This is a genomic window from Phenylobacterium sp. (assembly GCF_030651185.1).
Lineage (GTDB): Bacteria > Pseudomonadota > Alphaproteobacteria > Caulobacterales > Caulobacteraceae > Phenylobacterium.
The window spans coordinates 111,884-168,727 of sequence record NZ_JAUSCJ010000029.1; the positions used below are offsets into that span (position 1 = coordinate 111,884).

Here is a 56,844-nt window from a genome sequence, read left to right on the forward strand (position 1 = left end):
TGCCTTTGGCGCGCGGCTTCGGCATTGGCCATTTGCTGGCGAAGGCGTTCCTGGTCCTGGGCTCGCCGCTGCTGTTCCAGCACCTTGTCGGCGGCGATCGCCCGGTCGCCCCGCTCGGCGGCGCTCAGGGGCCGTTGCGCGGGTGCGCCAGGGGCGCGGGGACCGGGGGCCTGGGCCTGCGGCGCGGCCCCGCCGGGGGCGCGCGTGGGCGGAGGCGCAGCGGATTTCGCCGCTTGGGCCTGCTTGGCGTCAGCCAGACGCTTGGCCTCGGCCGCCTGCCGCCCGCGGTCTTCCGACCGCAGCCGGGCCTCCAGCGCGAAGTCGCGCACCGGGCCCCCGGGAGCGACGTCGAGGGTCAGGGTGTTGAGGAAATTGGTCACCTGCTGGGGTGTCGGCTTGGGACCCAGCCAATGCGTCAGCACCCCCAGCTGGATCAACTGCCCCGTGTAGCAGCCGAGGCCGAGCGCGGGCCCGGCGGCGTTGTCCGCCACCGGGCCGATGACCTCCGACCCTAGTCGCTTCGCCGTGCCGCTGAGTTTGATGCTGGAGGGCTGGGGCGTGCCCCCACGCGCCTCATAGGTCTTGCCGCCCATCAGATAGACGTCGCTGGCCTGGGCGCTGCCGGCGACCAGGCCGTAGGCGATGTGCAACTCGCCGAAACAGTTGAGGAAGGCATACTGGAGCGCCACCGACCCGCCGGTATAGCCATCGCCCCCGACCGGCGGCCCGAACGGCACGCGGGCTTGGCGCGGGGTGGACGACTGGGCGTTCGCCGCCTCGGCGCCGCCCAGCAAAAGCGCCAGTCCCGCCGTCAGTGCAACCACCACGGCGGCGAGCCGGTGGCCCCCCTCTGATACAGCCATCCAGGGGCCCCCACGCCTCGTACAGACCTCGACCTTAACACGGACCGAAGGGCTGTCGATCCGCCGGCGCCCTCACCGGGAGCGGCCGTGGGTGTCGCCTTCGCCCAGGCGCCAGGCCACATTCCCTAGGCGATAGCCCTGCCGTCGCGGGGCCGAGCGGCCTCGGTCACCGGGTCGCCATCCGGACGTCGGCGACCAGTCGGTTCATCTGGCCGATGTACTCCGTGGGGGTGTGGGAGATCCCCAGGCGGACCACCACCAGGCGGGCCTGGGGCACGACGACGATGAATTGCCCGAGGCTGCCGCGCGCCATGAACGAGTCGGCGCCCATGCCGGCGCGCCGCTGGGCCGGCAGGCCGGTGATCCCGCGGTTGGTCCAGAAGCCCGCGCCGTATCCGAACCCCTCGCTGCCAGGGGTCAGCCGGGCGGAATAGTCGACCCAGCCCTCCGGCAGGATGCGCTCGCCGCCCACCAGCCCGTCGTCGGCATAGAGCGCGCCGAACCGGGCCCAGTCCCGCGCCGTGGCCCACATGTGGCTAGCGCCGATCGGGGTTCCCACCGCGTCGAGTTCCAGGACCGGCCGGGTCATGCCCAGCTTGTCGAACAGCTGGGCGTGGGCGAAGCGTGTCACCGACGCGCCGTCGCCGCCGGCTGCGTCGCGGATGATGGCCGACAGCAGCAGGGTGTTGCCGTTGCTGTACTGGAACTTGGCCCCGGGGGCGGCCTCCACGGGCGCCGCCCGCGCCATCGCCGCCATGTCGTCGCGGGCGAACACCATCTGGGCGGTGGGGTCGAAGGCGGTCGTCCAGTTCTGGCTGAGCGAGCTGCCGAACTTCAGGCCGCTGGCCATACGCAGCAGGCTGTCGGGGGTGATCGCGTGGCGCGGGTCGGCGACGCCGCTCCAGGCCGGGACCGGCGCGGGCTGATCCATCTTCAGGCGACCCTGCTGGACCAGGACCCCCAGCAGGGCGTTTGTCACCGACTTGGTCATGGACCAGCCGTGCAGGGGCGTGTCGGGGCCGATCCCCGGGGCGTAGCGTTCGGCGATCACCTTGCCGTCCTTGAGGATGACCACGGCCTTGGTGAAGTCTCGGGGCCCTTCGTCAGGCTCGGCGAAGGCGCGGTCGAGGGCGGCCGCCAGCGCGGGGTCGGTGGGGGTCACCACGCCATCGCCGGCGATGGGCGGCGCCAGGGCCGGGGCGGGAGCCGGCAACACCACCGGGGCCGCGACCTTGCCCTTGGCGATCAGGCAGCCCTCCACGCCGCGATGGACGGCGACGGCCTTGAAGGGGCCGAGGCTGGCGGTGACCTCACCCCTGGCGTGGTCGATGCTGTGGCGCTCCAGCGACTTCAGGAACGACAGGTCAGGAACCAGCGCCTCGCGGAAGTAGCGCTCGGGCTCAAGGCCGGCGACGAACACCGCCGAGCAGAGCTGATGGCTGACCAGGGCCGGAGCGACCGCCAGGGCGCGGTCGGGACGCAGGCTTCCGCAGCCCCCGAGACTGGGGGCGAGCGCCACGGCGAGGGCAAGCGGGGTGAGCCGGGGGGATAGGAAAGGCATGGGAGCTCCAGGTCTGCGGGCCATCCGCCCACCGGGTCTGGAGCGTCGCGATCAGCCGCTCACGCCGAGTTTGGAATTCGGCCAGCCGATCCTGAAATCGATGGCGCGTCCCCGGCGCCGAGCGCCTGGCGCCGGTAGGCGGTGGGGGTCGTGTCGGTGGCGGCGCGGAAGGCGCGGTTGAACGGGCCCAGGGAATTGAACCCGGCGTCGAGGGCGATGGTGAGGATCGGGACCTCCGCCTGGGCCGGGTCGGCCAGGGCGGCCAGGGTCTCAGCGATGCGGAAGCTGTTGAGATAGGCGTTGAAGTTGCGGAAGCCGAGCCCCTGGTTGATGGCCTTACGCAGCCGGTGCTCCGGCGCGCCCAGACTGTGGGCCAAGGCCCCGATGGTCAGCGCCTCCTGCCGATAGGCGCGATCGGTCTTCATCGCCCGGTCCAGGGCGGCGATCAGCCGGGGATCGACGGGCTCGGGCTCGGCCGCCGGGCGCGCGGGCGCCGTCCCGGGGAACAGGGCACGCCCCCCCGCCACCCCCAGCAGGGCCCAGGCGACTCCGAGCGCGATGGCGGCAAGGCCTGCGGCGCCCACCAGGCTCGCCAGGGCCGGGGAGGCTTCCTGGGCGCCCATCAGGTTGGAGACGGCGGTGAGCGCGATGAAGCCGGCCGAGGCGGCGACGATCATCACCCGCACCCGGCGGCGCGGCTCCACCAGGTCGTCCCGGTACGAGCCGATCGTCTGGGCCGTGGCCAGCACCGCGAAGCCCAGGGCGGCCAGGGTCAGGACATCGTCGATGCCGTTCTGCGTGGGCCACCGGGCGGGATGCAGCACCAGGGCGCACAGCACCGGCAGACCCACCATGGTCGCCCACAGCGCGCCGTGCCGGGGCTTCAACCGGAAGCCGTCGTCGAACAGGGCGCGGGCGAACAGCCAGAACACCACGTTGTTGCCGGTGGCCAGCGCCATCAGCGGTATGTCCCATCCCACCGGGGGCCGGTGGAACCCGGCGGAGGAGGTGATGGCGAAGATCGCCCCGCCCATGGCGAAGGCCGCCCCCAGTCTGGCGCCCGTCGTTCGGCCATGGTCGCGCAGCATCAGCCCGCCGATCAGCAGCAGCAACAGGCCCGCGCCGCTTCGGAGCGCGATATCGAGGCTGTGGACGGCGGCGGTCATGGCGCTTGGGTAATGCAGGTTCGGCGCCGACCCAAGAGGCTTTGGATGCCGGGCGGACCGCCTTAGATGTGGGGCAGGGGGCGCCGAACCCGATGACAAAGGAGTTTGCCGGACATGATCGCCTACACGACGCTCGGCGTGAACGACATGGCCAGGGCCACGGCCTTCTACGACGCGGTGTTCGCGCCGCTCGGGGCGGTGCGCGACACCACCAGCGAGACCTGGACCGGCTACGTCCGGGCCGGGGACCGGGGGCGGTTCTTCCTCACCCGCCCCTTTGACGGCCAGCCCGCCACCGCCGGCAACGGGGTGATGCTCTCGTTCCTGGCGGTCGACCGCGCCGCCATCGACGCCTTCCACGCCGCCGCCTTGGCGGCGGGCGGCTCGGACGAAGGCCCGCCCGGCGTTCGCGAAGGCATGAACCCGGTCTTCTACGCCGCCTATGTCCGCGACCCCGACGGCAACAAGCTCTGCGCCTTCGTCCGGAAGTGACACTTGGCGGGACCCTGACGGTCACCTGTCGGCCTTCGTGGGCCGCTCTCGCCCGCCGCAATCCCTTGTCCCTCAAGACTCCGCGGCCATGTGCGGGCCGTTAAACAGCCTTGTCTTCCATCCGTGGCCACCGACAATGCGCCGATGACTCGCCTGATCGATGGCCTGACCCCCTGCGGCCCCGTCGCCGACCCCAAGGCCGCCGAGCGCGCCCTCACCGTCGTCCGCGCCGCCGCCGAGGAGGGCGGCTGGGCCGAGCTGCTGGCGCGGGCCTGGCCGGCCCTGGCCCCGGTCTTCGGCGCGTCGGCCTACCTCACCAGCCTGGCGCGGCGCGACCTACCCCGCCTGCGCGACCTGCTGCAGGCCGACCCCGACGCCCGGTTCACCGACCTGCTGGCCCGCACCGCCGCCCTCTCCGACCTCAGCTACGAGGCCGCCAAGGTCGGCCTGCGCAAGCTCAAGGCAGAGGCCCATCTGCTCATCGCCCTGGCCGATCTGGGCGGGGTCTGGGACCTGGACGCGGTCACCGGCGCCCTGGCCCGCTTCGCCGACGCGGCCCTGATCACCGCCCTCACCGTCGCCGCCCGCAGCGAGGTCGAGGCCGGCCGCCAGACCGCGGTGGGGCAGGGCGCCGCCGGGCCTGTCCCCGGCTATTTCTGCATCGCCATGGGCAAGCACGGCGCCTATGAACTCAACTATTCCAGCGACATAGACATCAACGTCTTCTACGAGCCCGACGCCCTGCCGCTGGTCGAAGGCGTTGAGTCCCAAGGCTTCGCGGTCCGCCTGACCAACAAGCTATCGGAGTTGATGCAGGACAAGACCGGCGACGGCTACGTGTTCCGCACCGACCTGCGCCTGCGCCCCGACCCCTCCTCGACGCCGCTCGCCGTGCCCGTCGCCGCGGCCATGGACTACTACGAGAGCGTCGGCCAGAACTGGGAGCGGGCGGCCTTCATCAAGGCCCGCGCCTGCGCCGGCGACATCCCTCGAGGCGACGCCTTCCTGGCGGAGCTGATCCCCTTCATCTGGCGCAAGAACCTCGACTTCGCGGCCATCGCCGACATCCACTCCATCAAGCGCCAGATCCACGTCCACAAGGTCGACGACCGCCTGCAGGCCAAGGGCATGGACCTGAAGCTGGGGCGGGGCGGCATCCGCGAGATCGAGTTCTACGTCCAGACCCAGCAACTGATCCTGGGCGGCCGCCACCCAGACCTGCGCTCCCCCCGCACCCTGGACGCCCTGGCCGCCCTCTTCGCCGCCGGCCATGTCGCGCCCAAGGCCGCCGAGGAGATGACGGAGGCCTATGGCGTGCTGCGCGCCATCGAGCACCGCATCCAGATGCTGGCCGATGAGCAGACCCACAAGCTCCCGGAGTCCGACATTGAGCGCGGCCGGGTCGCGGCGCTGGCCGGCTATCCCCGGCTCAAGGCCTTCGACACCGCCATCGAGAAGACGCTGAAGAGCGTCAACCGCCGCTATGGCGAGCTGTTCCCCGACGAGGAGCAACTCTCGTCGCGTTTCGGCAGCCTGATCTTCACCGGCGTCGACGACGACCCCGAGACCCTGGCGACCCTAGCCCGCATGGGGTTCTCGCAGCCCGCCAAGGTCTCCCAGACGATCCGCGGCTGGCACCACGGCCACATCTCGGCCACCCGCACCGAACGGGGCCGCGAGCTCTTCACCCGTCTGGCCCCGCGCCTGCTGGAGGCCGCCAACGCCACCGGCGCGCCCGACATGGCCTTCCACCGCTTCAGCGACTTCTTCGGCAAGCTGTCGTCGGGGGTGCAGCTCCAGTCCCTGTTCCTGGCCCAACCGCAGCTGTTCGAGTTGATCGTCCAGGTGATGGCCTATGCGCCGCGCCTGGCCAACACCCTGGCCCGGCGCCCCGCGGCGCTCGACGCCATGCTCGACGGCGACTTCTTCTCCGATATCGCCATCGAGGAGGACCGCCGGATGATGGCCGCCGCCGTGGCCCGCGCCGAGGGCTTCGAGGGCGCGATGGACGCCGTGCGCCGGGTGCATCGCGAGCAGGCCTTCCGCATCGGGGTCCAGGTGATGAGCGGCTCGGCCACCGCCGAGATTGCCGGCCGCGCCTTCGCCGACCTGGCGGACCTCTGCATCGACACCCTGGCCCCGGTGTCGCTGACCGAGGCCGAGCGCCTGGGCGGGACCTTCCCCGGTCAGGTCGCTGTCGTGGCGCTGGGCAAGTGCGGGTCTCGCGAGATGAGCGCCGGCTCCGACCTCGACCTGATGACCGTCTACCGCGCCGATGATCCCGCCGCCGCCTCGTCGGTGAAGGAGTGGAGCGCCGACGTCTTCTACGGCCGCTTCACCCAACGTCTGATCGCGGCGCTCTCGACGCCGACCGGCGAGGGGGAACTCTACGAGGTGGACATGCAACTCCGGCCCTCCGGCACCAAGGGCCCGGTGGCGGTGAGCTTCCCGGCCTTCGAGGACTATTACGACCGCGAGGCGGAGACCTGGGAACTGCTGGCCCTGACCCGCGCCCGGGTCGTCTGGGCCAGCTCGCCCGTCTTCGCCAAGGCTGTGAGCGAGGCCATCGACGGCGCCCTTCGCCGGCCGCGGGAGGCGGCCAGGACGGTGGCCGAGGTGCGCGAGATGCGCCAGCTGCTGGAACAGGAGCGGCCGCCCAAGGGCGACTGGGACCTGAAGCTCTCCCCCGGCGGGTTGGTGGACATCGAGTTCGCCGCCCAGTTCCTGCAGCTGGTCCACGCGCCGGACGGCGGTCCGCTCTCGCCCAACACCGCCGAAGCGCTCGACGCGGTCCTTGCGGCGGGTCTGGCTGACAAGCAGCCCCTGGCCGATCTCCAGGAAGCCTGGCGGCTGCAGCAGAACCTGACCCAGTTGCTCAAGGTGGCCCTGCCCGACGGCGAGGATCCCGGCGAGGAACCCAAGGCCTTCAAGGCCCTGCTGGCTCGGGCCGGCGGCGTGAAGGACTTCAAGGGCCTGCGCGCCAAGCTGGCCCGCGCGCGGGCCGCGGCACGGCGGGCCTATGACATCATTGTGCAAACTTGAGCGACGGAGATAGGCGCCCGGACCGTTGAATTGATGACGGTCCGCAAGCTCGTCGAAAGGACCCCTATGAAGCGTCTTCTGATCACCGTCGGCTTTCTGGCCGCGGCCGGCTCCGCCCAGGCGCAGATGGGCCGCGGTCCCAATCCGGACCTCGACGGCGATGGCAAGGTGACCTTCGCGGAGTTCAAGAAGGTCCAGGCCGACACCATGTTGGGCAGGCTCGACTCCGACAAGGACGGCAGGATCACCAAGGCCGAGAGCAAGCCGATGGAGGACATGGTCGCCCGGTTCGGCGGCGCCAAGGCGAGCGCCCGTATCACCGAGATGTGGAGCAAGGGCGACGCCAACAAGGATGGCGCCCTGTCGCGCGCCGAACTGGACACGGGGTCCAAGCGCCGCTTCGACGTCGGCGACACCAATCGGGACGGCTGGCTCAGCAAGGATGAACTTGCCACCATGCGCAAGAACCGGGGCCGTGACGGTTAGCCAACTCAACGTCGCCCCGGGTGAGGTCAGGTTTGGACTCAGATCCGGACGAGGAACTGCTGGCGCGGGTGGCGCAGGGCGATCCTGCCGCGGTGCGGGCGCTCACCGGGCGCAAGCTGCCGCGCGTGCTGGCCCTGGCCGGCCGAATGCTGGGGGAGGCGTCCGAGGCCGAGGACGTGGCCCAGGAGGCGATGATCCGGGTCTGGCGCCAGGCGCCCACCTGGACGCCTGGCGTGGCGCGCTTCGACACCTGGCTGCACCGGGTGACTTTAAACCTCTGCTACGACCGGCTGCGCCGCCGCCGCGAGATACCAACGGAGACACCGCCGGAACAGGTCGACGTCGGACCGGCCCCCGACCGCGGCCTGGAGGCCGCCGATGTGGGCCGCAGGGTCGGCTCGGCGATGCAGGCCCTGCCGGACCGTCAGCGCGAGGCGGTCGCGCTCTGCCACTATCAGGATCTCACCAATATCGAAGCCGCGGCGATCATGGGGGTCAGTGTCGAGGCCCTGGAAAGCCTGCTGTCGCGGGGGCGCCGCGCCCTGCGCGTGGCGCTTTCGGATATGGTGGCGCCATGAGGGGACGCCCATGACCCGAGACCGTTTCCTGGAACTGGCCGACGCCCACGGCAGCGCCGTGGCCCGCTGGCCCGCCGCCGAGCGGGAGGCCGCCGCGATCCTGATGGCGGCCGAGCCGGAGTTCGCCCGCCAAAGCCTTGCCGCCGCCGACAGGTTGGACGCGGCGCTGGACCTCTGGGCGCCGCTCAGCGTGCCGCAGGGGCTGCGCGAAGTGGTGATCGCGGCCGCTCCCTTGGCCCGCCCGCGTGGCGGATTGCGCGCATGGCTGCTGGGCGCCGGGGTGGGCGCGGGCTTGGCGGCGGCGAGCGCGGCGGGCCTGGTGTTTGGCGTCGTCCTGTCTGGAAATCTCGCCGCTCCGACCGATGCTCCGGAGGCGGTAAGGGCGGCCATGGCCGGCTATGACGATCTCTCTGAGACCACCGAAGGCGCCTGATGCCCAGCCAACGCACATTGACCCTGGCCCTGGTGGCGTCGGTCGCCCTCAACCTCTTCGTCATCGGGGCGGTGGTGGGCGTCGTGGTCCTGGGCCACCGGATGCGGGAGGCGGTCGGCGGCGCCAACCGTCCGCGCCAGCCGCTATGGAGCGCCGCCGATACCCTGCCGCCGGAACACCAACGCGCCTATCGCCAGCTCCTGCGCGGGCAAGCAGGTCCCGTCGGCGGCCAGATGCGGCAGGCGCGGCAGGCGCGGCGGGACGCCTGGGGCGACCTCGGCGCCGAGCCCCTGAACGGGCCGGCCGTTTCCCGGCGCCTGGCCGAGGCTCGGGCGCTCGAGATGACCGCCCGCGGGGGGGTGGAGGATCGGATCGTCGCCTTCGCCGCCACCCTGCCGCCGGCTGAACGCGCGGACCTGGCCAAGGGGTTGGCCCTCAGCGGGCCGGGGGGCCGGGGCCCGCGCGAACGCCGGCAGCCCTAGGCTGCGGCGATCCCCGCCAAGGCCGCGCCGGTCTGGCGGATCGGCAGGGAGAAGCTGACCATGGTGCCTTCGCCGGGAGCGCTTTGCATGTCTAGCGCGCCGCCGTGCATCTCCACCAGGGACTTGGTGAGCGCCAGGCCCAGGCCCGTCCCCTGCGTGGTCTTGGAGTGCTGGTTCTCAACCTGCTCGAAGGGGCGGGCCAGGCGGGCCAGGTCGTCCTCGGCGATGCCGATGCCGGTGTCCTGCACACTGATGCGGATGCGCTCGCCCAGGGGGTCGTGCCGGCCCTCGGCGCGGATGGTCACCCGGCCGCCACGCGGCGTGAACTTGATGGCGTTGGAGAGCAGGTTGAGCAGGATCTGTTTGACCGCCCGGTAGTCGGCCTCGATCTCCGGCAGGTGCTGCGGGAAGTCGATGGCCAGAGCCAGGCCGGTCGCCTCGGCGCGGTTGCGCACCAGCCGCACGGCGTCCTCGGCCACCTCCTCGAGGGCGATGGGCTCGAACTTCAGGCTCATCTTGCCGGCCTCGATCTTCGACATGTCGAGGATGTCGTTGATGAGGGCCAGCAGGTGCTGACCCGACGACAGGATGTCCTGGGAATAGCCCTTGTAGCGCGCGTCCCCCAGGGGACCGAACATCTCCTGCGTCATGATCTCGGAGAAGCCGTTGATGGCGTTGAGTGGGGTGCGCAGTTCGTGGCTCATATTGGCCAGGAACTCGGACTTGGCCTTGTTGGCCCCCTCGGCGCGAACCTTTTCCATCTCGTACTTGCGGGCCAGTTCGGAGAGCTGTTCCTGGCTGCGCTCCAGGCCCACCACGGCCTTCTGCAGGGCCTCCTCGTTCAGGCGGCGCGCCTCTTCCTGGGTCTTGATGGCGGTGATGTCGGCGGCGCTCATCACCAGGCCGCCCTCGGCGGTGCGGCGCTCAGAGATCTGGATCCAGCGGCCGTCGTTGAGTTCGGCCTCGCGGACGCCCTTGCGGCCGTCCGATGCGTCCATCTCCTGCTTGATGGCCAGCTGGGCGAACCGGTTAACCTGCTCGCGCGACGCACCGGGCTTCAGCAGCCGGGGCTCCAGCGAGAAGAAGGTCCGGTAGTTCTTGTTGCACATCAGCAGGCGGCCGTTGCGGTCCCACAGGACGAAGGCCTCCGACACGCTCTCGATGGCGTCGCGCAGGCGGTTCTCTGCGGCCTGGGCGCGGGCCTGGGCCATGCGCTCCTCGGTGACGTCGAGGGCGACGCCGATGATCCGCGAATAGCCGTCGCGATCCTTGTCGCCGAAGGCCTGGCCGCGGGCGTCGATCCAGGTGGGGCGACCGCCCTGCAGGGACGGCACCCGGAACGAGACATCGAAGCCGCCATAGACGGCGGCGGTCGAGAGCGCCTGGCGCAGCCGGTCGCGATGGTCGGCGGAAACTCTTTCCAGCACCGCCTGGCCATCGACAATGCCGCCGCCGCCCCAGCCGAAGATGGCCCCGGTGACGTCGGACATGAACATCTTGTCCGCGGAGAGGTCCCACTCCCAGATGCCGCAGCGCGCGGCCTCCACCGCCAGGCGGAACCGCTGCTCGGAGTCGACAAAGGCCTTCTGGGCGTTCTCCACTCGGTTGCTCTGGTTCAGCAGCAGCAGGCCCAACAGGAAGGCCGCCGCCAGCGGGGTCAGCAGCCAGGCGAGTTGCTCGGCGGAGGTTTGGATCTCCATCGGTGCGGAGCTGGCGCCCGCCAGAACGTAGAGCCCCCCACCGAGCGCCGGCCGCGCGGCGAGGTCCAGCGAGGCGCCGTCCGGCCCTTGGGCGCGGCTCAGGCCGCCGTCCAGTTTCAGCTCCTGCGGCGTGGTGGCGAAGGCGGCGTTGACGGTGTCGGCGGCGCCGACGCCATTGGCCGGGCTGGCGGCCAGGATGCGGCCTTCTGGGGTGGCGATCGCCTCGGGCTTGGTCTTGGAAAGCCAGGCGCCGAGGTGGGTCGGATCGCCGGCCACCACGATCCAGCGTTGGCCCTTGCTGGTGGCGGCGGCGGTCGCTGCGGCCAGGGCGGGGGCGGACTGGCTGGTGACGCCCTGCCAGACTTCGCGCTTGGAGCCGGCCGCGCTCTTGGCCAGTTCCTGCCAGTCGAGGCCGCCAGGGAGCCCGGCCACGGCCACCACCTCTTCGTCGGAGATCACGGCCACGGCCACGGCGGCGCCGACGCTGGCGCGCAGGCCGCTCTCGGCTGCGGCCATCGGCTGGTCGCCATCCCGTTGCAGGGCCTCGCGCGCCGCCAGCAGCCCGCCGCGCAGGGCTGCGGCCTCGGTGTCGAGGTGGGCGGCCACCGCTTCGGCGCGGCTGGGCAGGGCGGCGTTGGCGGCGGTGGTGATCTGCGGCTCGCGTTGGATGCGGGCCACGGCGAAGGCCGTGTAGACCGCCAGCATCAGCAGGGTGGAGAGGATGGCGATACGCGCGAAGGTCTGGGTCGGCAGCGCTCGAACGCCGGGCGCGTTGTCGCGCCCCTGAGGCCGACTGGCCTCGGCGTCCTCACCCCCGCGTCTGGCCAACGCCCGTCGCTCCTAAACCCGAGTCACCCAAGGTGCGAGTCTAGGCGAGCGGCCCCCCCGCGTCACGAGAGTCATAGGGTCACAGAGACCCTAAGCGCCGCTATTTGCGCTTGCGGTCCTTGCGGCGCTCCGGGCCCTTGTACTTTGGGTCGTCCACACGCCGCCGGTCGGGACCGAAATAGCCGGAGCTGGAGCGCACATAGGCGCGCGGATGGTCGATCACCGCCATGATCCGCTTCATCAGGTCGGCCGGCGTGAAGGGCTTCACGCAAAACTCGTTCACCCCGGAGTCGCGGGCGGCATAGACCCGCTGCCGGTCGGCGTGGCCGGTGAGCATGATGATCGGCACGTAGGGGGTTGGGCTGGTGTCTTCCTTGCGTAGCCAGCGAGCCAAGGCGACTCCCTCCTCCTCGCCCATCATGTAGTCGAGGATGATGATGTCGATCATCGCCGCGCCGGGCAGAGTGCTGGCTTTGATCTTGGCCTTGGCTTCGGTGATGGTCTTGGCTTCCACCACGGAGTCCACGCCGAAACCGCGCAACATCGTCTTGACCAAGTCGATGGCGTGGATGTTGTCGTCCACGACCATGAAATTGATGCGGGCGAGCGAAATCGACATGTACGGCGGTTTCCCTAGGTCAGCCTGTGGGCGCCAGTCTCCGCCAACGTCGTCACAGGTCTGATTTTCAACAAGATTCGGCTCGGCGGCAATCGCCGTAAAACGCCCTAGTCCGCCAAGGCCTTCGTCGCCAGCTCGTAGACGTTCTTGGAAAGCCCCTCCGTCGCCGCGATACGCTGGAGCTCAGCCTTCATCAAGGCGCTTAATTTGGGGGCATAGCGCCGCCAGCCGCCGAGGGGCTCCACGAACCGGGCGGCCGTCATCGGATTGAACCCGTCGACCGCCAAGATAGTGTCGGCCAGGAAGCGGTAGCCTGAGCCGCTGGGGTCGTGGAACTGGGCCTGATTGGCCGCGAAGTTGGAGATCAGGGCGCGCAGTCGGTTCGGGTTCGTCTGGTCGAAGGCGGGGTGAGCCGTCAGACCCATGACCCGGCCCAGCGCCCCGTCTGAGGGATCTCTGGCTTGCAGGGCGAACCATTTGTCGATCACCAGGGGCTCGTTCTTCCAGCGCTCGTAGAAGTCCACGAGTGCGGCGTCGAAGGCCTCGCCGCCCAGCAGCATCAGGGCGTTCAGACCGCCCATGGCGTCGGTCATGTTGATCGCCGCCCGATAGTGGCCATCGGCCAGGGTGGTGACCTCGGCGCGCGGATTGGCGGCCAGCAAATCCAGGGTGGCGTTGCGCAGGGCGCGGCGTCCGGCGCTGGCGGCGTCCGGAGAGAACTCGCCCAGTTCCTGCAGCCCGATGTGCAGGCGCTTCAGGTCGTCCTCCAGGTGCAGGGCAAGCCGGGTGCGCAGGGCCTCGCGGGCCTCGTGGATCGCGCCCGGGTCGGCGGGCTTCATGCCCAGGGCCAGATCGGCCTCCGAGGGCAGGGAGAGCAGAAGGGTCTTGAAGGCGGGGTCCGCGGCCTGGTCGGCCAGGCCGCGGCCCAGGGCCTCGGCATAGCGTTCCTCGCCGACCTCGTCGGGCTTGCCCAGGGCGCGGCTGGTGATCAGGGCGCGGGCGAGATCCTGGCCGGCCTCCCAGCGATTGAACAGGTCCGGGTCGCCGGCCAGCTGGACGTAGCGGTCCTTGGGCTGGGCGTCGGTCTCCAGGGTCACCGGCGCCGAGAATCCGCGCAGGGCGGAGATCACCGGCGCGGAGTCCACCCCCGTGAAGGTGACGCTGGTGGTGGCGCCATTCAGCACCACGACGGTCTCGTCCAGGGCGGCTCCGTCGCGCAGGAAGGCCTGGGTGCGGCCCTCGCCGTCCAGCAGCCCGATGCGGACCGGGAGCGGCAGGGCGCGCTTGGTGGGCTGGCCCGGCGTCGGCGCCGTGGCCTGGGTCAGGTCCAGCTTCAGGCTGCGCGTGTCGGGGTCATAGCTGTGCTTGAGGGTGACGTTGGGTGTGCCAGCCTGCTCGTACCAGGCGAAGAACTCGGTGAGGTCATCGCCGGTGACGTCGGCGAAGCAGCGGATGAATTCCTCCACCGTGGTGGCGTGACCGTCCCAGCGGTCGAAATAGAGGTCCATGCCCTCCCGGAACTTCTCATCCCCGATCAGGGTCTTGAGCATCCGGATCACCTCCGCGCCCTTCTCGTAGATGGTCGCGGTGTAGAAGTTGTCGATCTTCAGATAACTGGCGGGCCGCACCGGGTGGGACAGCGGACCCTGGTCCTCGGAGAACTGCCGCGCCCGCAGGGTCTTCACGTCCTTGATCCGCTGGACGGCCTCGCCGCGCATGTCGGCCGAGAAGCTCTGGTCGCGGAAGACCGTCAGGCCCTCCTTCATGCACAGCTGGAACCAGTCGCGGCAGGTGATGCGATCGCCGGTCCAGTTGTGGAAGTACTCGTGGGCCACCACGCTCTCGATCCGCTCATAGTCCAGATCGGTCGCGGTCTTCTCGTCGGCCAGCAGCAGGGAGGAGTTGAAGATGTTCAGCCCCTTGTTTTCCATGGCCCCGAAATTGAAGTCCCGCACGGCGACAATCATGAACAGGTCCAGGTCATACTCTCGGCCGAACACCTCCTCGTCCCACTTCATCGCCCGCTTCAGAGAGTCCATGGCGTAGGTGGCCCGGTCCGACATGCCGGGGTCGACATAGATCTTCAGGTCGACGGTGCGGCCGGTCATGGTGACGAGCTTGTCGGCCAGCTCGTCCAGTTCACCCGCCACCAGCGCGAACAGATAGGCGGGCTTGGGGAAGGGGTCGTTCCACACGGCGTAGTGGCGGCCGCCGGCCATCACGCCGGACTCCATCAGGTTGCCGTTGGAAAGCAGGCGGTGGAACCGCTTGTCGGCCTCGACCCGGACCGTGAAGCGCGACAACACATCGGGACGGTCGGCGAACCAGGTGATCTTGCGGAAGCCCTCGGCCTCGCACTGGGTGCAGTACCGGCCGCCGGACATGTAGAGGCCGTCCAGGGCCTTGTTGGCCTCGGGATCGATCTCGACCTCGGTCTCCAGGACGAAGATGTCGGGGACGTTGGGCACCGTCAGGAATTCGGCGTCGATGGTGCGCTCAGCCTCGCCCAGCAGCTTGCCGTCCACGGCCACCGAGATCGGCTTCAGCCGTTCGCCGTGCAGCACCAGCGGCTCGGCGTGCGCGCCATTGCGCTTGATGCTGAGCTTCGCCTTCACGCGCGTGGCGTTGGGCTCCAGGGCGAAGACCAGTTCGGTGGTCTCGATCAGGAAGGCGGGGGGACGATAGTCGGTAAGCCGGATGGGCTGGGGAGTCTCTGTGCGCATCGAACAGATTTAGGCGATCCCGACGCGAAGGGCGAGCGCCGTGGCGTGGAAACTCATCGCTGAGTTTGTGGCGCACAGACGACAGGCGTCTCGCATTCAAACGGGTGTTTGAGCCATGTCAAAGTCAAGCTCGGCCGCCGGCGCGATGACCCCGACAGCACGGCGCTCCCTCCGTGCCTTGAGGGGATAAGAAAATGAAAGCCTCCACCCACGCGCTCGCCCTGGTCGGTGCGCTGGCGCTCGCCGGCTCCGCCCAGGCGCAGGAGTTCCAGCCCAAGGAAAAGGGCTTGCTGATGCTGAATGTCCGCGCCACGGCGATCTCGCCGACCGCGGACGACGCCATCACCACGGCGGCCGGCGCTCCCACCGGCCTGCATGTCGATGTCGGGGATGACTATAAGCCGTCTCTTGGCCTGTCCTATTTCCTCACCGACCATGTCGCCGTTGAGGTGATCGCCACCACCAGCCAGCACACCATCAAGGCCCAAGGCCCGGCGACGGACGTGACGGTGCACAAGACCTGGGTCCTACCGCCGGTCGTGTCGCTTCAGTACCACTTCGCCCCGGCCGCCAAGGTCAGCCCCTATGTCGGCGCGGGCGTGAACTACATGCTGTTCCACAGCGGCAAGGATCAGAACGGCTTCAAGGTGGAGCTGGATGACGGCTTCGGCTACGCCCTGCAGGCCGGCGTCGATGTCGCGGTCAAGGGGCCGTGGAGCGCCAACCTCGACGTCAAGAAGGTGTTCTTCGAGACCGACGCCAAGATCAACGGCGGCGCCCTGAAGTCCAAGGTCAAGCTCGACCCGTGGGTTCTCTCGGTGGGCTTCGGCTACAAGTTCTAGGCCGCTACTCGGCGGCGTGGGGGGCCGATTCCGCCATCGGCTCATCCACGCTTGCCGGGACCTCCCTCAGATACTGGTCGATCTTTGCCGCCTGTTCGGCCAGCCGCTGCAGTTCCGGCGGCGCGCCGGGGGTTTCTTCGATCATCGAGGTCAACTGGCGGGCGACCGATAGCAGTCGGGGCGCCGAGGCGATGAGCCGCGCCTGGAACTCGATCTTGTGGGGATCGCGGTCGTATTCGGCGCCCGGCGTGCGCCAGCCACCCCAGTCGTTGGCGTCCGTGACCACGACCGGATAGCTGCCCGGATAGGGATGATGGCGGCAGTTCTCGGGCGTCTGCCACTTGTTGCGGGCCCGCAGCAGCCGCCAGGGGGCGCCGTCCTCAGCCAGCAACGCCTCGGACTCCTGCTCGGGCTTCAGCTCGTGGGCCTGGAAGTCGCGGCCCAGACCCACGTCATAGGTGACGCGCACGGGCTCATCGAAGCCGCGCGCCCAGACCGGCACCAGCTTCTCAATGATGGCCCAGGCGCCAACGCTCTCGACCCAGACGCGCTGGTTCTTCTGGAATATCGCCTTGGCCATCCATACGCCCTTCGAGGTCGCCTGCAGGGTGCGCATAAGACCCTGAAATCCTTGACGCGAGGTCAATCTTTCCACGGCGCGCGAGGCGCGTATGTTGACGCGCGAGGAAACTTCAACCGGCCGAAAACGGCGGATGGGCGAACATGAATTTCGATTTTTCGGACGACCAAAAATTCCTGAAGGGCGAGGCGCGCAAGTTCCTTGAGGCCAACTGCCCCACCAGCCGCGCCCGGGGGGTGCTGGAAAACAGCGCCGCGGGCCATGACGCCGAGCTGTGGAAATCCGTGGCGGCGCAAGGCTGGCTGGGCGCCGCCATTCCTGAGGAATTCGGCGGCCTGGGCCTGGGACATCTGGAACTCTGCGTCATCGCCGAGGAACTGGGCCGGGCGGTGGCCCCGATCCCCTTCGCGTCGACCGTCTACTTCCTGGCCGAGGCGATCATGCTGGCCGGCGATGATGAGCAGAAGACCTATCTGCTGCCGAAGATCGCCGCCGGCGAAATCATTGGCGCCATCGCCACCTCCGAGGGCCCCGGCGCCACGACCGCCGCCACGCTCCAGTCCACCGTCACCGACGGCAAGCTCACCGGGGTGAAAATCCCCGTGACCGACGGCGACATCGCCGACGTCGCCCTGGTCCTCGCCAAGGAGGGCGGCAAGCCCGGCCTCTACCTTGTTGAATTGACGGGCGAGGGCGTCACCCGAGAGGCGGTGAAGACGCTGGATCCCAGCCGTGACGCCGCCAAGCTGATCTTCAAGAACGCCCCGGCCCGTCTGGTCGGGAAATCGGGCGAGGGCATCGAACTTACGGAGCAGGTGTTCGATCGGGCCGCCGTCCTGATCGCCTTCGAACAGTGCGGCGGATCCGACCGCTGCCTCGAGATGGCCAAGGAATACGCCCTTGAGCGCTACGCGTTTGGCCGCGTCATCGCCTCTTACCAGGCCATCAAGCACAAGCTGGCCGACATGTACGTCAAGAACGAGCTGGCCCGCTCCAACGCCTATTACGGAGCCTGGGCGTTGAACACCAACGCGCCCGAGTTGCCGGTGGCCGCCAGCGCCGCCCGCATCGCGGCGTCGGAGGCCTACTGGTTCGCCTCGAAGGAAAACATCCAGACCCACGGCGGCATCGGCTTCACCTGGGAGATGGACTGCCATCTGTTCTACCGCCGCTCGCGTCAGCTCAGCCTGGTGGCCGGTGCGCCCCGGGTCTGGAAGGAACGCCTCGTCAGCCACCTCGAACGCCGCAACGCGGCGGCCGCCTAAGGGACATCGGATCATGGATTTCAACGACAGCCCCGACGAAGCCGCCTACCGCCAGCAGGTCCGCGAATGGCTTGAGGCCAACGCCCCCAAGACCCGCGTCGGCGGCGACCCCGAGGGCGGGGACGGCATGGCCGCCTCCAAGGCCTGGCAGGCCAGGAAGGCCGAGGCCGGCTACGCCTGCATCACCTGGCCCAAGGAATGGGGCGGGCAGGGCGGAACCCCGGTTCAGAACGTCATCTTCAGCCAGGAGGAGGCGAAGTATCCGATCCCCGGCAATCCATTCCAGATCGGCCTGGGGATGTGCGTCCCCACGGTGATGACCTTCGCCGACGAGGAGACCAAGAAGCGGTTTGTCGGTCCTGCCCTGCGCGGCGAGGAGATCTGGAGCCAACTGTTCTCCGAACCCTCCGGTGGCTCGGACGTGGCGGGCGCGCGCACCAAGGCTGAACGCGCGCCGGACGGTTCTGGCGACTGGATCATCTCGGGCCAGAAGGTGTGGACGACAGGCGCCCAGTTCTCGGACTTCGGCATCGTGATCACGCGGACCAGCCCGGACAAGCCCAAGCACAAGGGCCTGACCATGTTCTGGATCGACATGAAGGACCCTGGCGTCGAGGTGAAGCCGATCCATCAGATGTCGGGCGGGTCGGGGTTCAACGAGGTGTTCTTTACCGACGTGCGGGTCAAGGACAGCCAGAGGCTCGGCGCGGTGGACGAGGGCTGGAAGGTCAGCCTGGTGACGCTGATGAACGAGCGGCTGGCCGTAGGCGGTCAGACCGGCGCCGGCTGGCAACAGTTCATGGAGGCGGCGCGCAACACGCCCGGCCTCGACGGTGGTTCGGCCCTGAAGGACGGGGCGCTGCGCGAGAAGCTGGCGGACTGGTACGTGCAGGCCGAGGGGCTGAAGCACACGCGTAACCGCACCATGACAGCGCTTTCACGAGGCCAGACGCCCGGCCCCGAGAGCTCGATCGGCAAGATCATCTCGGCGGTGCAGATGCAGGAGCTGGGCAATACGGCCATCGAGATGCTGGACCAGTACGGGATCATCGACGATCCGGAACTGGCCTCGCTGAACGGCGCCTTCCACTTCTCGCTGATGTTCGGCCCGGGTCTGCGGATCGCCGGCGGGACTGACGAGATCCTGCGCAACATCATCGCCGAGCGGGTTCTGGGCCTGCCCGGAGACATCCGGGTCGACAAGGACGTGCCCTTCAAGGACATGCCGACCGGTCGCTAGGCTCTCCAGGCCATCGGCTGCGGCGCGGCCGAGCCCATGACGAGTTCGCCATAGAGGCGGGTAAGGCCCTCAAAGGTCCGCTCCCAGCTATGGCGCAACTCGGCTCGAGCGCGGGCGGCGGCCGAAAGGTCCCCGAGATTGCGGGCGAACAGGGCCTCGATCGCTTCGGCGAGACCGCCGGGGTCGACCTCGTGCGCCAGTTGGCCGACCTCGTTGTCGATCAGCTCGGAGACGCCCCCGCGCGAGGGCCCCACCACCGGCAGACCGGCGGCCAGGGCTTCCAGCACGACAAGGCCGAAGGGCTCGTTCTCATTGGCATGGACGCAGGCGTCGCAGCTGGCGATCAGGCGCGCCAGGGCCACGGGATCGGCCTCGTAGTCAAGGCTGATGACCTGGGGCGAGATGCGCACATCCTTGCCCGCGCCCACCAGGATCAGGTGGTAGGGATCGCCCAGGCGTTCCACGGCGCAGACGATGGACTCGATGTTCTTCTCACGAGCCGGCCGGCCGGCGAAGACCAGGATGCGGGCGTTCCAGGGCAGGCCCAGCCGCTTGCGCAGGGCGGCAGGATCGGCCCGACCGGGATGGAAGAGCTCAGTGTCGACCCCCAACATCTGGACGCTCACCTTTTCCACGCCCGCCTCGGCCAAACGCAAGGCCATGTGGCGGCTGGGCGCCACCACCCGGTCGAAGCGCTGATAGACGTCGGCCCAGCGCTTCATGGCCGGGGCTTCCGCCCAGTCGCCGAAATGCAAGGCCGCGAGCGCCGCGGCGTCGGTGTGGCAGAAGCCCACGACCGGGACGCCCAGCATCTCGCCGGTGTCGAGAGCCGCGTGGCCCGGCACGAAGATGTCCCCGGCCTCAAGGATATCGGGCGACAGCATCCGCAGCACGGTTTCCCATTTCGCGGCGTTGGCGGGCATGCGGTAGCCGTCGCCGAACGGCAGGCGGGCCGCGGCGACGGTGACCACGCCGGGTTCGGAAAGGCCTGTGGTCGCCCCCGGCGTCACCAGGGTATGGCGGATGTCGGGGCGGCGCTTGGCCAGCCAGGCCTGCTTGGCGTTCAAGTAGCGCTTCACGCCGCCGGAGCGCGGCGCGTACATCATGGTGGTGTCGATCAGGTGGAACCCCACGCGGCCCGGCGCACCGAAATAGGGCGCCTCGGAGGGGTCCAGACGGATCAGGTTTTCCTGGTCCGGAGCGGTGACGTCATACACGCGAGCGCCCTCATGTGGGGGTGGGGTCTCATCAGGCAACGAACGGCGCGGCCGTTTGTTGCGGCCGCGCCTCCGGTTGAAGGCAGAACGCATCGCCGTGGATCTAATTTCCTGATTCGTTGACGGTTTTCGTTTCGCCGGCGGCGCGGGCGAGTTGGACAAACTCGGCGCGCAGTCCGTAGGGATCAGCCCCCCTGGCGCCCTGGGCGAGGTCGCCCACCGCCTTCCAGCCGAAGTCCCTGGAGATCCAGGGATCGCCGCGCAGTTTCTGGCCGAAGCCGGCGACGGCCAGGGCCCAGCGCGTGGGCTCCGGGGCCTGATCGATCCGGGCGTAGGTGTCGGCCGGTCCGATGGGACGTTCGATGAGCTTGGAGGTTTCGCCGCCCGGCAGCTTGTAGCGGACCTTGAGGAAGGCGATTTCGCCGCTGGGCGCTGGAGCCCGCGCGGCCGGGGCGGCGTAGCGCAGGGGGTCGCTTGAGGGCAGGGCGCCCACAGGCGTCACCTCATAGAGGGCGGTGACCGAGGTTCCCGAGCCCACCTCGCCCGCGTCCACCCGGTCATTGTTGAAGTCCTCGCGGTTCAGCAGCCGGGTCTCGTAACCGATCAGCCGGTATTCGCTGACGGCCTTGGGGTTGAACTCCACCTGGATTTTCACGTCGTCGGCGATGGGGAACAGCGAGCCCGAGAAGTCGTCCCGGAAGCTCTTGCGGGCCTCGTTCAGTGTGTCGATGTAGCCGGCCGTGCCGTTGCCATTCTGGGCCAGGGCCTGCATCAGCGTGTCATTGTAGTTCCCCTCGCCCAGACCGTAGACCGAGAGATAGACCCCGGTCTTGCGTTTCGCGGCCACGAAGTCCGTGAGTTTGGCGGGGTCGGCGACACCGACATTGAAGTCGCCATCGGTCATCAGGATCACCCGGTTGACCGCCTTGGCGTCGAAGTTCTGCACGGCCAGGTCATAGGCCAGAGCCAGGCCCTGGCCGCCGGCCGTGGACCCGCCTGACTCCAGAGCGGCCAGGGCGCAGCGCATCTTCAGCTTCTCGCGGCCGCTGGTGGGGGCCAGCACGGCGCCGGCCGAGCCGGCATAGGCCACCATCGACACCCGGTCCTGGGGGCGGAGCTGGTCGACCAGCAGGTTCAGGGCCTTGCGCGCCAGAGGCAGCTTGGCCTCGTCCGACATCGAGCCGGAGGTGTCGATCAGGAACACCAGGTTCAGCGGCGGCTGCTGGGCGCGGGGGATGTCGTAGCCCTGCAGACCGATGTGGACGATCTGGCGGTCGGAGGACCAGGGGGACGGGGTCACCGCCACAAAGGGTTTGAACGGAACCTGGGCGTCGGTGGGCTTGGCGTAGCCGTAGTCGAAGTAGTTGATCAGCTCCTCGACCCGGACGGCGTCGCGGGGTGGGCTCTGGCCATCGTTCAGGAAGCGCCGGACATTGGCGTAGGCGGCGGTGTCCACATCCACCGAGAAGGTGGAGACCGGCTCCTGGGCCGTCTGCTTGATGGGGTTGGCCTGGGCGTGTGGATAGCGCTCGTTGTTAACCTCGCCGGGCGTGGGACCGGGCATGAAGGGCGCGGAACGGGCCGCCCCGGTCACGACCATCTCCTGCATCGGCGCGGCCTTGGCTGCGGGGTAGGGGGCGGGCGGTGGTGGCATGGACATGGCCGGCGGGGCGTACACCGCGCCTCCGACCATGCGGCCGCGCCGGCTGTAGGAGTCGCGCCGATCATCGGCCCTGGGGAAGCCGAGGGCCTCGCAGGCGGCGGGTGTGGGCGCCCCATCCCGAATCGCCGACGCGGCCATCGGCGCTGCGGGCGCCACGCCAGATGCCGCAACTGTAAGCAAGCAAAGCGAGACGCGACTTAAGTTCCGTGCAGCGACCATCGTTCTCAGCGCTCCGAATAAGTCCCTCAAGGCGCAGCTTGGCGCGTCATCTGAGGCGAAAACGCGACGAACAGGGGGCTTGGCGAAGGCGGCGTTGTTCACTCGCCATTCAGGCGAGTCTTAACAGTTTGAGAGATCACCGGCCCAAGCTTGACAGGGGGTGGGGGCGAGACGCTAGTGAACAGTTCAACTATGGTTAACGCTTAAGGGGGAGCGCATGGCCATTTTCCATGAAGCAGCCCTCGGCGTGCGTCGCATCGTTCGTGGGGGCCTTACCTTGGCGGTCCTGGCCGCCATCATTCCGTTGAGCGGCGGCTGTCAGCCCAATGACAATCCTGGCGGCGGCAGCAGCGGCGCCGGACGTGTGGCCGCCGGCGGTCCGGCCTGCCCGCGGCCGCAGGCCTCGATCGGCGTGCAGCCGCAGTTCAACGCCCAGGAACAGGAAGTCCGCGCCCTGCGGCGCCAGGGATTCCAGGGCGACTTCTTCGCCCAGATCGATCTGGCTCGGCGCTATTCCGGACGCGACGCCCAGGAAAAGAACCTCGCCGATCCGGTGGAGTCGGCCGTCTGGTACGAGATGGCGCTGTCCAATCCGGATGGCTACGCGCCGATCATCGCCCGTGGGGACCACAAGAAGGGCAATCGCGGCGGCGCAGGCAACAAGCTCAATGACTGCCGTGCGGCCGAGCGCCGGGGCGCCTATCTGGCCATGGACCGGATGCTGGACCGCATGAGCTCCGACGAGCGCCAGCAGGTCCGCGACCGGGTGATCTATGTGCTGTCCAGCCAGGGCGCTGCGGGCTTCCGTACTCTGGCGCGACTGCACGACTCGGCCTTCGGACCGTTCGGGGACCCCACCGACGGCTCGCCGGTCGATCCGCGCGACCTGAACCAGGTCAAGCCTCCCGCCGCGGCGACCCTGTTCACCCGCAACGATGTCGACGTCTATCTATACAACTACCTGGCCGCCCAGGCCGGCGATGTGGCCGGCTACGTGATGCTGAAGGACTTCGAGAAGTCCTCCGTGGAGCGCGCCTCGTTGGGCTCGGACGCCGAGGCCAAGGCGCGGCGCTGGGTGCCGCCCTACGAGTTCTATCCGCCCCTGGCCCCCGATAGCGGCGTGCCGCATTCCGATGAGGCCTTGACCCTGGGCGAGGCCGAGGGCGTCGCGCTGGCCCGCATTGACGAACTGCCTTTCCAGCACATTGGGGCGGCGCTGGCCTATCTGCGGGTGATCCCGCAGCCGGTGAGCAGTCTGAACCAGCTGTCGCCCGGCGACGTCCAGACCTTCCAGGCCATGCTGGGCCGCCCGACGACCGGGGTGTTCACGTCCCTGGAGAAGGTTCGGGCGATCCAGTACGCGGCGGTGAATGGCTCGGCCCGCTCACAACTGGCTCTGGCGGTGATGTATGCCGAGGGTGTGGGCGTGGCGCGGGACTATGCGCGTGCGTTCCATTGGTTCGCGGAGGCCGACAAGCAGGGCAGTCCCGAGGCCAAGTACGCCATGTCGACCTATTTCTCGCTGGGGGTCTCCGGCGTCGCCGACCAGGACAAGGCCTCGGCCGTCTCCTACCAGATCGATGGCGCGCTGGCCGGCTTCAAGCCGTCCGCCCAGCGCCTGCGCGAGGTTCTGGCCCAGGTGGCTCGCACACCACGCCGGCCTACAGAAGGAAATTACCGGTGATCGCAAAAGCCCTTCGCCGCCTGGCGGGCCTTGGCGCCGCCGTGGCCTGCGTCATGACCCTCGGCTTTGCGGGCGAGGCGCAGGCCCTGCCCGACGCAAAGATCGACCAGCAGATCCGCCCGAACTTCGGCATCCTGCTGGCCCCGCCCCTGCGCCATACCTATCGCCCCGGCGCCTGGAAGCCCCGGCGCGGCGGCTATGCTCCGGGCGGCTATCGTCCCGGCTATCCGTCGGGCCCGCGCCCGCCGCTGTACCTGGATTCCATTACCGTCGACTGCGCCGACCCCAATAGGGGCCCTACGCCCCTGGCCGACGCCATCTACAACCTGGCCGACAACGGCGTGCTCTATATCCGCTCGCGCGGCGGGGTCTGCCGCGAGACCCTGGAGATCGACCATCCGGTGGTCATCGCCGGCGAAGGCCCTCCGGCCTTCGGAAATGTCGGTTCCGGCGTGGCCAAGCTCAGCCCGCCCGACGGTTCGCCCTGCATCCGCATCGCGCCGGGGGTAAAGGGTGTCGAGATTCGCGACCTGGTGATCGAGGCCAACCAGGGTGGTCGCAGCGCGTGTATCGAGGCGCAGGACGCCGACGTGGCGCTGATCCGTTCGTCGCTCCGCTACCAGGGCGACGCCTCGGCGATCTTCGTCCAGGGCGGCAGCCTGATCATGCGCAACAGCCTTGTCGAGGCGCGCACCAATGACGCCGCCATCCTCGCCGATGGCGCGGCGGTGGACATCCTGCAATCGAAGATCAGCGCCGACGTGCGTGGCCTGGACATCACCCCGGCACCCGGCCAGAGCCGCCTGGTGCAGGTCGGGGTGATCTCGCCCGGCCCCGGCTTGCCGGGCTCCACGGCCATCACCGTGCGCGATCAGCGCAGCGGCGCCGGCAGCCTGCTGATCGCCAACAGCGTCATCCGCAACTGGATCACCGGGGTCTATGTCGACCGCGGCGCTGAGGTGGAACTGAACCGCAACCGCATCATCCGCGTGCGTCGCGGCGTGCTGTCCGACTATGGCAAGGTCCGTGTGCGTCAGAACGCCATCGCCGCAGACGAATACGGCGCCCATTTCGCGGGGGGCCGCCCCGAGGTCGGCGGCAATCGCTTCATCGGCGCCGGGGTGAGTTATGAGCGCGGTGTCGAGCCGGTCACCGAGCCCAACTACGTCTATTCTTCGCAGGGCTGTCACTATCAGATGCCGCCCGGCGTCTACTGCCGCCCCATGATCGAGGCGCCCAGGGCGATCACCGACGAGAGCGGCTTTGACGCCTCGGGCCGCTATGGCTGGGAGGTCGATGGCTACGAGCGCGGCTACGCGCGGGACGGCGCGCCGACCGCCCGCCCGCCGGTCCCGCCGCGCAGGTCGAGGTTCGGGCGTCCGCCCCCCCCGCCGCCGTTGTATCCGAACGGCTACTCCAGCGGGCCGCCGCTGATGGGCGGCCCCGGGTACTAGGAGCTTTCCGCCCCTGTCGCGAAGCGAACGGGGCAGGGGACCGGCGCAGCCGGTGGAGGGTGCGGCCCCATCCACTGAGCCCGGTCTCTCTCCTTCCACCCCCCTTCCCCGTAAACGGGGCAGGAAACGTCGCTAATGATCGAAGGCCGCTGACCCGTTGACCGAGGCGGGGAAGGTCGGCGCGCGCCGGACCTTGGTCACCTGCTCGAAGGCGTAGCCCAGGGAGAGCAGTCGGGCCTCCGACCAGGCGGTTCCGATGAAGGAAAGACCCACCGGCAAGCCCTCCACATAGCCCATGGGCACGGTCAGGTGGGGATAGCCCGCGACCGCGGGCAGGCTGGAGGGCGAGCCCAGCCACTTGCCGCCATTGACCCGGTCCACGACCGAGCTCGGCCCGCCGCTTTGCGCCACCAGCGCCTCGACCTTGGCGTCGCGCAGCAGCTTGTCGATGCCTTCAGGGCCCGCCAGGCGCCTGGCGTCCGCCCGGGCCTTCAGATAGGCCGGGTCGTCCAGGCCCGGCGAGGCTTGGGCCTCCAGGAAGGTCTCCTGGCCGAACAGTGCGGTCTCGCGCGACTCGGATGCGTTGAAGGCGATCAGGTCGGCCAGGGAGCGCGTCTTCACCTGGGTCGGCGAGGTGGCGGCGAGATAGGCGTTCACCCCGGCCTTGAACTCCACCCGAAGGACCAGATCCTCCAGATCGCCGAGGGCCTTGCCGTCCGGCGCGGTCACCTCCACCAGCACCGCGCCCGCGGCCTTGAGGACGGTGAGCGCCTCTTCGAACACGGCGTCGGTTCGAGGCGAGTGGCCGGCTGTGGCCCGCATCACCCCGATCCGGGCGCCCTTGAGCGCGGCGGGATCGAGGGCCTTCAGATAGTCGGTTCGATGCTGGTCGGCCGCCGCCGTGGCGGGATCGGCGGGGTCGGAGCCCGCCATAGCGGTCAGTACAGCGGCGGCGTCGGCGACGCTGCGGGTCATGGGACCGGCGGTGTCCTGGCTCTCTGAGATCGGCACGATGTAGGTGCGGGAGACCAGACCCACGGTGGGCTTGAGGCCGACGATGCCGTTCATGGCCGCAGGGCAGGTGATGGAGCCGTCGGTCTCGGTGCCGATCGCCGCCACGGCCAAGCCCGCCGCCACCGCGGCGCCGGAGCCTGCGCTTGAGCCGCAGGCGCTGCGGTCCAGGGCGTAGGGGTTGCGCACCAGGCCGCCCATGGCGCTCCAGCCGCTGATGGACCGGGATGATCGGTAGTTGGCCCATTCCGAGAGGTTGGCCTTGCCCAGGATCACCGCGCCCGCGTCGGTCAGCCGCTTAACCAGGGGGGCGTCGCGGTTTGTGATGTTGTCCTTCAGGGCCAGGGACCCGGCGGTGGTCGCCGTGCCATCGGCAGACTCGATGTTGTCCTTCAAAAGAATGGGCAGGCCATGCAGTGGTCCCCGGAGCTTCCCGGCCTTGCGCTCGGCGTCGAGCTTTCGCGCGTCGGCCAGGGCGTGGGGGTTCACGGCGATGACGCTGTTGAGCCTCGGCCCCTTGCGGTCCAAGGCCGCGATCCGCGCCAGGTAGGCCTTGGTCAGGCTCTCGGAACTGGCCGTTCCCCGGGCCATGGCCTGGGAGAGGTCCTGGACCCCGCCGAAGGCCGGATCCTCGGCGGCATGGGCCGCGCCCGCCGCCGCCAAGCCCGCAATCAGTCCCACCGCGCGTTTCATGTTCACCCCGCCTTTGAATGCATTGGAGGGCGTTCGCGGGCGGTTGGCCAGACATGACGAAGGCCGCGCCCTTATTGAGCGCGGCCCTGCCTTAAGTTCCGCCGATCCTGGGGGAGGAGGGGGGCGGGACCTGCCTCTGAGATGGGTTCGCGGCCTACTTTTTCAAGACGTCGCGGGCGGCTTCCTTGAGGTTGCCGACGCCCTTTTGAAGCTTGCCGGCGGCGCGTTCGCCCACCCCTTCGGCCTCGAGGCGCTCGTTGCCGGTCAGCTTGCCGGCGGCTTCCTTGATCGTACCGGAGGCGTCCTTGGCGGCGCCCTTGGCGATGTCCTTGTGCATAGGATCTCCTACTGGATGCGGCGGGGCGGGGGAGCGCCCGTCGCCCTTCTCTACGCGCGGGACCGGGAGATTGTTCCCTCAGGGATTGCGCGTGCGCGCCATCAGGCTGTCGAACGCCGACCGCGCCGCGGCCCGGGCCCCGGTGTCGTCCAACAGGCGCCGTAGTTCGCTGTGACCGAGGATGAAGCTCTTCATCTGGAAGACCACGCTCTCGGCCTCCGCATCGCTCATCGGCGGTTCGCGCAAGGCCTTCATCTCGCCGGCCAGACGCTGCCGCCAGGCGCGGACCCGCTGCTGCAGTAGGTCGCGCATGGGCCCCGGCTGATCGTCCAGCTCGGTGCTGGCCGCCACGATCAGGCAGCCCCCGGCGGCGTTCTCAACCTCGGTCCAGTCCAGCCAGCGTTCGAAGACGTTCTCCAGCCGGGCGCGGCCGGGGGGCAGGTCGTCAGCGTCCGCCCAGACGAAGGCGATGAAGCGGTCGAACCCGGCGTCGAGGGTCGCCAGCTCCATGGCTTCCTTGGAGTCAAAATGCTTGAAGAGACCACTCTTGGAGAGGCCTACAGCCTCGGCCACGTCCCCCAGGCTGATCGCGCCGAACCCCCTGATCGCGGCCTGGCGGCCAGTCTCATCGATGATGCGCGCCCGGGTGGCTTCGCCCTTCTTCAAAACAGACCTTCCATGGCCAAGCTCCCCTCTTGACAAAAAGTGACCGATCGTGCCCTTTCCGGATCAGTGACCGATCGTGCCCTTTTATCCGCATGGAGCTTCCAGTGCAAACCAAGGTTCTCTCAGCCGCAGTCATGGCGATCGCCCTGTTGTCGGCCAATGGCGCCTGCGCCGAGGGCTACCGCGCCCAGGCCAAGCTCCTGACCCCCGTGGCCGTTCCCACTACAACCATGGTCAGCAATGTCGAATGGAAGTGCTATGGCGACGCCTGCCTCGGCGTTTCGAAGTACGCGCCGGGTCTCGACAGCTTCATGAAGCAGTGCCGCAAGGTGCGCGCCGCGCTCGGCCCGCTGGCCGCCTTTTCCAGCCGTGGGATCGCGATGAGCGACCTCGACGTCGCCAACTGCAACGCCGGCCCGCGCTAAGCCTTCCCCCTCCGGCGCGCTGTCCGAGGACGGCGCGCCGACTTTTTCAGTGCGATGGGGGTCGCGATTGCAGCCCCGCGCCGCGCCGACGTTGCGCAAGACGCCCCTGACCGCTATCTCCGCACCCGAATTCCCCTCTTTCGAAGAGCGAGCGCGGACGCCCCATGGCGCAGCAGTACATTTATCAGATGCAGGGCCTGACCAAGGCCTTCCCCGGCGGCAAGAAGGTGTTCGAGAACATCTGGCTGTCGTTCTACTCCGACGCCAAGATCGGCGTGGTGGGCGTCAACGGCTCGGGCAAGTCCACCCTGCTGAAGATCATCGCCGGCGTGGACAAGGAGTTCAACGGCGAGGCCAAGGCCGCTGACGGCGTCAAGATGGGCTACCTGGAGCAGGAGCCGCACCTCGACGACCAGCTCAACGTCTGGGGCAACATCATCTCCTGGTGCGAAGAGAAGAAGATCTTCGACCGCTACAACGAGGTCGCCGCCAAGCTGGGCGAGGACTACACCGATGAACTCATGGAGGAGATGACCGCCCTCCAGGAGAAGATAGACGCCGCCGACATCTGGGACATCGACTCCAAGATCGAGATGGCCGCCGACGCCCTGCGCTGCCCGCCCAACGACTGGCCGGTGGACAATCTCTCCGGCGGTGAGAAACGCCGTATCGCGCTGGCCCGCCTGCTGCTCAGCAAGCCCGACATGCTGCTGCTGGACGAGCCTACCAACCACCTGGACGCCGAGTCCGTGGCCTGGCTGCAGCATCACCTGGAGGCCTTCCCGGGCTGCGTCATCCTGGTGACCCACGACCGCTACTTCCTGGACCAGGTGACCAAGTGGACCCTGGAACTCGATCGCGGCAAGGGCCTGCCCTATGAGGGTAACTATTCCGGCTGGCTGGAACAGAAGACCAAGCGGATCGTCCAGGAGAACTCTGAGTCCGAGGCTCGCCAGCGCGCCATGACCCGCGAACTGGAGTGGGTGCGCTCGGGCGCCAAGGCCCGTCAGGCCAAGTCCAAGGCTCGTCTGGCGGCTTATGACGAGATGGTCCGCGAGCAGGAGACTTCGCGTCTGGCTCAGACCACCGCCACGATCCAGATCCCGCCCGGCCCGCGCCTGGGCAATGTGGTCCTCGAGGTCGAGAACCTCGAGAAGGCCTATGGCGACAAGGTGCTGTTCAAGGACCTGACCTTCAAGCTGCCGCCCAACGGCATCGTGGGCGTGATCGGGCCCAACGGCGCTGGCAAGTCGACCCTGTTCAAGCTGATCACCGGCCAGGAAACCCCGGACGCCGGGACCTTCCGGGTCGGCGAGACCGTGAAGCTGGCCTATGTCGATCAGAGCCGCGATGCGCTCGATCCCACCAAGACGGTCTGGCAGGAAATCTCCGGCGGCCTCGACGTGCTGGCCGTCGGCAAGCGGGAGATCAACACCCGCTCCTATGTCGGCTCGTTCAACTTCCGCGGCGGCGACCAGCAGAAGAAGGTCGGCCAGCTCTCGGGCGGGGAGCGCAACCGCGTCCACCTGGCCAAGACCCTGACCACCGGTGGCAACCTCATCCTGCTCGATGAGCCCACCAACGACCTGGACATCGAGACCCTGCAGAACCTGGAAGAGGCGCTGGAAGAATTCGCGGGCTGCGCCGTGATCATCTCCCACGATCGCTGGTTCCTGGACCGCCTAGCCACCCATATCCTGGCCTTCGAAGGCGACAGCCACGTGGAATGGTTCGAGGGGAACTTCGAAGCCTATGAGGATGACAAAAAGCGCCGCCTCGGCGCCGACAGCCTCATCCCCCACCGGCTGAAGTTCCAGAAGTTCGCGCGGTAAGGCCCGTGCTCGCGTCCGACCGGCGGACGCGAGCCTAGGCCACGCAGCGACTGGGTCAGTATGCGCCACACCTCCTGGCGCATCGATTGCACGAGTAGTCCCATAATAGTCCAACCCTGGGTTGGACGCGACCTGGCGCGCCAAGGCGAAGACCCGCAGGCGCCAGCGCGGATGATGGGGGCTTTCCGTTGGCGACGTTCATCTTTGAAACCATAACCGCCGAGTGGGCCGCTAGCTTCTCGTCCGGCGACGTGCTCATCTTCCCCACCAATGTGAGCGCCGGCATGGTCGGCGTCACCTATGTGGCCGCGGCAGGCGGGGTTCCGGCGCACGTGGAGCTGACCGCGATCGGTCGCACCGTGCCGTTCGGGGGCAGCGCGTACGGAAGTTCGAACTTCATGTTCGCGAACGGTTCGAAGCTGCAGATCAGCAATTCCGGAGCCGCCGAGACTTTTGCCGGCACGGCCTCCGGCGACGGCTTCTACGGCGGCGATGGCAATGATTCCCTGAGCGGCGGCGGCGGTGACGATGTCTTGCAAGGGGACGCTGGCGGCGATGCGTTGGATGGTGGCGCGGGCCTGGACACCGCCTCCTATGCGGGTGCGACGGGTGGTGTGACCGTCAGCCTGCAGGTCGCCGGAGCGCAAGCCGTCGGCGGCGGAGAGGGCACGGACACCCTGGTCAGCATCGAGAACCTGACGGGCGGGGCGTTCAACGACAGTCTGCTGGGCGAAAGCGCCGCCAACACCCTGATGGGCGGCTCAGGCGCCGATACGCTGGACGGCGCCGGCGGTGACGATGTGCTCCAGGGGGGCGGGGGCGATGACCGGCTGGTCGGCGGCGGGGGCGTCGATGTCGCCAGCTATGCGACGGCCAGTTCGGGCGTCACCGTCAGCCTGGCGGTCACCACGGCGCAGGCGGTGGGCGGCGGCATGGGAACCGATACCCTGGTGTCTGTGGAAAGCCTCGTCGGTTCGGCCTATGGCGACACCTTGAGCGGCGGGGCCACGCCGCTCAGTCTTATGGGCGGAGCGGGGGATGACAGCCTTGTGGGCGGCGCCGGGGCCGATACCCTGGATGGCGACCTCGGCTATGACACCATCTCCGGCGGCGCAGGCGACGACCTGATCATCGGCGGCCCTCAGTTCGGCGACGTGGCGAGCTACGCAACGGCCACCTCGGGTGTGAGCGTCAACCTGTCGATGACGGGACCTCAGGCCGTCGGTGGCGGCATGGGGACCGATACGCTGGACCGCGTCGAGGGCGCGATCGGATCGATCTATGGCGACACCCTGGTGGGGTCGAGGGAGCGCGATGGGCTCTGGGGCGACGACGGCGGCGACAGCCTCGTGGGCGGAGCCGCCGCCGACACGATCGACGGTGGGGCCGGCAACGATACAATCGCCGGCGAGAGCGACGACGTCATCAACGGCGGCTTCGGCTTCGACTTCTTCACGTACGGCAACACCGGCGACTCGATGGGCGGCAAGCTCGATCTTTCGATGACCAGTGTTCAGTCACTCGGAGGGTTCCTTGGAAACGTGACGATCCGGTCGATCGAAGGCGTCATCGGATCCGCGTTCAACGACACGTTCATCGGGCAATCGGCGGAGGCCAGCGACCTGCGGGGCGGCGGCGGCGACGACTACCTCAGGGGCGGCACGGGCGCCGACACCTTCGATGGCGGCTTCGGCAACGACACTATCGTGGACGGTGCGGGTGATGACTTCATCGATGGCGGCGCCGGGAACGACTTCGTCAGCTTCGCCTTCGCGGAATCGGGGGTCAACGTCGGCCTGGGCATCTTCAGTGTCCAGACGGTCGGCGCGGACATGGGGGCCGACTCCTTCCGTAATCTGGAAGGCGTGATCGGATCGAACTTCGGCGACCAGCTGGGCGGACGCATCAGTTCCGACACCCTGATGGGCGGAGCCGGGGCCGACACCCTGTTGGGCACCGAGGGCGACGACCATATGATCGGCGGGTCGGGCCTCGATTTCGTCAGCTACGCCAACGCCTCGTCCGGCGTGACCGTCAATCTCGGCGTGATCTGGGCGCAGGGCATTGGCGGCGGCATGGGCGCCGATGCGATCAGCGGCGTCGAGGGCGTCTACGGCTCCAACAACTACGGTGACACCCTGACGGGCGACAGCGGCGCCAACACCCTGATGGGTTATGGCGGCGACGACTCCTTGAGCGAGACCGGTAACAGCGGCGCAAGTTCCCTCGCAGGGGACGCCGGCAACGACTACCTCCGGGCGGCCGGTGGCGACGACAGCCTTATGGGCGACGCCGGCAACGACACGGTGGTGGACACCGGAGGCCACAATTACCTCCGCGGCGGAGACGGGTCCGACAGCATGTTCGGCGGTTCGGACTTCGACGACCTGCACGGCAACATGGGCAACGACACCGAATTCGGGAACGCCGGCGACGACTGGGTGGTCGGCGGGCAGGGCAACGACTTGCTGTCCGGCGATGCCGGCGGGGACATCGTCTATGGCAACCTCGGCAATGACACCCAGTTCGGCGGCGACGGTTTCGACTGGGTGCGAGGCGGCCAGGGCAATGACAGCCTCGATGGCGGCGCGGGCGACGACTGGATTTGGGGCGACCGGGGCGATGACACGGTGACCGGGGGCGCCGGGGCCGATGTCTTCCACATCTTCACTGGCGGCGGCCTGGATCGGGTGACTGACTTCAGCTCCGCGCAGGGCGACCGGGTGGTGATCGACTATGGAACCTACACGGTCTCCCAGGTGGGGGCCGACACGGTGGTCGAGCTCGGCGGCGGCGATCGCATGGTGCTGGTAGGCGTCACCGCGTCGACGCTGCCGACAGGATGGATCACCACGCTTTAGCCGATGCGCGCGCCCAGCATGCTGATCGAGCCCAGGTCGATGTGGTCGTTGAAGAGCGCGACCGGTTCGCCGGGGTGTGTGGCGCCCAGGACGTAGAGCAGGGGCAGGTAGTGCTCGTCGACCGCCATGCCGGCTTCCGGGCCGAGGCCGGCGGGATCGATCAGGGCGGCGTGGTCGCCCGCCGATAGCCGCCCGCGTACGGCGTCGTGGAAGTGCTGGGCCCAGTCCAGCGGCGCGGCGTTCTCGGCGCGGACGGCGGCGCGCAGGTTATGGACCAGGTCGCCGGAGCCGAGGATCAGCACGCCCTCGTCACGCAGGGGCGTCAGGCGCTTGCCGATATCGTAGTGGGCGGGCATCGGCTGGCTGAGGTCCATGGCCAGCTGCACGACCGGGACGTCGGCGTCGGGATACATGTGGGCCAGGACCGACCAAGTCCCGTGGTCCAGGCCCCAGTCCTGGTCGGCGCGTACGGCTATCGGCGCCAGCAGCTCGGCGGCGCGGGCGGCCAGGGCGGTGTCCCCGGGCGCGGGATACTGCATGTCGAACAGCGGCTGGGGGAAGCCGCCGAAGTCGTGGATGGTCTTCGGCGCGGCCATCGCCGTCACCGCCGTCTCGTTCAGGCACCAGTGGGCCGAGATCGCCAGGATCGCCTTGGGGCGCGGCAGGCTGTCGGCGACATCGCGCCAAACCTGGGCGTTGGGGCCGCCGAGCGCGTTCATGGGAGTGCCGTGGCCGACAAAGACCACGGGCATGCGGGAGGGCGTGTTCATATCCTCCATATGGTCCCGGTCGTGACGCGCCCAAGAGCGGTTCCTGAAACGCTGCGTCGCCGTGAGAGCGACGCCTAGACGTCGAAGGTCACGCCCTGGGCCAGGGGCAGGTCGCGTGAATAGTTCAGGGTGTTGGTGGCCCGGCGCATATAGGCCTTCCAGCTGTCGGAGCCGGCCTCGCGGCCGCCGCCGGTCTCCTTCTCGCCGCCGAAGGCTCCGCCGATCTCAGCGCCCGAGGGGCCGATGTTGACGTTGGCGATGCCGCAGTCGGAGCCGATGTCGCTGATGAACAGCTCGGTTTCGCGGACGTCGTTGGAGAAGATCGAGGAGGCCAGGCCGGCCGCCGTGGCGTTCTGCAGGGCGATGGCCTCGGCGAGATCACGGTAGCGGACGACGTAGAGGATGGGGGCGAAGGTCTCGCGCAGCATGGGGCCGGTCTGGCTGGGCATCTCCACCAGGGCGGGGCGGACATAGACGCCGGGGCGCTCGACGCGGTGGCCGCCATGGACGGTCCCGCCGGCGGCCTGCGACTCGGCCAGGGCCGCCTGCATGCCGTCATAGGCCGCCTCGTCGATCAGCGGGCCCAGCAGGGTTCCGGCCTCCCGCGGGTCGCCCACCGGAACCGAGGCGTAGACGGCCTTCAGGCGGTCGATCAGGGCGTCGGCGACATCCTCGTGGACGAACAGCCGGCGCAGGGTGGTGCAGCGCTGGCCGGCCGTGCCCATGGCGGAAAAGGCGATGCCGCGCAGGGCCAGTTCCAGGTCGGCGGAGGGGGCGACGATGGCGGCGTTGTTGCCCCCCAGCTCCAGGATGGCGCGAGCGAAGCGGGCGGCCAGGACCGGGGCCACGGCCCGGCCCATGGCGGTGGAGCCGGTGGCCGAGAGGATGGCGATCTTGGGGTGGGCCACCAGGGCCGTGCCGACCTCGACCCCGCCCTGGATCACCTGGGCGAGGTGGTTGGGCGCGTCGCCGAAGCGGGCCACGGCCTTCTCAAAGACCGCCTGCACGCCCTGGGCGGTGAGGGGGGTCTTCTCCGACGGCTTCCAGACCACGGGGTCGCCGCAGACCAGGGCCAGGGCCGCGTTCCAGCACCAGACGGCGACCGGGAAGTTGAAGGCCGAGATGACGCCGCAGACCCCCAGCGGATGCCAGGTCTCCATCATCCGGTGACCGGGCCGCTCGGTGGCGATGGTCAGGCCGTGCAGCTGGCGCGACAGGCCCGTGGCGAAGTCGCAGATGTCGATCATCTCCTGGACCTCGCCCAGGCCCTCGGAGGTGACCTTGCCGGCCTCCAGGGCGACCAGGCGGCCGAGGTGGTCCTTGGCCAGCCGTAGCTCCTCGCCGAACAGGCGGACCAGCTCGCCACGCCGGGGGGCGGGGACCTTGCGCCATTCGAGGAAGGCGGCGTGGGCCCGCTCAACGGCGGCGTCCACCTCGGCGGGGGGCGTGGCGCGCAGGGTGGCGATGAGCTCGCCGTTGATGGGCGAGCGGGCCGGGACATCGGCGCCGGCCAGGGCGGGGAGGTCGACGCCCAAGGCAGTCAGCGTCGCCAGCGCGTCATCGCGGACGGCGGGCAGGGGGCGGGCGTTCATGTCTGCGCTCCTCAGGCGACGGCGGCGACCGGGGCGTCGGCCGGGTGGTCACCTGGCTGGCGATAGGCCTTGCCGAACCGGTTGGAAAGGACGTCGGCGAGCGCGATCTCCTCCTGGCGGACATAGCCCTGTTGCGGCAGGCGGCCGGCGGCGAGCAGGTCCAGCACGGTGCAGATGCCGGCCGCCGTGGTGACCTGGATGGCGCTCCAGAAGCCGGCGCCATGGTGTTCGCCCATGACCTTGCCGGCATAGCTCTCCTGCATCAGGCGGTCGCCCCGCCTGCCCGAGGCGGTGACGAAGAACACCACCACGTCCTGCTCGGTGCCGGGGACCGCGCCCTCCAGCACGTCCTTCAGCAGGTCGCGCCGGTGGCGCAGGTTGAGGTCGTTCAGCAGGGTGCGCATCAGGGCGCAATGGCCGGGATAGCGGACCGATTTATAGTTCAGGTTCAGGGCCTTGCCCGCCAGAACCTCAGCCAGGGAGCCCAGGCCGCCGGAGGTGTTGAAGGCCTCGTAGGTGACGCCGTCGAGGCTGAAGGTCTCCAGGCCTTCCAGGGCCGGGAGCTCGCGCAGCTCGCCCTCCACCAGGGCCTCGCAGGGTTCGCAGTACTCGTTGATCACACCCTCGGTGGACCAGGTCAGATTGTAGCCGAGACTGTTGGAGGGATAGCGGGGCAGGGCGCCGACGCGCAGGCGCAGCTCGTCGACCCGGTCGAAGCCGCGGGCCAGGTCGGCGCCGGCGATTGAGATGAAGCCAGGCGCCAAGCCGCACTGGGGTATGAAGGCGCCCTTGGCGGTGGCCGCCAGGGCCTTGACCATCTTGGTGGTGGCGACGTCCTCGGTGAGGTCGAGATAGTGGCAGCCGACCCGGGCGGCGGCCTGGGCCACCGCGCTGGTCAGGTGGAAGGGGGCGGCCGACAGGACGGCGAAGGCGCCGGTCAGGGCGGCGTCCAGGGCGTCCGCGTCGGTGACGTCCAGCACACATGTCGACAGCCGTGGATGGAGGACAAGTCCCTGCAGCGCCGCCGCCGACAGGTCGACAAGGGTCACGGCATAGTCGCCGCTCTCGGCCAGCATCTGGGCGATGACGCCGCCGATCTTGCCGCCGCCGATGACCACGATCCCGCACATGTCGCACCTCCCTCTTGAGAGCTTGACGGTGCGGTCATTTCGGAGCGATTTGAACAGACATAGTGTCAGAAATGCGCAGTCAGATGAGCGATATGACTAGTACTACCGACGATATGAAGCTGGACGCCCGCGACCTGGCCCTGGTGCGGTTGCTGGAGATCGACTCGCGGCTGCCCACCTCGACCCTGGCCAAACGGCTCGGCGTTTCGCGCACGACGGTGCAGACGCGCATTGACCGACTTGTGACCGCGGGGGTGATCGCAGGGTTCACCATCGCGCTGGGAAAGCCGTTGGAATCCAGGATCGTACGGGGACATGTTCTGGTGACGGCGGCGCCCAAGGCCGCCCGACATATCGAGGCTGCCTTGCGCGCCATGCCCCAGGTGGAGGCCCTGCACTCGGTGTCGGGGCCCTTCGACATGATCGTCATGGTGGCCGCCGCCTCCATCGAGGAGCTGGACCAGGTGCTGGACGACATCGGCCTGATCGACGGGGTGGAGCGCACGACGTCGTCAATCATCCTTTCGACAAGAATTCGCAGGTGACGTAGGGGCGCCGTTTGCGTTGCGTTACGTCAAAGAGCGAAGGTCGATTCCAGGCTCGAAAACCGGAGAAACCGCCATGCTTCTGATCAGTGACACCGTGGAAGTTGGCGGCCCCAAGGGCCCGGCCCACAAGCCGGTCTTTCCGCCGAGCCCCGTCGAGCTCTGGAACCCCGAGGCCTTCACCAAGGGGCCGCCGATGGAAGCCTTCGCGCAGATGCGCAAGGCCTCGCCCATCGCTTGGATGTCCGAGCCCGAGGACCGGCCGGGCTTCTGGGCGCTCACCCGGCATGAGGACGTCATGCGTGTGAACGCCGATTACGAGACCTTCTCCTCGCAGCGGGGCGGCATCCTGATGAGCCACCAGCGCTCGGAGATGCAGCTGGCCCGCGCCAGCCTGGACACCATGATCAACATGGATGCGCCGATGCACATGCAGCTGCGCCGCGAGCACATGCCCTATTTCACGCCCGCCTATCTGCGCGGCCTGACCGACCGGGTGGAGGGCGAGGTGACCCGCCTGCTGGACGCCATGGCCAAGCAGGGCCGGGTGGATCTGGTGCAGGCGGTGTCGGCCCACCTGCCGCTGTTCACCCTCTGCGAGATCCTCGGGGTTCCCGTAGAAGATCGGCCCAAGTTCCTGACCTGGATGCATTTCCTGGAAATGGCCAACTCCTTCGCCGCCGAGCGCAGTGGCGCGGGCGGCGGGCTGGAGAGCGCCGCCGCCGAGGTGCCGCCGGAGATGAAGGCCTTCCTCGACGCCTTCACCGCCTCGATCCAGGAGATGTTCGATTACGGCCGGCACATGCTGCACAAGCGCCGCCTGGATCCCCAGGCCGACCTGATGAGCGCGATCGCCAAGGCCCAGGTGGACGGCGACCTGCTGTCCGACGAATACCTGGACGGCTCCTGGCTGCTGATCGTGTTCGCCGGCAACGACACCACCCGCAACACCATCTCCGGCTCGATGAAGCTGCTGAGCGACTTCCCCGAGGAGAAGGCCAAGCTGATCGCCCGTCCCGAGCTGATGCCCGGCGCGGTCAACGAGTTCATCCGCATGATCAGCCCGGTGATCTACATGCGCCGCACCGCGACCCGCGACGTCGAGGTGGCCGGCCAGCAGATCGCGGAGGGGGAGAAGGTGGTCATGTACTACGGCGCCGCCAACCGCGACGCCGCGGTGTTCGCCGACCCCGACCGCCTGGACGTCACCCGGGCCAACGCCGACAAGCACATCGCCTTCGGCTACGGCCCCCACACCTGCATCGGCAAGCGGGTGGCGCAGCTGCAGCTGGAGGCTGTCTACCGCCAGATTCTGGGCCGCTTCCCCGACATCCACCAGTCGGGCCCGATGGACGTGGCGCCCAACAATTTCGTCTACGCGATCCGCTCAATGCCGGTGGAATTCACCCCGGAGGCTTGAACCCTCGCCCCCCTTCAGGGGGAGAGGGTTCTGCGTCAGGCGTCCAGCTCGATCAACTTCACCCGACGCAGGGCGGGGGAGGTGAGCGCGATCAGGGGCCCCACCGCCAGGCCTGCCGCGGCGATGAACAGGGTTTCGCGGACGCCGATGACATTGCCGAGCGCGCCGAAGGCCAGGGCGCCCACCAGCATGGTTCCGCCGCCGGCCGCCTTGAAGGCGCCGGCCGCGCGGCCCAGGGTCTCCTGGGGCAGGACGGTCTGGCGCAGACTGGCGGCCAGGATGGTGTGGATGACGGCGGTGGAGTCCCCCAGCAGCTGGGCGGCGATCAGCATCGTCATGCCGACGAGGGGGGCGGCGGGCGAGAGCGGGATCAGCAGGGCGCTGCCGGCTGAGGCCAGGGCCATGACCAGGATGGCGGGGCCCGCGCCGAGGCGCCTGGCGACGGGGGCGGCGAGGCCCGCGCCGATCAGGGCGCCGAGGCCGCCGAAGGCCACAGTGATCCCCAGCATGGCGGGCGTCAGGTTCAGGGTGCGCAAGGCGAACAGCAGGTAAAGCGCCGCGAAACCGCCGCCGAACAGGCCGTTGGTGGCGGTCATCACCAGCAGGGGCCGGACGCGCGCGTCGGCCCCGGCGACCCGGAAGCCCTGGGTCAGGTCGGCCACCCAGTGTTGCGGCGGCACGGGTTCAGGGTCGGGCTCGACCTTCTTGATGCCCATCAGGAAGACGGCCGAGACCAGGTAGGTCACAGCATTGACCGCGATGGCGAAGGGGGCGGTGAGCCACTGGAACAGCAGGCCCGCCAGGGCCGGGCCGCCGAGCTCGGCCACCGACTCCGTGGCCGAGAGCTTGGAATTGCCGTCCACCAGCCGCTCGGTTCCGATCAGGGCCGGGAGATAGGCATGGTCGGCCATGTCGAAGAGCACGCTGGCGGCGCCCACCAGGGCCGCGGCGGCGAACACCTGCCAGAGGGAAAGCCAGCCCAGCCAGGCGGCGATCGGCACGGTGATCAGCACCGCGGCGCGGATCAGGTCGGTGGCGATCAGGATCGGGCGGCGGTGGCGGCGATCGACAAAGCCGCCGCCGAACAGGCCGACGAAGAAGGCCGGGCCGTAGGACAGCGCGGCCAGCACGCCGAGCGTCGCCGGGCTGGCGCCCAGGGTCATGACCGCCGTCATCGGCAGGCCCTCGCGGGTGATGCGGGCGCCGAAGGTGGAGACCGCCTGGGCCGCCCACAGCTTCATGAAATCGCGGTCGCGCGTCAGGGCGACAGGCGGGGTGGTCATGGGGAGAGTCCGTCGAGATGGCTCGGCCGCGCAGGGCCGCGATCCCGCGACTTGGTGCGGGCGCTAGGGGCGAGCGCGATATTTGTAAGCCGCCTCGGACGCTTGCCTAGGGGGCTTGTGGCCGGGGTGGGGCGTGAGGTCAAGCTTGGGGGATAGCCTTTCCTCCCCTGTGCAGCGGAGCGGGGGAGGAAAGAGGGCGGGGGTTAGGTGAGGATTTTCCGCCCCTGTGGAGCGGAACGGAAAGGGGGAGGAAAAGTTCACCAACTCACCCGGCGAGGTCTCGGTCATCCCCCCGACGGCGTCGCTCTAGTGGGTGGTGGCGGCTCGGGCAGGAAGTCGCCGGGCGTGGCTTTCAGGAACCAATCCGGGATCGCGCGGCGATCCTCCAGGTGGGCCTCACCCCAGCGGGCGGCGGCCTGGAGCAGGGGCAGGAGGTCGGCACCGGCCGGGGTGAGCCGGTAGCCGCCCCGCGCGCCGGGACGAGGCTCGGTCTCCTCGATGAGTCCCCAGGCGGTGAGCCGCGCCAGTCGGTCGGACAAGATGTTGGTGGCGATCTTTTCCGGGCCGCGATGGAAGTCCTGGAAGCTGCGAGCGCCCAGCATCATGGAGCGGATGACCACCAGGGACCACTTGTCGCCAACGACATCCAGGGCCGACGCGATCGGGCAGTCAGAGCGAAAGCGGTTGCTCATCAAGGTCTCGAATGGAACTTGTAAAACGCAAGTTAGCGCGACAGGGTGCCAGGCATCAAGGTCTCGGTGGGGAGATGAAGATGGTTTTGGCGCCGATCACATCGGTGCTCGCCGCGGCGAGCGCTCTGGCCCTGGTGGGGCTCAGCATCCCAGTCTCGATGCGGCGGTTCAGCGCCAAAGTCCTGCTGGGAGACGGACGCGACCAAGTGCTTCTGGCCCGCATCCGGGCCCAGGCGAATTTCGTGGAATATGTGCCGGCGGCCCTGATCGTCATCGGGCTGGCGGAGGTGAACGGGGCAAGGGCCTGGGTAGTCTGGACCTGCGCGGTCAGTCTGGTGGTGGGACGGGCGATCCATGCCTTCGGCATGCTGACCGGGGCGCAGAGCAAGCCCCGAGCGGCCGGGATGACGCTGACCTGGCTGGCGCTGGTGCTCGGGGCCGGTGGGTTGGCGGGGCAGTTGCTGGGTTAGGCTCCTTCTCCGGCAGGGGGAGAAGGAGAACCACGGATGCCGCCGATCACGGCACACGCCAAAAGGCCCCCCGGTGCGAGCCGGGGGGCCTGGCGGTTCTTGGCGCCGTGGGCTTTTGCGGCGCTTTCGACCTAGATGTCCGTGCCGCGGATGGGCGTGGTGATGCCCGGGCTGTCGGCGCGGCGATCGCGCTCTTCCGCGAGGCTGTCGTCGCGGGCGTCCTGGTTGGCGAAGGACCGGCTCTCGCCGTAGCGCTGGCGCTCTCGGATGACTTCGTCGGCGGTGTAGGGGGCCGCCCCGACATCGAAGCGGCTCCAGCCTTCGGCGCGGTATTCGGAGCCTCGCGCCAAGGCGTCGACGCCCTGGTGCTGGTTGAGGATCTGGTCGACGTGGGCGGCGTCCTCGTCCTTGGCCTTGACGCTGACCAGGGTCCCGCCGCGACGGACGCCCTCGGCATAGACCTGGGCGTCCTCGTCGGAATGGCCGGCGTCCTTCAGGGCGCCCAGCACGCCGCCGGTGGCCGCGCCCGCTGCTGCGCCAGCCGCGGCGCCGACGACGGTGGAGACCAGCCAGCCGGCCGCGACCACGGGCCCGAGGCCGGGGATGGCCAGCATGCCGAGGCCGGCCAGCAGGCCGCCGCCGGCGCCGATCAGGCCGCCGGCAGTCGCGCCCTCGGCGGCGCCTTCGGCGGTCTCATTGTCCTTTTCGACGTCGGCGGTGTGGTGCCGGTGGCCGTCGTGCCAATTGTCGGCGTTGCTGGCCACCAGGCTGATGTCGTGGTGCGGGACGCCCGCGCGTTCCAGCTCGGAAACGGCGGTCATGGCTTGGGTGTGGGTGTTGAACAGGCGGGAAATGGTGCGGGTCATGATGAACTCCTGGGCTTGAGGGTTAGCTGGCGGTGACGGCGCCCTTGAAGTCGAGCGAGACGTCCATGGTCTTGCCGTCCTTCATGGCCTTGGCGGTCCACATGCCGTCCGTGCCCTTGGCCAGGCCGGTGACCTCGGTGTAGCCCGCGTCCTCGATGCGCCCCTTGGCCTGACCCTCGGTGAAGGAGTTGGAGGCCGCCTCGGTCATGGCGTCGGAGGGGTTGGCGCCGGTGTTGATGGCGGCGTTGTCGGCGGGCGGCGAGACGACGCCGCCGGGGGCCGCGATACTGGCGCTGGCGTCGGCGGCGGCGGCCGAGGTGTCAGTGGCCGTCTCTGAGGCGGGTTTGGAACAGGCGCCCATGAGGGCCAGGGTGAGCGCGGCCCCCGCAAGGGTCCCCATTGTCATTCGCATCATGTTTCTCCGGAGATTGAGGCTGAACAGCGCTCAGACTCCGGCATTGTTCCGACAGCCCCGCTTAGAATTCGGAGGGCGTCGCCTTAGCTCAGCAGGGTTTCGATCACCCGGGCCACGCCGTCATCCTCGTTGGTGGCGGTGGTCTCGGTGACGGCGGCCAGGACGTGGGCATGGGCGTTGGCGACGGCGATGCCGCGGCCGGCGGCGGTGAGCATCGGGATGTCGTTGGGCATGTCGCCGAAGGCCACGATCTCGTGGGCGCCGATCTCCAGCAGCTCCCCCAGGTGCAGCAGGCCGCTGGCCTTGGACACCCCCAGCGCCCCGAACTCCACGAAGGGGGCGCCGGAGTGGGTGACGGAGACCCGGTCGCCGGCCAGTGCGCGGATCAGGGCGTGCAGGTCGTCGATCTCGTGGACCGGGTGGTGGACCAGGATCTTGATCAGGTCCTCGTCGCAGAGGATGTGAACCGCGTCGATCCGGGGCTCGTGGTGGTGGACGAAGCCGTCGAACATGGCTGTGGGGAAGGCCGCCTCCCGGCCCACCTTGTGGCCGTGCTCGGTGGCGAAGCTGAAGTGCGGGTCACGGTCGCGAAGCTCGGCGACCAGCTGCAGGGCGATGGCGGTGGGCAGGGCCTCCTGGCGCATCACCTGGTTGGCCGCGACGTCATAGAGCAGGGCGCCGTTGGAGCAGACGGCCATGCCGGTGATCCCCAGGTCCTCGGCGATGTGATGCACATCCCGCGGCGGCCGGGCGGTGACGAAGGCCACGACCATGCCGGCCTCGCGGGCGTTGGCCAGCGCCGTCCGGGTGCGGGCCGAGATCGAGCCGTCCCGGCGCAGCAGGGTGCCGTCGAGGTCGGTGGCGATGAGGCGGATCATGGCTGGTTTTGATCGCGCGACGGGAGTCGGTCAAGCGGGGCGGGGTGTCGCCATTTTTAGTTGTCGCGTGGCGGGGGCCCGAACCGGCATCCACTTTAGGCTGCCACGCTCCGCGGTGTCCCCCACCAGAGGGTCGAGCTGATCTCGAACGCCACCTTGCCGTCGGTGACATAGGGGGCGACGACGGCGCGCAGGTCGGCGCCGAAGGCGTCGGCGAGCGGGCCCAGCTTGGTGCGGGACCAGGTGGCGCGGGAGTGCTCGGCCTCGATCAGGTCGTCGACCGACCGGACGATGGGGGCGGTGAAGACCTCGGTGGCCACCAGGTCGAACCAGGGCTGGTGGCCGGTGACGCGGGCGGTGTGGCCGGGGTCGTTCCACTGACCGCCCAGCTTGCCGACCCAGTCGACGATGGTCTGGTTCCAGGCGGCGATCCAGGGCGCGGCGGCGGGGCCGTCGCCGCCAAGGATGGCCATCTGGCCTGTCGGCGCGAGTGCGGCGGCGAGGCGGGGGAAGAGACGCGGGGCGTCCATCCAGTGGATGCTGGCGCCGGCGACGATCAGGTCGAGACCGGCGGGGAGGGGGACGTCCTCGGCGAAGGCTTCCGTCCAGGCGATGTGGCGGTTGGCGCCGGCGTCGAGGCGCTGGGCCAGCCGCAGCATGGCGGCGGAGGGATCGACGGCCAGCACCTGCGCGAAGTGTGGGGCGAGGCCGTGGGTCAGTTTGCCGGGGCCGCAGCCGAGGTCGAGCAGACGGCCGCGACCGGGGGTGAGTTGCAGCAGGCGCTCGAACAAGGCCGGAGGATAGGGGGTGCGGTGAACATAGGCGGCGACCACGCCCTCATCCTCGAACTCGGCGCCGGTGTTCTGGGCTGCTGCTGCGGCGATTGTCGCCTCCCCTGGCTTTGACCTTAGTTTGGACCTGCGGGGCGGGGTGGCAAGGGGGCGCGGTCCCGATAAGCTCACCCCATGTGCGACACCCTGGTAGCCCTGGCCTCCGAGACCCCGCGCGGAAAGCTGCTGTTCGGCAAGAACAGCGACCGGGAGCGCAATGAGGCGCAGGTGCTGGAGATGCAGCCGCGGCGGCGGGGCGGCGGGGACCTGAAGCTCACCTATATCGCCATCCCCGATGTGGCGCAGACCCATGCCTGCCTGATCAGCCGGCCCTGCTGGATGTGGGGGGCGGAGATGGGCGCCAATGAGCATGGGGTGGTGATCGGCAACGAGGCGCTGCACGCCCGCGTCCCGGCCCAGCGGCGCCGCGCCCTGACCGGCATGGACCTGGTGAGGCTGGGGCTGGAGCGGGGGGCCACGGCGGCCGAGGCGCTGGCGGTGATCATCGGCCTGCTGGAGCGGCACGGCCAGGGCGGCGACTGCGGGCATCTGGGGCGGTTCTACTATCACAACGGCTTCATCATCGCCGACGCCACCGAGGCCTATGTGCTGGAGACCGTGGGGCGCGACTGGGTGGTGGAGACGGTGGCCGGGCGCCGCTCGCTGTCCAACGCCTATTCGATCGGGGCGGGGTGGTCGGACATCAGCGCCGGACTGGCGGCGCAGGGGACGGGGCGGTTCGACGTCGCGGCCCACCTGATCGACGAGGCGCGCGACGCCGTCAGCTTCGGGCGCGGGCGGTGCGCGCGGGGGCAGGCGCTGCTGGACGGGGCGGGGGATGCGCTGACGCCCGGCGCGATGATGGCCATCCTGCGCGACCATGGCGAGGGCGCCGACTGGAGCCCGGACAACACCGTGGGACGGACGATCTGCATGCATGCCGCCTCGGGGCCGCGTCGCAGCCAGTCGGTGGCGTCGATGGTGTCGGAGGTGGGGGCCGAGCGGGCGGTCCACTGGGTGACGGCCACCTCGGCGCCCTGCACGAGCCTGTTCAAGCCGGTGCTGTTCGAGGCGGGTGCGCCGCCGGTGGGGACTGCGCCGTCGGACACCTATGACGATCAGAGCCTGTGGTGGCGGCACGAGCGGCTGCACCGGGCGCTGCTGGCCGACCATGCGGCGGGGATGGCGCTGATCGCGGCCGAGCGCGACGCGCTGGAGGCGGGGTTCCGGGCGCGGATCGAGGGGGCCGATGATCTCGCGGCGGCGGTGGCCGACTGCTGGCGGGCGGCCGAGGCGGCCGAGGCGCGGTGGGCGGCGGCGCTGGCGCCCGCGCGGCCCGGCGGCTCAGCCTACGCCCGGAGTTGGGCGCGGCTGAACGGGGTGGCGGGGGTGGTGCGGTAGAATTGGCCTATGTGCGTCCTTCTCCCGCAAGGGGAGAAGGACGCACATAGCCGAACTCGAACTAGCCCATCGGGTACGGGATTTCCTTGGAGATGGCGTCGATCTTGGTGAGGACCTCTTTCGACAGCGTCACGTCGGCGGCGGCGAAGATGTCGGGGAGTTGCTCTTCCTTGGAGACGCCGACGATGGTGGAGGCCACGAAGTCGTGCTGCTTGCTCCAGGCGGTGGCCAGCGTCACCGGGCTCATCCCGGCCTCGGCGGCGACCGCGGCGAAGCGCTCGGTGGAGGCCAGGGACTTCTCGTTGACGAAGCGCTTGGCCATCACCGCCTGGCGGCCGCCCTGCGCGATGTAGCGGGAGAACCGCGCGCCCTCGGGCGTCGCCCCGCCCTGGTACTTGCCCGACAGCACGCCGCCGGCCAGGGGCGAGTAGGGGATCAGGCTGACGCCCTCCTTGCGGCAGGCCTGGGCCAGTTCGTCCTCGAAGCGGCGGTTGTTGAGGCTGAAGTTGTTCTGGATGGTCTGGTAGCGCGCGACGCCGAGGCGCTCGGACGCCGCCACGCTCTTCATCAGGCCCCAGGTGGTCTCGTTGCTGCAGCCGATGGTCCGCACCTTGCCCTCGCGGATCAGGTCGTCGAGGGTCTCCATGGTCTCGTCATAGGCGATGTCGTGATCGGGCCAGTGGGTCTGGTAGAGGTCGATATAGTCGGTCCCCAGGCGTTGCAGGCTGGCCTCGACGGCGCGGGTGATGTTGTGGCGGTCCAGCGCGGTCATGCCGGCCCTCTGGGCGCCCTTGATCCAGCCGTGGCTGGGGCCGCAGACCTTGGTGGCGATGATCACCTCGTCGCGGCGCTTGGTCTTCAGCCAGCGGCCGACGATCTCCTCGGTGCGGCCGGCCCATTCCTCGCTGGGGGGCACCGGATAGTTCTCGGCGGCGTCGAAGAAGTTGATCCCGGCCTCCAGGGACTTGTCGAGGATGCGGTGGGAGGCGGCCTCGTCGACCTGGGAGCCGAAGGTCATGGTCCCCATGCAGATCTTGGATACGACGATGGCGCTCTTGCCGAGGCGATGGGTCTGCATGAATGGCGTCCTTGAAATGGGGCGCCGGTCAGCGGCGGCGCTTCAATGGCCTGGCAGATAGGGGCAAGGCCCAGGCCTGCGCAAGGCGGCGGCTGGCGGTTGCTGGCCGAACATGATTGCCTGTCGCCCCGAGGAGATCCGAGCATGAGCGCCGATTTCGGAGACAACCGCCCCGACCTCGCGGCCTGGTGGATGCCCTTCACCGCCAACCGGCAGTTCAAGGCCGATCCGCGCCTGCTCGCGCAGGCTAGCGGCATGTACTACCGCACGGCCGATGGCGAGGAGGTGCTGGACGGGACCTCGGGGCTCTGGTGCGTCAACGCCGGGCACGGGCGGGCCGAGATCGCCGAGGCCGTGCATCGCCAGCTGATGACCCTGGATTTCGCGCCGTCCTTCCAGATGGGCCATGCGCCTGGCTTCGAGTTCGCCCAGCGGCTGACCCAGATCGCGCCTGCGGGCATGGACCGGGTGTTCTTCACCAACTCCGGCTCGGAGTCGGTGGATACGGCCCTGAAGATCGCCATGGCCTATCACCGGGCGCGCGGGGAGGGGCAGAGGACCAAGCTGATCGGCCGGGAGAAGGGCTATCACGGGGTCGGGTTCGGCGGCCTGTCGGTGGGCGGCCTGGTGAACAACCGGCGGACCTTCGTCACCCTGCCGGGGGTCGATCACCTGCCCTCGACCTACGACCTGGCGCGCAACGCGTTCTCGCGCGGGCTGCCGGCCCATGGCGCGGAGAAGGCCGATGCGCTGGAGGGGCTGATCGCCCTGCACGGGGCCGAGACCATCGCCGCGGTGATCGTCGAGCCGGTGGCGGGATCGGCCGGAGTGCTGCCGCCGCCGGTGGGGTATCTGGCGCGGTTGCGGGAGATCTGCGACCGGCACGGCCTCCTGCTGATCTTCGACGAGGTGATCACCGGGTTCGGGCGGATCGGCGCGCCCTTCGCGGCCCAGGCCTTCGGGGTGACGCCGGACATCATGACCACGGCCAAGGGGCTAACCAACGGGGTCATTCCCATGGGGGCGGTGTTCGTGAAGCGGAGCGTCCACGACGCGGTGGTGCAGGGGCCGGAGGGGGCGATCGAGTTCTTCCACGGCTACACCTATTCCGGCCACCCTGTGGCCTGCGCGGCCGGGCTGGCGGTGCTGGACATCTATGCCCGCGAGGACCTGTTCGCGCGCGTCGCGGCCATGGCGCCGCTGTGGGAGGCGGCGCTGCACGGGCTGCACACGAAGGCCCACGTGATCGACATCCGCAATGTGGGCCTGATGGGCGCCATCGAGCTTTCGCCGCGCGACGGAGCGCCGGGGGCGAGGGGCTATGAGGTGTTGGTGAGAGCGCTGGAGGCCGGCCTGCTGGTGCGGGCGACCGGGGACACCATCGCCCTGTCGCCGCCGCTGATCATATCGGTGGCGGAGATCGGCAAGCTGACCGAGATCCTGGGCGGGGTGCTGGCGGGCGTCGACTGACCGGCTATAGAGGATCGTTCGTCCGGAGAGCCCCATGCCCCATACCCTGCTGATCTCGCACCCGATGCTGTCGCCGATGCAGGCGGGGCTGGAGGCGCAGGGCTACCGCGTCGTGCGGCGCTGGGAGATGGCGGACGGGGACGCGCAGGCGGTCGAGGCCATCGTCCATGCCGGCGAGATCTATCTCACCGCCGACTTCCTGGAGAGCCTGCCGAACCTGAAGCTGATCGCCAATGTCAGCGTCGGCTATGACGGGGTGGACGTGCCCTGGTGCCGGGCGCGGGGGATCGAGGTCAGCCACGCCGACGGACTGAACGCCGAGGATGTGGCCGACCATGCGCTGGGCCTGCTGATCGGCGCCTGGCGCAACATCGTGGCCGGCGACCGCATGATCCGGGCCGGGGTGTGGAACAACGACCGCATGGAGGTCGGGCCGGGCATGAAGGGCCAGCGGGTTGGGATCATGGGCCTGGGCCATATCGGGGTGGCGGTGGCCAAGCGGGTCGAGGCCTTCGGCATGACGGTGAGCTGGTGGGGACCGAAGCCGAAGCCGGGCGCCGCCTGGCCGCGGGCCGAGAGCCTGCTGGCCCTGGCGGCTGACTGCGACATCCTGGTGGTGGCCTGCCGCGCCGATGTCTCCAACCGCCAGGCGGTGAACGCCGCGGTGATCGAGGCGGTGGGACCCAAGGGGATGATCGTCAACGTCTCGCGCGGCTCGGTGATCGATGAGGACGCCCTGATCGCGGCGCTGAAGGACGGCCGCCTGGGCCGCGCCGGACTGGACGTGTTCGCCACCGAGCCGACGCCGCCGGAGCGTTGGGAGGGCGTGCCCAACACCGTGCTGACCCCGCACAGCGCCGGGGGCACGGTGGGCTCTCTACCGTCGATGATCGCCCAGACCTTCGAGAACCTGCGCCGCCATTTCGCCGGCGAGGCCCTGCTCAGCCCGGTGAGCCACTGAGCCAGGTTCGGCGTGAAACCTTTTGGAAAGACTGCTGTTTTACCTCAATCCTGAGGTTTGCGGCTCGGCCCGGATGGCGCTTGTAACGACTTGACATAAAGACATAAAGATATCTTTATGTGTCAATGAGTCTCTCTGCGATCCAGGCTGTGGAAGTGTTGCGCGCGGCGGGCGAGCCGTCGCGGCTGCGCATCCTCGCCCTGCTGTCCCATGAGGAGCTGGCGGTGCTGGAACTGTGCAAGGTTCTGGACCAGAGCCAGCCCCGTGTCTCGCGCCATCTGAAGCTGCTGGCCGAGGCCGGCCTGGTGGAGCGGTTCCCGGACGGCGCCTGGGTGTTCTACCGGCTGGTGGCCGGCGGTCTGGCGCGGCGGCTGGCCGACGAGACCCTGGCCGCCGTCGATCCCGCCGACCCCATCCTGATCCGCGACTCCGAACGGCTGCAGCAGGTGCGCGCCGAGCGCTCCACCGAGGCCGGGGAGTATTTCGCCCGCAACGCCGCCCGTTGGGACGAGATCCGCTCGCTCTATGTGTCGGAGACTGCCGTCGAGGCCGCGGTGTTGAAGGCCGCCGGACCGGGCCCGTTCAAGCGGCTGGTGGACCTGGGCAGCGGCACGGGCCGCATGCTGACGCTGCTCGGGCCGCATGCCCAAGCCGCCGTTGGGCTGGACCTGTCGCAGCAGATGCTGAACATCGCGCGCCGCCACGTGGCCGACGCTGGTCTGGAGCGTTGCGAGCTGCGCCACGGCGACATCTTCGGCACCCGCCTGCCGGGGCAGAGCGCCGACCTCGTGGTGGTGCATCAGGTGCTGCACTATCTGGGGGACCCCGCCGCCGCCGTGCGCGAGGCGGCCCGGCTGGTGGCCGAGGACGGGCGGTTGATTATCGTCGACTTCGCCCCCCACAGCCTGGAATTCCTGCGCGAACAGCACCAGCACCGCAGGCTCGGCTTCGCCGAAGCCGAGATGGAGCGCTGGCTCAATGAGGCGGGCCTGACCAAGGTCCGCGCCGCCGCCCTGCCGCCCGCCCGGGGCGAGGGCCTGACCGTCAAGATCTGGACCGCCGAGCGCGTCCGCCAAGCCGAGAGGACCGCCGCATGAGCCCCCTGGAAACCGCGCTAGGGCCCGTCGCCCGCGCCGGGGCCGGCCTGGCCAAACGTCCGTCGGTCTCCTTCGAGTTCTCGCCCCCCAAGGGGCCGAAGAGCGAGGAGAGCCTGTGGGAGGCGATCCGCCGCCTGGAGCCCCTGAACCCGTCCTTCGTCTCGGTGACCTATGGGGCGGGTGGCTCGACCCGCGACCGCACGCACCGGACCGTGGTGCGGATGCTCAACGAGACCACGCTGCGACCGGCCGCCCACCTGACCTGCGTCGAGGCCAGCCGCGCCGAGGTGGACGAGGTGATCCAGGACTACTGGGACGCCGGCATCCGCCACATCGTGGCCCTGCGCGGCGACCCGCCGGGCTCGCTGGGCGGCGCCTATACGCCCCGCGCCGACGGCTACCAGAACGCCACAGAGCTGACCGCCGGCATCCGCGCGATCGGCGACTTCGATGTCAGCGTCGGGGTCTATCCGCAGATCCACCCGGAAAGCCCGTCCGAGGATCACGACATCGAGGTGCTGAAGGCCAAGATCGACGCCGGGGCCACCCGGGCGATCAGCAACTTCTTCTTCGACATCGACGGCTACCTGCGGTTCGTCGAGAAGATCCGCAAGGCCGGGGTCACGGTCCCGATCCTGCCAGGCATCATGCCGGTAAGCAGCTATGAGGGGCTGAAGAACATGTCCCAGCGCATCGGCGTCACCCTGCCGGGCTGGCTGGGCAATCTGTTCGAAGGCCTCGACGACGATCCCGAGACCCGCAAGCTGCTGGCCTGTTCCGTCGCCGCCGAGATGTGCGCGCGGCTGGTGGAGGAGGGGTTCGCCGACTTCCATTTCTATACCCTGAACAGGGCCGACCTCGTTTACGCCATCTGCCGGGTGCTGGGCGTGCGGGAAGAGCCGACGGAGAAAGCCGCATGAGCCCGCGCTTGGAACGTATTGAAAAGCTGAAGCAAATCTCGCGTGAGCGGGTGCTGATCCTGGACGGCTCCTGGGGGGTGATGTTCCAGAAGCGCAAGCTGGACGAGGCCGACTACCGGGGCGAGCGGTTCAAGGACCATCCGGGGCAGCTGAAGGGCAACAACGACATCCTGTGCCTGACGCGGCCGGACATCGTCGGCGACCTGCACGACCAGTACTACGGCGCCGGCGCCGACATCAGCGAGACCAACACCTTCTCGGCCACCACCATCGCCCAGGCCGACTACGAGCTGGAGAGCGCGGTCCGCGATATCAACTTCGAGGGCGCGCGGATCGCCCGTGAGCGGGCCGACGCCTGGACCGCCAGGGAGCCGCACAAGCCGCGCTTCGTGGCCGGCTCGGTGGGGCCGCTGAACAAGATGCTGTCGATGTCGTCGGACGTGAACGATCCCGGCGCGCGGCTGGTGACCTTCGACGAGGTCTACACCGCCTATCGCGAGCAGATGATCGCCCTGCACGACGGCGGGGTGGACATGTTCCTGATCGAGACCATCACCGACACCCTGAACTGCAAGGCCGCCATCAAGGTGATCCTGGACATGGAGGACGAGGGCTACGAGCCCCTGCCGATCTGGATCTCCGGGACCATCACCGACCGCTCGGGTCGCACCCTGTCGGGCCAGACGGTGGAGGCCTTCTGGAACTCGGTGAAGCACGCCAAGCCCTTCGCCATCGGCCTGAACTGCGCCCTGGGCGCCGACCTGATGCGGCCCCACATCGCCGAGCTCAGCCGCGTGGCCGACACCCTGGTGAGCGCCTATCCCAACGCGGGCCTCCCCAACGCCTTTGGCGAATACGACGAGGAGGCTCACCAGACGGCGCACGAGCTGCACGAGTGGGCGACGCGGGGCTTGGTCAACATCCTGGGCGGCTGCTGCGGCACGACGCCGGATCACATTCGCCACGTGGCCGAGGCCGTGAAGGGTGTTAAGCCCCGGCAGATTCCGGAGCGGCCCAAGGCCATGCGCCTGGCCGGGCTGGAGCCGTTCGAGCTGGCGTGATGAGAGCGCCGGATTGGTATGCGGACTGGCGGCACGACGCTTTCCACGAGCTCATGGCCAAGCAGGATGCGCTCAAGGCGAGCCACCGAATCGGCTCATGGCCGCGTTGGGACTACGACGTCGACGCCGGCACGCTGACGTTCTCAGAAGACGGAGCGCCGAAGGTCGTCGCGGACATCCAGGTCGTCGGATCAACGGGTCCGAGGGACTGGATGTGGGGTTGGGCCAACGAACATTGGCCCCGATCGGTCGTCGAGGACATGGAAAAGGTCCGGGCCTTCGGCTCGGAGAACCGGATCGAACAATTGACGACCGAATTCCTGACCGATGACGACCTCAACAGCCTCGGCTGGGAGATGACCGCTGTGGCGGTTCGCGTCCTGGACGCCGTCGGTGCATACCGCCCGCCCCGAGACGGAGGCGGCGGCCTCTTCCTTATCTACAAGTCCATCAGGTTCGTGAGCTAAATGCGCCCAATCTTTATCAACGTCGGCGAGCGGACCAACGTCACCGGCTCGGCCAAATTCCGTAAGCTTGTCGCCGAGGGGGATTACCCCGCGGCGCTCAGCGTGGCGCGCCAGCAGGTGGACGCCGGCGCCTCGGTGATCGACATCAACATGGACGAGGGGCTGCTGGACAGCGTCGCGGCCATGAAGACGTTCCTAAACCTGATCGCCGCCGAGCCGGATATCGCCCGCGTGCCGATCATGATCGACAGCTCCAAGTGGGAGGTGATCGAGGCCGGCCTGAAGTGCGTGCAGGGCAAGGCCATCGTCAACTCGATCTCCATGAAGGAGGGCGAGGACAAGTTCCGCGAACAGGCCAAGGCCTGCCTGCGCTATGGCGCCGCCGTCGTGGTGATGGCCTTCGACGAGGTCGGCCAGGCCGACACCGCCCAGCGCAAGATCGAGATCTGCACCCGGGCCTACCGCATTCTGGTGGACGAGGTGGGTTTCCCCGCCGAGGACATCATCTTCGACCCCAACATCTTCGCCGTGGCGACGGGGATCGACGAGCACAACAACTACGCCGTCGACTTCATCGAGGCGGTGCGGGTCATCAAGCAGACCCTGCCGCTGGCCCGGATCTCGGGCGGGGTGTCCAACGTCTCGTTCAGCTTCCGCGGCAACGAGCCGGTGCGGCGCGCGATCCACGGGGTGTTCCTCTATCACGCCATCGCCGCGGGCATGGACATGGGCATCGTCAACGCCGGCGACCTGCCGGTCTATGACGACATCCCGGAGGAGCTGCGCGAGGCCGTGGAGGACGTGATCCTCAACCGCCCGCAGCGGACCAATATCTCCAACACCGAGCGGCTGGTGGAGCTGGCGCCGAAGTACAAGGGCGGCAAGTCCGAGGCCAAGGGCCCCGACCTGGCCTGGCGCGAACTGCCGGTGGCCAAGCGCCTGGCCCACGCCCTGGTCAACGGCCTGACCGACTATATCGAGGCCGACACCGAGGAGGTGCGGCTCTCCGTCGAGCGCCCCCTGCACGTCATCGAAGGTCCGCTGATGGACGGGATGAACGTGGTGGGCGACCTGTTCGGCTCGGGCAAGATGTTCCTGCCGCAGGTGGTGAAGTCGGCCCGGGTGATGAAACAGGCCGTGGCCTACCTGATGCCGTTCATGGAGGCCGAGAAGGAGGGCAAGCCGCGCGAGAACGCCGGCAAGATCCTGATGGCCACCGTCAAGGGCGACGTCCACGACATCGGCAAGAACATCGTCGGCGTGGTCCTGCAGTGCAACAATTACGAGGTCATCGACCTGGGCGTGATGGTCGCCTGCGACCGCATCCTGGACGAGGCCATCGCCCACAATGTCGACATCGTCGGCCTGTCGGGCCTGATCACGCCCAGCCTGGACGAGATGGTCTATGTGGCCAGCGAGATGGAGCGGCGCGGGTTCAAGATCCCGCTGCTGATCGGCGGCGCCACCACGTCCAAGACCCACACGGCGGTGAAGATCGAGCCCGGCTATCAGGGCGGCTCCACCACCTATGTGCTGGACGCCAGCCGCGCCGTGGGCGTGGTCTCGGGCCTGCTGTCGAAGACCGAGAGCGCGCGGATCCAGGCCGAGACCCGGGCCGACTACATCAAGGTCCGCGAGCAGTTCGCGCGCGGCAACACCAACCGGGTGCGCGCCACCCTGGCCGACGCGCGGGCCAACAGCTTCAAGCCCTCGGGCTGGCAGGCGACGCCGCCGAGCTTCCTGGGGACCCGGACCTTCACGGCCTATGACCTGGCCGATCTGGCCAAACACATCGACTGGACGCCGTTCTTCGCCAGCTGGGAGCTGATCGGCCGCTATCCGCAGATCCTCGAGGACGACGTGGTGGGCAAGGCCGCCACCGACCTCTTCAAGGACGCCCAGGTCATGCTCAAGCAGATCGTGGACGAGAAGTGGTTCGAGGCGCGCGGGGTGGTGGGCTTCTGGCCGGCCAATTCCGACGGCGACGACGTGGTGGTCTGGACCGACGAGACGCGAACCGTCGAGCTGACCCGCCTGCACACCCTGCGCCAGCAGATGGCCAAGGGGGAGGGCGGCCGGGCCAATGTGGCGCTGGCCGACTTCGTGGCGCCGATCGGCGAACGCGACTGGATCGGCGGCTTCGCGGTGACCGCCGGCCACGGCGAGCTCGAGGTGGCCAAGGCCTTCAAGGACAAGGGCGACGACTATTCGGCGATCCTGGCCGCGGCCCTGGCCGACCGCCTGGCCGAGGCCTTCGCCGAGGCCCTGCACCGCCGCGTGCGCACCGAACTGTGGGGTTACGCCCCCGACGAGCCCTTCGATATCGAGGCGCTGATCGGCGAGACGTATCGCGGCATCCGCCCGGCCGCCGGCTATCCCGCCCAGCCCGACCACACCGAGAAGGCCGAGCTGTTCCGCATCCTGGACGCGCCCGCCCAGACCGGCATGGAGCTGACCGAGAGCTTCGCCATGAACCCGCCGGCCAGCGTGTCGGGGCTCTATTTCGGCCACCCAGAGGCGCACTATTTCGGGGTCGGTCGGATCGAGAAGGACCAGGTCGAGGACTATGCCCGCCGCAAGGGCTGGGACCTGGCGACCGCCGAAAAGTGGCTGGCGCCGATCCTGAACTACGAGCGGGGGAAGTAGGGGCTCGCGTCCTACGCCTCGCCCCTGGCCGTCATCCTCGGGCTCGTCCCGAGGATCCATCGCTCCGCCGCAGAACGTCGAGATCGCAAGATCGGACCACGAACCACACGAACCACACGAACGGATTGACGGCGCCTATGGGATGCCGCTGACGGCTTCTACGACGCCTATCTGAAGGCCGGTTGGAGTCCGAAGTTCCTTCCCCAGGCCGCAGGCCGTATCGGGGGAGGTGGATCGAGGCCGTAAGCCGCGAGCCGGAGGGGGCTTGGGCCGTTGAGGTGGCGCGAGCCTAGCCCCCTCCACCGCTTCGCGGTCCCCCTCCCCCGGAGGGGGAGGAATTAGAGCGCCTGGATGACGCTGGTTTGTTCACTTTTTGTTCTTGACGGATTAACGCGTCCGTGAGAGACTGCGATCCTCCCCAAACAGTCTCCGCAGATGCCCATGTCGTCCAAGTCGCCGCCGTTCGGGCGTTCCGACCGCCGTCCGCAGGTGCGCTATTCGCCGGCGCTCGGGACTCTGATCTGCGAGAGGATCGCGGCCGGGCAGAGCGAGGCGTCCCTGGGGCGCGAGCCGGGGATGCCCTCGGTGCAGGCGATCTACAAGTGGCGCGAGCGGGAGCCGGATTTCGCGCAGGCCTATGAGGCGGCGCGGAACCAGGCGCGGGGCGAGCGGCGGACGCGGGACCGGGCCGAAGACGAGGACCGGCGCTGGCGCCGGGCCCTGCGGCCCCGCAAGGACGGGCGCGGCGGGCGAGTCTCCACCTATAGCGACGAACTGGGCGGGGTGATCCTGCGGCGGATCGCGGCGGGCGAGACTGTGCTGTCCATCGGCGCCGACGCCGACATGCCGTGCGCGGCCACCATCTATCACTGGATCCGGGCCGACGACGGCTTCCACGACGCCTATCTGAAGGCCAAGGCCGTCGCCGCCGACATCTTCGCCGACGCCATGCTGGAGATCGCGCTCGAGTCCACCGAGACCACGGCCCGGGCCGACGCCCTGCGCATCAAGACCCTGCGCTGGACGGCTTCGATGCTGGCGCCGAAAAATTACGGGCCGCGGCGGCCGCTGCCAGGCGACGCGGAAGACCCCGACAAGCCGCCGTGGGTGGTGGTGGTCCAGGAGTTCGACATGACCGAGGACGAGGCCTTGGCCACCATCGGGCGCGGGCCGCTGGCGAAGGTGGACCCGGAGAAGGAGAGGGATTGGTGGAGCGAGCCGTGAGGGTCCGCGCCGGCCGCCATCCGGCTGGCGGGGGTGGTGATTCTCTTGCGGCCTGAGCCTGCCCGCCCGGGCCGGCGGGTCTAGTTGTCGCCCCCGCCGGCGCGCGCCGGGGCCAGGGTGCGGGCGACGAGGAGCCCGGCGAGCATGGCCCCGGCGAAGATCCAGGCCGGGGCTCCGGCCAGGCCCAGCAGGACGATCGCCGGGCCGGGGCAGACGCCCGCCAGGCCCCAGCCGGCGCCGAACAGGGCCGAGCCGATCACCAGCCGCCGGTCCAGGGGCCAGCGGTCGGGAAGCTTCAAGGGCTCGCCCAACAGGGTCGTGGTCCGCCGGCGCGCGATCAGGAAGGCCGGGAAGGCCGCCAGGATGGCGCCGCCCATGACGAAGGCCAGCTGGGGGTTCCAGGCGCCGGCCACGTCGAGGAAGCCCAGCACCTTGTCCGGATCCAGCATGCCCGAGATCAGCAGGCCCAGGCCGAAGATCACCCCGAACAGGGCCGCGGTGAGCACCCTCATGGCCTCACCATCGCCAACAGGCCGCCGCCGTGGCGGGTGACGAACACGGTCAGCCCGGCCACGGCCATGAAGATCGCCGTCGCCGTCAGCGACCGCGCCGAGAGGTTGGACAGCCCGCAGACCCCGTGACCGCTGGTGCAGCCGTTGCCAAGCT

Annotated in this window: 50 protein-coding genes (2 of these 50 only partly in view); 26 read left to right on the plus strand and 24 right to left on the minus strand. The window is 69.1% G+C overall.

All coding sequences use genetic code 11. The features are described 5' to 3' along the window. The 3 genes from Q7J39_RS13780 to Q7J39_RS13790 form a co-directional block, all read right to left on the minus strand. On the minus strand, positions 1-863 hold the 5' portion of the coding sequence (locus tag Q7J39_RS13780) for a hypothetical protein (protein WP_304825976.1). The gene continues 994 nt to the left of window position 1, outside the view; the window shows 863 of its 1,857 coding nt (coding positions 1-863); it begins with the start codon at positions 861-863; its stop codon lies beyond the left edge, outside the window. 166 nt (positions 864-1,029) lie between these two features. Beyond that, positions 1,030-2,424 (minus strand): serine hydrolase, encoded by a 1,395-nt coding sequence (locus Q7J39_RS13785; protein ID WP_304825978.1) that lies wholly within the window; start codon positions 2,422-2,424, stop codon positions 1,030-1,032. 59 nt (positions 2,425-2,483) lie between these two features. Further along, positions 2,484-3,590, minus strand: a complete 1,107-nt coding sequence (locus Q7J39_RS13790; RefSeq protein ID WP_304825981.1) for an AraC family transcriptional regulator — start codon at positions 3,588-3,590, stop codon at positions 2,484-2,486. A gap of 114 nt (positions 3,591-3,704) precedes the next feature. On the opposite strand from Q7J39_RS13790, the gene Q7J39_RS13795 reads away from it, so the two are divergent. From Q7J39_RS13795 to Q7J39_RS13820, 6 genes are all read left to right on the plus strand, one after another. Then, a complete protein-coding gene (locus Q7J39_RS13795; RefSeq protein WP_304825984.1) occupies positions 3,705-4,082 on the plus strand; it encodes a VOC family protein in 378 nt (125 codons plus the stop codon). Positions 4,083-4,226: 144 nt separating this feature from the next. Further along, the gene (locus Q7J39_RS13800) at positions 4,227-7,124 is read left to right on the plus strand and encodes a bifunctional [glutamine synthetase] adenylyltransferase/[glutamine synthetase]-adenylyl-L-tyrosine phosphorylase (protein ID WP_304825987.1); all 2,898 of its coding nucleotides are present in this window, start codon (positions 4,227-4,229) and stop codon (positions 7,122-7,124) included. A gap of 66 nt (positions 7,125-7,190) precedes the next feature. Next, complete coding sequence (locus Q7J39_RS13805; RefSeq protein WP_304825990.1) at positions 7,191-7,610, plus strand: EF-hand domain-containing protein; 420 nt, start codon at positions 7,191-7,193, stop codon at positions 7,608-7,610. A gap of 32 nt (positions 7,611-7,642) precedes the next feature. Then, a complete protein-coding gene (locus Q7J39_RS13810) occupies positions 7,643-8,188 on the plus strand; it encodes an RNA polymerase sigma factor (RefSeq protein ID WP_304825994.1) in 546 nt (181 codons plus the stop codon). Between the two features lie 10 nt (positions 8,189-8,198). Further along, positions 8,199-8,621 carry a hypothetical protein gene (locus tag Q7J39_RS13815; protein WP_304825997.1) on the plus strand — a complete coding sequence of 141 codons (423 nt, stop codon included), beginning with the start codon at positions 8,199-8,201 and terminating at the stop codon, positions 8,619-8,621. Then, positions 8,621-9,103 (plus strand): periplasmic heavy metal sensor, encoded by a 483-nt coding sequence (locus Q7J39_RS13820; protein ID WP_304826000.1) that lies wholly within the window; start codon positions 8,621-8,623, stop codon positions 9,101-9,103. The genes Q7J39_RS13815 and Q7J39_RS13820 overlap by 1 nt, the downstream gene beginning before the upstream one ends. Here Q7J39_RS13820 and Q7J39_RS13825 read toward each other — a convergent pair. The 3 genes from Q7J39_RS13825 to pepN all read right to left on the minus strand — a co-directional run bounded on the left by Q7J39_RS13825 (position 9,100) and on the right by pepN (position 14,973). Further along, on the minus strand, positions 9,100-11,631 hold the full coding sequence (locus Q7J39_RS13825; protein WP_304826003.1) for an ATP-binding protein: 2,532 nt from the start codon (positions 11,629-11,631) through the stop codon (positions 9,100-9,102). The genes Q7J39_RS13820 and Q7J39_RS13825 overlap by 4 nt on opposite strands. 100 nt (positions 11,632-11,731) lie before the next feature. Then, positions 11,732-12,250: a response regulator gene (locus tag Q7J39_RS13830; RefSeq protein ID WP_304826006.1), complete on the minus strand. Its 519-nt coding sequence runs from the start codon at positions 12,248-12,250 to the stop codon at positions 11,732-11,734. Positions 12,251-12,357: 107 nt separating this feature from the next. Continuing rightward, a complete protein-coding gene (pepN, locus tag Q7J39_RS13835) occupies positions 12,358-14,973 on the minus strand; it encodes an aminopeptidase N (RefSeq protein WP_304826009.1) in 2,616 nt (871 codons plus the stop codon). A gap of 194 nt (positions 14,974-15,167) precedes the next feature. Between pepN and Q7J39_RS13840 the strand changes: the two genes are divergently transcribed. Beyond that, positions 15,168-15,815, plus strand: coding sequence for an OmpW family protein (locus Q7J39_RS13840; protein WP_304826012.1), 648 nt, complete (start codon positions 15,168-15,170; stop codon positions 15,813-15,815). A 4-nt stretch (positions 15,816-15,819) separates the two neighbouring features. Here the strand turns inward: Q7J39_RS13840 and Q7J39_RS13845 are convergent, their stop codons facing one another. Beyond that, entirely contained in the window at positions 15,820-16,395 is a 576-nt protein-coding gene (locus tag Q7J39_RS13845; protein WP_304826612.1) for a hypothetical protein, read from the minus strand. Positions 16,396-16,538: 143 nt separating this feature from the next. On the opposite strand from Q7J39_RS13845, the gene Q7J39_RS13850 reads away from it, so the two are divergent. After that, complete coding sequence (locus tag Q7J39_RS13850) at positions 16,539-17,660, plus strand: acyl-CoA dehydrogenase family protein (RefSeq protein WP_304826015.1); 1,122 nt, start codon at positions 16,539-16,541, stop codon at positions 17,658-17,660. A 13-nt stretch (positions 17,661-17,673) separates the two neighbouring features. Then, positions 17,674-18,900, plus strand: a complete 1,227-nt coding sequence (locus Q7J39_RS13855; RefSeq protein ID WP_304826018.1) for an acyl-CoA dehydrogenase family protein — start codon at positions 17,674-17,676, stop codon at positions 18,898-18,900. Here Q7J39_RS13855 and Q7J39_RS13860 read toward each other — a convergent pair. Both Q7J39_RS13860 and Q7J39_RS13865 read right to left on the minus strand, forming a co-directional pair. Next, complete coding sequence (locus Q7J39_RS13860) at positions 18,897-20,117, minus strand: glycosyltransferase (protein ID WP_304826022.1); 1,221 nt, start codon at positions 20,115-20,117, stop codon at positions 18,897-18,899. The two genes, Q7J39_RS13855 and Q7J39_RS13860, sit on opposite strands and share 4 nt — an antisense overlap. A gap of 103 nt (positions 20,118-20,220) precedes the next feature. After that, complete coding sequence (locus tag Q7J39_RS13865; RefSeq protein WP_304826025.1) at positions 20,221-21,936, minus strand: VWA domain-containing protein; 1,716 nt, start codon at positions 21,934-21,936, stop codon at positions 20,221-20,223. A 280-nt stretch (positions 21,937-22,216) separates the two neighbouring features. On the opposite strand from Q7J39_RS13865, the gene Q7J39_RS13870 reads away from it, so the two are divergent. Together Q7J39_RS13870 and Q7J39_RS13875 are read left to right on the plus strand one after the other, a co-directional pair. Further along, a complete protein-coding gene (locus Q7J39_RS13870; protein WP_304826028.1) occupies positions 22,217-23,683 on the plus strand; it encodes a tetratricopeptide repeat protein in 1,467 nt (488 codons plus the stop codon). Next, the gene (locus Q7J39_RS13875; protein WP_304826031.1) at positions 23,680-25,137 is read left to right on the plus strand and encodes a hypothetical protein; all 1,458 of its coding nucleotides are present in this window, start codon (positions 23,680-23,682) and stop codon (positions 25,135-25,137) included. Before Q7J39_RS13870 ends, Q7J39_RS13875 begins: the two co-directional genes overlap by 4 nt. A 132-nt stretch (positions 25,138-25,269) precedes the next feature. Here the strand turns inward: Q7J39_RS13875 and Q7J39_RS13880 are convergent, their stop codons facing one another. The 3 genes from Q7J39_RS13880 to Q7J39_RS13890 form a co-directional block, all read right to left on the minus strand. Further along, positions 25,270-26,841, minus strand: a complete 1,572-nt coding sequence (locus tag Q7J39_RS13880) for an amidase (RefSeq protein ID WP_304826033.1) — start codon at positions 26,839-26,841, stop codon at positions 25,270-25,272. A gap of 154 nt (positions 26,842-26,995) precedes the next feature. Beyond that, a complete protein-coding gene (locus Q7J39_RS13885) occupies positions 26,996-27,178 on the minus strand; it encodes a CsbD family protein (RefSeq protein WP_304826035.1) in 183 nt (60 codons plus the stop codon). A 78-nt stretch (positions 27,179-27,256) separates the two neighbouring features. Next, on the minus strand, positions 27,257-27,844 hold the full coding sequence (locus tag Q7J39_RS13890) for a TetR/AcrR family transcriptional regulator (RefSeq protein WP_304826037.1): 588 nt from the start codon (positions 27,842-27,844) through the stop codon (positions 27,257-27,259). 104 nt (positions 27,845-27,948) lie between these two features. Between Q7J39_RS13890 and Q7J39_RS13895 the strand changes: the two genes are divergently transcribed. The 3 genes from Q7J39_RS13895 to Q7J39_RS13905 all read left to right on the plus strand — a co-directional run bounded on the left by Q7J39_RS13895 (position 27,949) and on the right by Q7J39_RS13905 (position 32,962). Beyond that, the gene (locus tag Q7J39_RS13895; protein ID WP_304826040.1) at positions 27,949-28,269 is read left to right on the plus strand and encodes a hypothetical protein; all 321 of its coding nucleotides are present in this window, start codon (positions 27,949-27,951) and stop codon (positions 28,267-28,269) included. A 164-nt stretch (positions 28,270-28,433) separates the two neighbouring features. Then, positions 28,434-30,101, plus strand: a complete 1,668-nt coding sequence (gene ettA, locus Q7J39_RS13900; protein ID WP_304826044.1) for an energy-dependent translational throttle protein EttA — start codon at positions 28,434-28,436, stop codon at positions 30,099-30,101. Positions 30,102-30,385: 284 nt separating this feature from the next. Then, on the plus strand, positions 30,386-32,962 hold the full coding sequence (locus tag Q7J39_RS13905) for a calcium-binding protein (RefSeq protein WP_304826047.1): 2,577 nt from the start codon (positions 30,386-30,388) through the stop codon (positions 32,960-32,962). On the opposite strand, the gene ygiD is transcribed toward Q7J39_RS13905, so the two are convergent. The 3 genes from ygiD to Q7J39_RS13920 all read right to left on the minus strand — a co-directional run bounded on the left by ygiD (position 32,959) and on the right by Q7J39_RS13920 (position 36,454). Then, the gene (ygiD, locus tag Q7J39_RS13910) at positions 32,959-33,732 is read right to left on the minus strand and encodes a 4,5-DOPA dioxygenase extradiol (protein WP_304826050.1); all 774 of its coding nucleotides are present in this window, start codon (positions 33,730-33,732) and stop codon (positions 32,959-32,961) included. The genes Q7J39_RS13905 and ygiD overlap by 4 nt on opposite strands. A 74-nt stretch (positions 33,733-33,806) precedes the next feature. Next, entirely contained in the window at positions 33,807-35,324 is a 1,518-nt protein-coding gene (locus Q7J39_RS13915; RefSeq protein WP_304826053.1) for an aldehyde dehydrogenase family protein, read from the minus strand. A gap of 11 nt (positions 35,325-35,335) precedes the next feature. After that, on the minus strand, positions 35,336-36,454 hold the full coding sequence (locus Q7J39_RS13920) for a saccharopine dehydrogenase family protein (RefSeq protein ID WP_304826056.1): 1,119 nt from the start codon (positions 36,452-36,454) through the stop codon (positions 35,336-35,338). A gap of 92 nt (positions 36,455-36,546) precedes the next feature. Here Q7J39_RS13920 and Q7J39_RS13925 point away from each other — a divergent pair, with 92 nt between their 5' ends. Further along, the gene (locus Q7J39_RS13925; RefSeq protein ID WP_304826059.1) at positions 36,547-36,999 is read left to right on the plus strand and encodes an Lrp/AsnC family transcriptional regulator; all 453 of its coding nucleotides are present in this window, start codon (positions 36,547-36,549) and stop codon (positions 36,997-36,999) included. A gap of 76 nt (positions 37,000-37,075) precedes the next feature. Then, positions 37,076-38,419 (plus strand): cytochrome P450, encoded by a 1,344-nt coding sequence (locus Q7J39_RS13930; RefSeq protein WP_304826062.1) that lies wholly within the window; start codon positions 37,076-37,078, stop codon positions 38,417-38,419. 35 nt (positions 38,420-38,454) lie between these two features. On the opposite strand, the gene Q7J39_RS13935 is transcribed toward Q7J39_RS13930, so the two are convergent. Together Q7J39_RS13935 and Q7J39_RS13940 are read right to left on the minus strand one after the other, a co-directional pair. Further along, positions 38,455-39,702, minus strand: a complete 1,248-nt coding sequence (locus Q7J39_RS13935; protein ID WP_304826065.1) for an MFS transporter — start codon at positions 39,700-39,702, stop codon at positions 38,455-38,457. A 284-nt stretch (positions 39,703-39,986) separates the two neighbouring features. Next, positions 39,987-40,394 (minus strand): helix-turn-helix domain-containing protein, encoded by a 408-nt coding sequence (locus tag Q7J39_RS13940; RefSeq protein WP_304826068.1) that lies wholly within the window; start codon positions 40,392-40,394, stop codon positions 39,987-39,989. Positions 40,395-40,480: 86 nt separating this feature from the next. Here Q7J39_RS13940 and Q7J39_RS13945 point away from each other — a divergent pair, with 86 nt between their 5' ends. After that, complete coding sequence (locus tag Q7J39_RS13945) at positions 40,481-40,864, plus strand: MAPEG family protein (protein WP_304826071.1); 384 nt, start codon at positions 40,481-40,483, stop codon at positions 40,862-40,864. Between the two features lie 131 nt (positions 40,865-40,995). On the opposite strand, the gene Q7J39_RS13950 is transcribed toward Q7J39_RS13945, so the two are convergent. The 4 genes from Q7J39_RS13950 to Q7J39_RS13965 form a co-directional block, all read right to left on the minus strand. After that, on the minus strand, positions 40,996-41,730 hold the full coding sequence (locus Q7J39_RS13950) for a hypothetical protein (protein WP_304826074.1): 735 nt from the start codon (positions 41,728-41,730) through the stop codon (positions 40,996-40,998). 22 nt (positions 41,731-41,752) lie between these two features. Next, positions 41,753-42,136 (minus strand): hypothetical protein, encoded by a 384-nt coding sequence (locus tag Q7J39_RS13955; RefSeq protein WP_304826077.1) that lies wholly within the window; start codon positions 42,134-42,136, stop codon positions 41,753-41,755. A 92-nt stretch (positions 42,137-42,228) separates the two neighbouring features. Beyond that, positions 42,229-43,023 (minus strand): HAD family hydrolase, encoded by a 795-nt coding sequence (locus Q7J39_RS13960; protein ID WP_304826080.1) that lies wholly within the window; start codon positions 43,021-43,023, stop codon positions 42,229-42,231. Positions 43,024-43,118: 95 nt separating this feature from the next. Next, positions 43,119-43,856 (minus strand): trans-aconitate 2-methyltransferase, encoded by a 738-nt coding sequence (locus tag Q7J39_RS13965; protein WP_304826083.1) that lies wholly within the window; start codon positions 43,854-43,856, stop codon positions 43,119-43,121. Positions 43,857-43,988: 132 nt separating this feature from the next. Here Q7J39_RS13965 and Q7J39_RS13970 point away from each other — a divergent pair, with 132 nt between their 5' ends. Continuing rightward, entirely contained in the window at positions 43,989-45,254 is a 1,266-nt protein-coding gene (locus Q7J39_RS13970; RefSeq protein ID WP_304826086.1) for a hypothetical protein, read from the plus strand. Positions 45,255-45,315: 61 nt separating this feature from the next. Here the strand turns inward: Q7J39_RS13970 and Q7J39_RS13975 are convergent, their stop codons facing one another. Then, positions 45,316-46,332 carry an aldo/keto reductase gene (locus Q7J39_RS13975; RefSeq protein WP_304826089.1) on the minus strand — a complete coding sequence of 339 codons (1,017 nt, stop codon included), beginning with the start codon at positions 46,330-46,332 and terminating at the stop codon, positions 45,316-45,318. A gap of 144 nt (positions 46,333-46,476) precedes the next feature. Here Q7J39_RS13975 and Q7J39_RS13980 point away from each other — a divergent pair, with 144 nt between their 5' ends. The 8 genes from Q7J39_RS13980 to Q7J39_RS14015 all read left to right on the plus strand — a co-directional run bounded on the left by Q7J39_RS13980 (position 46,477) and on the right by Q7J39_RS14015 (position 56,178). Next, positions 46,477-47,802 carry an aspartate aminotransferase family protein gene (locus Q7J39_RS13980; protein WP_304826092.1) on the plus strand — a complete coding sequence of 442 codons (1,326 nt, stop codon included), beginning with the start codon at positions 46,477-46,479 and terminating at the stop codon, positions 47,800-47,802. Positions 47,803-47,836: 34 nt separating this feature from the next. Next, the gene (locus Q7J39_RS13985) at positions 47,837-48,763 is read left to right on the plus strand and encodes a 2-hydroxyacid dehydrogenase (protein WP_304826095.1); all 927 of its coding nucleotides are present in this window, start codon (positions 47,837-47,839) and stop codon (positions 48,761-48,763) included. 125 nt (positions 48,764-48,888) lie between these two features. After that, positions 48,889-49,860: a metalloregulator ArsR/SmtB family transcription factor gene (locus Q7J39_RS13990; protein WP_304826098.1), complete on the plus strand. Its 972-nt coding sequence runs from the start codon at positions 48,889-48,891 to the stop codon at positions 49,858-49,860. After that, positions 49,857-50,780, plus strand: coding sequence for a methylenetetrahydrofolate reductase [NAD(P)H] (gene metF / locus Q7J39_RS13995; RefSeq protein WP_304826103.1), 924 nt, complete (start codon positions 49,857-49,859; stop codon positions 50,778-50,780). Before Q7J39_RS13990 ends, metF begins: the two co-directional genes overlap by 4 nt. After that, positions 50,777-51,841, plus strand: a complete 1,065-nt coding sequence (locus Q7J39_RS14000) for a homocysteine S-methyltransferase family protein (RefSeq protein ID WP_304826107.1) — start codon at positions 50,777-50,779, stop codon at positions 51,839-51,841. Before metF ends, Q7J39_RS14000 begins: the two co-directional genes overlap by 4 nt. Further along, positions 51,841-52,308 (plus strand): DUF6882 domain-containing protein, encoded by a 468-nt coding sequence (locus tag Q7J39_RS14005; RefSeq protein ID WP_370690070.1) that lies wholly within the window; start codon positions 51,841-51,843, stop codon positions 52,306-52,308. Before Q7J39_RS14000 ends, Q7J39_RS14005 begins: the two co-directional genes overlap by 1 nt. Further along, positions 52,309-54,954 carry a methionine synthase gene (metH, locus tag Q7J39_RS14010; RefSeq protein WP_304826113.1) on the plus strand — a complete coding sequence of 882 codons (2,646 nt, stop codon included), beginning with the start codon at positions 52,309-52,311 and terminating at the stop codon, positions 54,952-54,954. It abuts the gene before it with no gap. 441 nt (positions 54,955-55,395) lie between these two features. Further along, the gene (locus Q7J39_RS14015; RefSeq protein ID WP_304826116.1) at positions 55,396-56,178 is read left to right on the plus strand and encodes a hypothetical protein; all 783 of its coding nucleotides are present in this window, start codon (positions 55,396-55,398) and stop codon (positions 56,176-56,178) included. An 80-nt stretch (positions 56,179-56,258) separates the two neighbouring features. On the opposite strand, the gene Q7J39_RS14020 is transcribed toward Q7J39_RS14015, so the two are convergent. Next, positions 56,259-56,690, minus strand: coding sequence for a DUF6691 family protein (locus Q7J39_RS14020; RefSeq protein ID WP_304826119.1), 432 nt, complete (start codon positions 56,688-56,690; stop codon positions 56,259-56,261). Continuing rightward, positions 56,687-56,844 carry the 3' portion of a YeeE/YedE family protein gene (locus Q7J39_RS14025; RefSeq protein WP_304826122.1) on the minus strand. It continues 274 nt past the right edge of the window, so only the last 158 of its 432 coding nucleotides appear in the window; its start codon lies off the right edge, out of view; the stop codon is at positions 56,687-56,689. The genes Q7J39_RS14020 and Q7J39_RS14025 overlap by 4 nt, the downstream gene beginning before the upstream one ends.

Coding starts and splice junctions, on each gene's coding strand:
- Q7J39_RS13785 (WP_304825978.1), bottom strand. CDS start 2,424: ATGCCTTTCCTATCCCCCCGGCTCACCCCGCTTGCCCTCGCCGTGGCG.
- Q7J39_RS13790 (WP_304825981.1), bottom strand. CDS start 3,590: ATGACCGCCGCCGTCCACAGCCTCGATATCGCGCTCCGAAGCGGCGCG.
- Q7J39_RS13795 (WP_304825984.1), top strand. CDS start 3,705: ATGATCGCCTACACGACGCTCGGCGTGAACGACATGGCCAGGGCCACG.
- Q7J39_RS13800 (WP_304825987.1), top strand. CDS start 4,227: ATGACTCGCCTGATCGATGGCCTGACCCCCTGCGGCCCCGTCGCCGAC.
- Q7J39_RS13805 (WP_304825990.1), top strand. CDS start 7,191: ATGAAGCGTCTTCTGATCACCGTCGGCTTTCTGGCCGCGGCCGGCTCC.
- Q7J39_RS13815 (WP_304825997.1), top strand. CDS start 8,199: ATGACCCGAGACCGTTTCCTGGAACTGGCCGACGCCCACGGCAGCGCC.
- Q7J39_RS13820 (WP_304826000.1), top strand. CDS start 8,621: ATGCCCAGCCAACGCACATTGACCCTGGCCCTGGTGGCGTCGGTCGCC.
- Q7J39_RS13830 (WP_304826006.1), bottom strand. CDS start 12,250: ATGTCGATTTCGCTCGCCCGCATCAATTTCATGGTCGTGGACGACAAC.
- pepN (WP_304826009.1), bottom strand. CDS start 14,973: ATGCGCACAGAGACTCCCCAGCCCATCCGGCTTACCGACTATCGTCCC.
- Q7J39_RS13840 (WP_304826012.1), top strand. CDS start 15,168: ATGAAAGCCTCCACCCACGCGCTCGCCCTGGTCGGTGCGCTGGCGCTC.
- Q7J39_RS13845 (WP_304826612.1), bottom strand. CDS start 16,395: ATGGCCAAGGCGATATTCCAGAAGAACCAGCGCGTCTGGGTCGAGAGC.
- Q7J39_RS13850 (WP_304826015.1), top strand. CDS start 16,539: ATGAATTTCGATTTTTCGGACGACCAAAAATTCCTGAAGGGCGAGGCG.
- Q7J39_RS13855 (WP_304826018.1), top strand. CDS start 17,674: ATGGATTTCAACGACAGCCCCGACGAAGCCGCCTACCGCCAGCAGGTC.
- Q7J39_RS13870 (WP_304826028.1), top strand. CDS start 22,217: ATGGCCATTTTCCATGAAGCAGCCCTCGGCGTGCGTCGCATCGTTCGT.
- Q7J39_RS13880 (WP_304826033.1), bottom strand. CDS start 26,841: ATGAAACGCGCGGTGGGACTGATTGCGGGCTTGGCGGCGGCGGGCGCG.
- Q7J39_RS13885 (WP_304826035.1), bottom strand. CDS start 27,178: ATGCACAAGGACATCGCCAAGGGCGCCGCCAAGGACGCCTCCGGTACG.
- ettA (WP_304826044.1), top strand. CDS start 28,434: ATGGCGCAGCAGTACATTTATCAGATGCAGGGCCTGACCAAGGCCTTC.
- Q7J39_RS13905 (WP_304826047.1), top strand. CDS start 30,386: ATGGTCGGCGTCACCTATGTGGCCGCGGCAGGCGGGGTTCCGGCGCAC.
- ygiD (WP_304826050.1), bottom strand. CDS start 33,732: ATGAACACGCCCTCCCGCATGCCCGTGGTCTTTGTCGGCCACGGCACT.
- Q7J39_RS13915 (WP_304826053.1), bottom strand. CDS start 35,324: ATGAACGCCCGCCCCCTGCCCGCCGTCCGCGATGACGCGCTGGCGACG.
- Q7J39_RS13920 (WP_304826056.1), bottom strand. CDS start 36,454: ATGTGCGGGATCGTGGTCATCGGCGGCGGCAAGATCGGCGGCGTCATC.
- Q7J39_RS13925 (WP_304826059.1), top strand. CDS start 36,547: ATGACTAGTACTACCGACGATATGAAGCTGGACGCCCGCGACCTGGCC.
- Q7J39_RS13930 (WP_304826062.1), top strand. CDS start 37,076: ATGCTTCTGATCAGTGACACCGTGGAAGTTGGCGGCCCCAAGGGCCCG.
- Q7J39_RS13935 (WP_304826065.1), bottom strand. CDS start 39,702: ATGACCACCCCGCCTGTCGCCCTGACGCGCGACCGCGATTTCATGAAG.
- Q7J39_RS13940 (WP_304826068.1), bottom strand. CDS start 40,394: ATGAGCAACCGCTTTCGCTCTGACTGCCCGATCGCGTCGGCCCTGGAT.
- Q7J39_RS13950 (WP_304826074.1), bottom strand. CDS start 41,730: ATGACCCGCACCATTTCCCGCCTGTTCAACACCCACACCCAAGCCATG.
- Q7J39_RS13955 (WP_304826077.1), bottom strand. CDS start 42,136: ATGACAATGGGGACCCTTGCGGGGGCCGCGCTCACCCTGGCCCTCATG.
- Q7J39_RS13960 (WP_304826080.1), bottom strand. CDS start 43,023: ATGATCCGCCTCATCGCCACCGACCTCGACGGCACCCTGCTGCGCCGG.
- Q7J39_RS13970 (WP_304826086.1), top strand. CDS start 43,989: ATGTGCGACACCCTGGTAGCCCTGGCCTCCGAGACCCCGCGCGGAAAG.
- Q7J39_RS13975 (WP_304826089.1), bottom strand. CDS start 46,332: ATGCAGACCCATCGCCTCGGCAAGAGCGCCATCGTCGTATCCAAGATC.
- Q7J39_RS13980 (WP_304826092.1), top strand. CDS start 46,477: ATGAGCGCCGATTTCGGAGACAACCGCCCCGACCTCGCGGCCTGGTGG.
- Q7J39_RS13985 (WP_304826095.1), top strand. CDS start 47,837: ATGCCCCATACCCTGCTGATCTCGCACCCGATGCTGTCGCCGATGCAG.
- Q7J39_RS13990 (WP_304826098.1), top strand. CDS start 48,889: ATGAGTCTCTCTGCGATCCAGGCTGTGGAAGTGTTGCGCGCGGCGGGC.
- metF (WP_304826103.1), top strand. CDS start 49,857: ATGAGCCCCCTGGAAACCGCGCTAGGGCCCGTCGCCCGCGCCGGGGCC.
- Q7J39_RS14000 (WP_304826107.1), top strand. CDS start 50,777: ATGAGCCCGCGCTTGGAACGTATTGAAAAGCTGAAGCAAATCTCGCGT.
- Q7J39_RS14005 (WP_370690070.1), top strand. CDS start 51,841: ATGAGAGCGCCGGATTGGTATGCGGACTGGCGGCACGACGCTTTCCAC.
- metH (WP_304826113.1), top strand. CDS start 52,309: ATGCGCCCAATCTTTATCAACGTCGGCGAGCGGACCAACGTCACCGGC.
- Q7J39_RS14015 (WP_304826116.1), top strand. CDS start 55,396: ATGTCGTCCAAGTCGCCGCCGTTCGGGCGTTCCGACCGCCGTCCGCAG.
- Q7J39_RS14020 (WP_304826119.1), bottom strand. CDS start 56,690: ATGAGGGTGCTCACCGCGGCCCTGTTCGGGGTGATCTTCGGCCTGGGC.